Annotated in this window: 58 protein-coding genes, 1 pseudogene and 1 riboswitch (1 of these 60 cut by a window edge); of the genes and pseudogenes, 30 read left to right on the top strand and 29 right to left on the bottom strand. The window is 52.1% G+C overall.

Features of this window, described 5'->3' with window-relative positions:
* Positions 1 to 770: the 5' portion of an N-acetylmuramoyl-L-alanine amidase gene (locus OGV52_RS22725; protein ID WP_016153665.1), read on the bottom strand. The gene continues 61 nt to the left of window position 1, outside the view; only the first 770 of its 831 coding nucleotides appear in the window; it begins with the start codon at positions 768 to 770; its stop codon lies beyond the left edge, outside the window.
* Positions 767 to 1,090: a heavy metal-binding domain-containing protein gene (locus OGV52_RS22720; RefSeq protein ID WP_001160725.1), complete on the bottom strand. Its 324-nt coding sequence runs from the start codon at positions 1,088 to 1,090 to the stop codon at positions 767 to 769. The genes OGV52_RS22725 and OGV52_RS22720 overlap by 4 nt, the downstream gene beginning before the upstream one ends.
* A 251-nt stretch (positions 1,091 to 1,341) precedes the next feature.
* On the opposite strand from OGV52_RS22720, the gene OGV52_RS22715 reads away from it, so the two are divergent.
* The 6 genes from OGV52_RS22715 to artJ all read left to right on the top strand — a co-directional run bounded on the left by OGV52_RS22715 (position 1,342) and on the right by artJ (position 5,928).
* A complete protein-coding gene (locus OGV52_RS22715; protein WP_016153666.1) occupies positions 1,342 to 1,857 on the top strand; it encodes a lipoprotein in 516 nt (171 codons plus the stop codon).
* Between the two features lie 225 nt (positions 1,858 to 2,082).
* The gene (gene artP / locus OGV52_RS22710; protein WP_016156950.1) at positions 2,083 to 2,811 is read left to right on the top strand and encodes an arginine ABC transporter ATP-binding protein ArtP; all 729 of its coding nucleotides are present in this window, start codon (positions 2,083 to 2,085) and stop codon (positions 2,809 to 2,811) included.
* A 16-nt stretch (positions 2,812 to 2,827) separates the two neighbouring features.
* Entirely contained in the window at positions 2,828 to 3,559 is a 732-nt protein-coding gene (gene artI, locus OGV52_RS22705; RefSeq protein ID WP_003027298.1) for an arginine ABC transporter substrate-binding protein ArtI, read from the top strand.
* A 6-nt stretch (positions 3,560 to 3,565) separates the two neighbouring features.
* Complete coding sequence (gene artQ, locus OGV52_RS22700) at positions 3,566 to 4,282, top strand: arginine ABC transporter permease ArtQ (protein WP_016153668.1); 717 nt, start codon at positions 3,566 to 3,568, stop codon at positions 4,280 to 4,282.
* Positions 4,282 to 4,950, top strand: coding sequence for an arginine ABC transporter permease ArtM (artM, locus tag OGV52_RS22695; RefSeq protein WP_016153669.1), 669 nt, complete (start codon positions 4,282 to 4,284; stop codon positions 4,948 to 4,950). Before artQ ends, artM begins: the two co-directional genes overlap by 1 nt.
* Positions 4,951 to 5,196: 246 nt before the next feature.
* Entirely contained in the window at positions 5,197 to 5,928 is a 732-nt protein-coding gene (artJ, locus tag OGV52_RS22690) for an arginine ABC transporter substrate-binding protein ArtJ (RefSeq protein WP_016153670.1), read from the top strand.
* 195 nt (positions 5,929 to 6,123) lie between these two features.
* Here the strand turns inward: artJ and OGV52_RS22685 are convergent, their stop codons facing one another.
* Positions 6,124 to 6,411: a hypothetical protein gene (locus OGV52_RS22685; RefSeq protein ID WP_287109202.1), complete on the bottom strand. Its 288-nt coding sequence runs from the start codon at positions 6,409 to 6,411 to the stop codon at positions 6,124 to 6,126.
* 206 nt (positions 6,412 to 6,617) lie between these two features.
* On the opposite strand from OGV52_RS22685, the gene yegS reads away from it, so the two are divergent.
* Positions 6,618 to 7,517: a lipid kinase YegS gene (gene yegS, locus OGV52_RS22680; protein WP_016156953.1), complete on the top strand. Its 900-nt coding sequence runs from the start codon at positions 6,618 to 6,620 to the stop codon at positions 7,515 to 7,517.
* 22 nt (positions 7,518 to 7,539) lie between these two features.
* Here yegS and fbaB read toward each other — a convergent pair whose 3' ends face one another.
* Positions 7,540 to 8,592: a class I fructose-bisphosphate aldolase gene (fbaB, locus tag OGV52_RS22675; protein ID WP_047359140.1), complete on the bottom strand. Its 1,053-nt coding sequence runs from the start codon at positions 8,590 to 8,592 to the stop codon at positions 7,540 to 7,542.
* 252 nt (positions 8,593 to 8,844) lie between these two features.
* Between fbaB and OGV52_RS22670 the strand changes: the two genes are divergently transcribed.
* From OGV52_RS22670 to OGV52_RS22660, 3 genes are read left to right on the top strand one after another with little or no spacing between them, the layout of a single operon-like run.
* Positions 8,845 to 10,122 carry a nucleoside permease gene (locus tag OGV52_RS22670; RefSeq protein ID WP_049269027.1) on the top strand — a complete coding sequence of 426 codons (1,278 nt, stop codon included), beginning with the start codon at positions 8,845 to 8,847 and terminating at the stop codon, positions 10,120 to 10,122.
* On the top strand, positions 10,119 to 11,123 hold the full coding sequence (locus OGV52_RS22665; RefSeq protein WP_019077202.1) for an ADP-ribosylglycohydrolase family protein: 1,005 nt from the start codon (positions 10,119 to 10,121) through the stop codon (positions 11,121 to 11,123). The genes OGV52_RS22670 and OGV52_RS22665 overlap by 4 nt, the downstream gene beginning before the upstream one ends.
* Entirely contained in the window at positions 11,120 to 12,085 is a 966-nt protein-coding gene (locus OGV52_RS22660) for a PfkB family carbohydrate kinase (protein WP_287109200.1), read from the top strand. Before OGV52_RS22665 ends, OGV52_RS22660 begins: the two co-directional genes overlap by 4 nt.
* Here the strand turns inward: OGV52_RS22660 and OGV52_RS22655 are convergent.
* From OGV52_RS22655 to thiM, 3 genes are read right to left on the bottom strand one after another with little or no spacing between them, the layout of a single operon-like run.
* Positions 12,059 to 12,805, bottom strand: a complete 747-nt coding sequence (locus tag OGV52_RS22655; protein WP_016153677.1) for a GntR family transcriptional regulator — start codon at positions 12,803 to 12,805, stop codon at positions 12,059 to 12,061. The genes OGV52_RS22660 and OGV52_RS22655 overlap by 27 nt on opposite strands.
* A 41-nt stretch (positions 12,806 to 12,846) precedes the next feature.
* Positions 12,847 to 13,647, bottom strand: coding sequence for a bifunctional hydroxymethylpyrimidine kinase/phosphomethylpyrimidine kinase (thiD, locus tag OGV52_RS22650; RefSeq protein WP_016156956.1), 801 nt, complete (start codon positions 13,645 to 13,647; stop codon positions 12,847 to 12,849).
* Positions 13,644 to 14,432 (bottom strand): hydroxyethylthiazole kinase, encoded by a 789-nt coding sequence (gene thiM, locus OGV52_RS22645; protein WP_287109198.1) that lies wholly within the window; start codon positions 14,430 to 14,432, stop codon positions 13,644 to 13,646. The genes thiD and thiM overlap by 4 nt, the downstream gene beginning before the upstream one ends.
* 31 nt (positions 14,433 to 14,463) lie before the next feature.
* Positions 14,464 to 14,560: riboswitch (TPP riboswitch) on the bottom strand.
* A gap of 152 nt (positions 14,561 to 14,712) precedes the next feature.
* On the opposite strand from thiM, the gene OGV52_RS22640 reads away from it, so the two are divergent.
* The 3 genes from OGV52_RS22640 to OGV52_RS22635 all read left to right on the top strand — a co-directional run bounded on the left by OGV52_RS22640 (position 14,713) and on the right by OGV52_RS22635 (position 15,904).
* Positions 14,713 to 14,865, top strand: coding sequence for a hypothetical protein (locus tag OGV52_RS22640; protein WP_287109197.1), 153 nt, complete (start codon positions 14,713 to 14,715; stop codon positions 14,863 to 14,865).
* A gap of 148 nt (positions 14,866 to 15,013) precedes the next feature.
* Entirely contained in the window at positions 15,014 to 15,322 is a 309-nt protein-coding gene (locus OGV52_RS23615) for a DUF8093 domain-containing protein (RefSeq protein WP_479415308.1), read from the top strand.
* An 81-nt stretch (positions 15,323 to 15,403) separates the two neighbouring features.
* The gene (locus OGV52_RS22635) at positions 15,404 to 15,904 is read left to right on the top strand and encodes a YrhA family protein (RefSeq protein WP_047501006.1); all 501 of its coding nucleotides are present in this window, start codon (positions 15,404 to 15,406) and stop codon (positions 15,902 to 15,904) included.
* A 353-nt stretch (positions 15,905 to 16,257) separates the two neighbouring features.
* On the opposite strand, the pseudogene OGV52_RS22630 reads toward OGV52_RS22635, so the two are convergent.
* Positions 16,258 to 16,462 (bottom strand): annotated as a pseudogene (locus OGV52_RS22630) (IS3 family transposase); the annotation flags it as partial.
* Positions 16,463 to 16,602: 140 nt separating this feature from the next.
* On the opposite strand from OGV52_RS22630, the gene OGV52_RS22625 reads away from it, so the two are divergent.
* Positions 16,603 to 16,935, top strand: a complete 333-nt coding sequence (locus tag OGV52_RS22625) for an RcnB family protein (protein ID WP_287109196.1) — start codon at positions 16,603 to 16,605, stop codon at positions 16,933 to 16,935.
* A 314-nt stretch (positions 16,936 to 17,249) separates the two neighbouring features.
* Here the strand turns inward: OGV52_RS22625 and apbC are convergent, their stop codons facing one another.
* Positions 17,250 to 18,359: an iron-sulfur cluster carrier protein ApbC gene (gene apbC, locus OGV52_RS22620; protein WP_016153686.1), complete on the bottom strand. Its 1,110-nt coding sequence runs from the start codon at positions 18,357 to 18,359 to the stop codon at positions 17,250 to 17,252.
* Between the two features lie 164 nt (positions 18,360 to 18,523).
* Between apbC and metG the strand changes: the two genes are divergently transcribed.
* Positions 18,524 to 20,557: a methionine--tRNA ligase gene (gene metG / locus OGV52_RS22615; protein ID WP_181221519.1), complete on the top strand. Its 2,034-nt coding sequence runs from the start codon at positions 18,524 to 18,526 to the stop codon at positions 20,555 to 20,557.
* A gap of 211 nt (positions 20,558 to 20,768) precedes the next feature.
* Entirely contained in the window at positions 20,769 to 21,227 is a 459-nt protein-coding gene (locus tag OGV52_RS22610; protein WP_200051541.1) for a YehR family lipoprotein, read from the top strand.
* 42 nt (positions 21,228 to 21,269) lie between these two features.
* Here OGV52_RS22610 and OGV52_RS22605 read toward each other — a convergent pair whose 3' ends face one another.
* Genes OGV52_RS22605 through OGV52_RS22595 form a run of 3 tightly spaced genes read right to left on the bottom strand, consistent with a single transcriptional unit; the run spans position 21,270 to position 24,188 of the window.
* The gene (locus tag OGV52_RS22605) at positions 21,270 to 21,740 is read right to left on the bottom strand and encodes a YehS family protein (RefSeq protein ID WP_016156965.1); all 471 of its coding nucleotides are present in this window, start codon (positions 21,738 to 21,740) and stop codon (positions 21,270 to 21,272) included.
* A 46-nt stretch (positions 21,741 to 21,786) separates the two neighbouring features.
* The gene (btsR, locus tag OGV52_RS22600) at positions 21,787 to 22,506 is read right to left on the bottom strand and encodes a two-component system response regulator BtsR (RefSeq protein WP_016153690.1); all 720 of its coding nucleotides are present in this window, start codon (positions 22,504 to 22,506) and stop codon (positions 21,787 to 21,789) included.
* Positions 22,503 to 24,188: a sensor histidine kinase gene (locus OGV52_RS22595; protein WP_016153691.1), complete on the bottom strand. Its 1,686-nt coding sequence runs from the start codon at positions 24,186 to 24,188 to the stop codon at positions 22,503 to 22,505. Before OGV52_RS22595 ends, btsR begins: the two co-directional genes overlap by 4 nt.
* A gap of 225 nt (positions 24,189 to 24,413) precedes the next feature.
* On the opposite strand from OGV52_RS22595, the gene mlrA reads away from it, so the two are divergent.
* Together mlrA and OGV52_RS22585 are read left to right on the top strand one after the other, a co-directional pair.
* On the top strand, positions 24,414 to 25,145 hold the full coding sequence (gene mlrA / locus OGV52_RS22590) for an HTH-type transcriptional regulator MlrA (RefSeq protein WP_016153692.1): 732 nt from the start codon (positions 24,414 to 24,416) through the stop codon (positions 25,143 to 25,145).
* A 74-nt stretch (positions 25,146 to 25,219) separates the two neighbouring features.
* A complete protein-coding gene (locus OGV52_RS22585; RefSeq protein WP_003027354.1) occupies positions 25,220 to 25,327 on the top strand; it encodes a protein YohO in 108 nt (35 codons plus the stop codon).
* Here OGV52_RS22585 and OGV52_RS22580 read toward each other — a convergent pair.
* The 5 genes from OGV52_RS22580 to bglX all read right to left on the bottom strand — a co-directional run bounded on the left by OGV52_RS22580 (position 25,308) and on the right by bglX (position 31,578).
* Complete coding sequence (locus OGV52_RS22580; RefSeq protein ID WP_049281973.1) at positions 25,308 to 26,039, bottom strand: ABC transporter permease; 732 nt, start codon at positions 26,037 to 26,039, stop codon at positions 25,308 to 25,310. The two genes, OGV52_RS22585 and OGV52_RS22580, sit on opposite strands and share 20 nt — an antisense overlap.
* The gene (locus tag OGV52_RS22575; protein WP_016153694.1) at positions 26,023 to 26,970 is read right to left on the bottom strand and encodes an ABC transporter ATP-binding protein; all 948 of its coding nucleotides are present in this window, start codon (positions 26,968 to 26,970) and stop codon (positions 26,023 to 26,025) included. Before OGV52_RS22575 ends, OGV52_RS22580 begins: the two co-directional genes overlap by 17 nt.
* On the bottom strand, positions 26,963 to 28,129 hold the full coding sequence (locus tag OGV52_RS22570) for an ABC transporter permease (RefSeq protein WP_287109195.1): 1,167 nt from the start codon (positions 28,127 to 28,129) through the stop codon (positions 26,963 to 26,965). Before OGV52_RS22570 ends, OGV52_RS22575 begins: the two co-directional genes overlap by 8 nt.
* 15 nt (positions 28,130 to 28,144) lie before the next feature.
* Positions 28,145 to 29,062 (bottom strand): glycine betaine ABC transporter substrate-binding protein OsmF, encoded by a 918-nt coding sequence (osmF, locus tag OGV52_RS22565; protein ID WP_287109193.1) that lies wholly within the window; start codon positions 29,060 to 29,062, stop codon positions 28,145 to 28,147.
* A gap of 218 nt (positions 29,063 to 29,280) precedes the next feature.
* Entirely contained in the window at positions 29,281 to 31,578 is a 2,298-nt protein-coding gene (gene bglX, locus OGV52_RS22560; RefSeq protein WP_072034073.1) for a beta-glucosidase BglX, read from the bottom strand.
* Positions 31,579 to 31,810: 232 nt separating this feature from the next.
* On the opposite strand from bglX, the gene dld reads away from it, so the two are divergent.
* Positions 31,811 to 33,520, top strand: a complete 1,710-nt coding sequence (dld, locus tag OGV52_RS22555) for a D-lactate dehydrogenase (protein ID WP_016153698.1) — start codon at positions 31,811 to 31,813, stop codon at positions 33,518 to 33,520.
* Positions 33,521 to 33,620: 100 nt separating this feature from the next.
* Here the strand turns inward: dld and pbpG are convergent, their stop codons facing one another.
* Together pbpG and OGV52_RS22545 are read right to left on the bottom strand one after the other, a co-directional pair.
* Positions 33,621 to 34,568: a D-alanyl-D-alanine endopeptidase gene (gene pbpG / locus OGV52_RS22550; protein WP_016153699.1), complete on the bottom strand. Its 948-nt coding sequence runs from the start codon at positions 34,566 to 34,568 to the stop codon at positions 33,621 to 33,623.
* A 180-nt stretch (positions 34,569 to 34,748) separates the two neighbouring features.
* Positions 34,749 to 35,336 (bottom strand): Yip1 family protein, encoded by a 588-nt coding sequence (locus OGV52_RS22545; RefSeq protein WP_016153700.1) that lies wholly within the window; start codon positions 35,334 to 35,336, stop codon positions 34,749 to 34,751.
* A 164-nt stretch (positions 35,337 to 35,500) separates the two neighbouring features.
* Between OGV52_RS22545 and OGV52_RS22540 the strand changes: the two genes are divergently transcribed.
* Positions 35,501 to 36,073 (top strand): DedA family protein, encoded by a 573-nt coding sequence (locus OGV52_RS22540; RefSeq protein ID WP_016153701.1) that lies wholly within the window; start codon positions 35,501 to 35,503, stop codon positions 36,071 to 36,073.
* 24 nt (positions 36,074 to 36,097) lie between these two features.
* Here OGV52_RS22540 and mdtQ read toward each other — a convergent pair whose 3' ends face one another.
* The gene (gene mdtQ / locus OGV52_RS22535) at positions 36,098 to 37,537 is read right to left on the bottom strand and encodes a multidrug resistance outer membrane protein MdtQ (RefSeq protein WP_287109192.1); all 1,440 of its coding nucleotides are present in this window, start codon (positions 37,535 to 37,537) and stop codon (positions 36,098 to 36,100) included.
* A 169-nt stretch (positions 37,538 to 37,706) separates the two neighbouring features.
* Here mdtQ and OGV52_RS22530 point away from each other — a divergent pair, with 169 nt between their 5' ends.
* Both OGV52_RS22530 and OGV52_RS23610 read left to right on the top strand, forming a co-directional pair.
* The gene (locus OGV52_RS22530) at positions 37,707 to 38,441 is read left to right on the top strand and encodes a class I SAM-dependent methyltransferase (protein WP_016153703.1); all 735 of its coding nucleotides are present in this window, start codon (positions 37,707 to 37,709) and stop codon (positions 38,439 to 38,441) included.
* A 68-nt stretch (positions 38,442 to 38,509) separates the two neighbouring features.
* On the top strand, positions 38,510 to 38,593 hold the full coding sequence (locus tag OGV52_RS23610; protein ID WP_019077217.1) for a small membrane protein YohP: 84 nt from the start codon (positions 38,510 to 38,512) through the stop codon (positions 38,591 to 38,593).
* 32 nt (positions 38,594 to 38,625) lie between these two features.
* Here OGV52_RS23610 and dusC read toward each other — a convergent pair whose 3' ends face one another.
* The 6 genes from dusC to mhbT all read right to left on the bottom strand — a co-directional run bounded on the left by dusC (position 38,626) and on the right by mhbT (position 44,623).
* Positions 38,626 to 39,576, bottom strand: a complete 951-nt coding sequence (gene dusC, locus OGV52_RS22525) for a tRNA dihydrouridine(16) synthase DusC (protein WP_016153704.1) — start codon at positions 39,574 to 39,576, stop codon at positions 38,626 to 38,628.
* A 61-nt stretch (positions 39,577 to 39,637) separates the two neighbouring features.
* On the bottom strand, positions 39,638 to 40,831 hold the full coding sequence (locus OGV52_RS22520; protein WP_103848047.1) for a 3-hydroxybenzoate 6-monooxygenase: 1,194 nt from the start codon (positions 40,829 to 40,831) through the stop codon (positions 39,638 to 39,640).
* A 14-nt stretch (positions 40,832 to 40,845) separates the two neighbouring features.
* Positions 40,846 to 41,490, bottom strand: coding sequence for a maleylacetoacetate isomerase (gene maiA, locus OGV52_RS22515; RefSeq protein WP_019077220.1), 645 nt, complete (start codon positions 41,488 to 41,490; stop codon positions 40,846 to 40,848).
* An 8-nt stretch (positions 41,491 to 41,498) separates the two neighbouring features.
* A complete protein-coding gene (locus OGV52_RS22510; protein ID WP_016153707.1) occupies positions 41,499 to 42,200 on the bottom strand; it encodes a fumarylacetoacetate hydrolase family protein in 702 nt (233 codons plus the stop codon).
* 15 nt (positions 42,201 to 42,215) lie between these two features.
* Positions 42,216 to 43,253, bottom strand: coding sequence for a gentisate 1,2-dioxygenase (gene gtdA, locus OGV52_RS22505; RefSeq protein ID WP_287109191.1), 1,038 nt, complete (start codon positions 43,251 to 43,253; stop codon positions 42,216 to 42,218).
* A gap of 11 nt (positions 43,254 to 43,264) precedes the next feature.
* The gene (gene mhbT / locus OGV52_RS22500; protein ID WP_181221508.1) at positions 43,265 to 44,623 is read right to left on the bottom strand and encodes a 3-hydroxybenzoate transporter MhbT; all 1,359 of its coding nucleotides are present in this window, start codon (positions 44,621 to 44,623) and stop codon (positions 43,265 to 43,267) included.
* A 126-nt stretch (positions 44,624 to 44,749) separates the two neighbouring features.
* On the opposite strand from mhbT, the gene OGV52_RS22495 reads away from it, so the two are divergent.
* The 8 genes from OGV52_RS22495 to preA all read left to right on the top strand — a co-directional run bounded on the left by OGV52_RS22495 (position 44,750) and on the right by preA (position 51,759).
* A complete protein-coding gene (locus OGV52_RS22495) occupies positions 44,750 to 45,658 on the top strand; it encodes a LysR substrate-binding domain-containing protein (protein WP_016153710.1) in 909 nt (302 codons plus the stop codon).
* A gap of 131 nt (positions 45,659 to 45,789) precedes the next feature.
* Positions 45,790 to 46,188, top strand: coding sequence for a CidA/LrgA family protein (locus OGV52_RS22490; protein WP_016153711.1), 399 nt, complete (start codon positions 45,790 to 45,792; stop codon positions 46,186 to 46,188).
* The gene (locus OGV52_RS22485; protein ID WP_016153712.1) at positions 46,185 to 46,880 is read left to right on the top strand and encodes a CidB/LrgB family autolysis modulator; all 696 of its coding nucleotides are present in this window, start codon (positions 46,185 to 46,187) and stop codon (positions 46,878 to 46,880) included. The genes OGV52_RS22490 and OGV52_RS22485 overlap by 4 nt, the downstream gene beginning before the upstream one ends.
* A gap of 148 nt (positions 46,881 to 47,028) precedes the next feature.
* Positions 47,029 to 47,913 carry a cytidine deaminase gene (gene cdd, locus OGV52_RS22480; protein ID WP_287109190.1) on the top strand — a complete coding sequence of 295 codons (885 nt, stop codon included), beginning with the start codon at positions 47,029 to 47,031 and terminating at the stop codon, positions 47,911 to 47,913.
* A gap of 181 nt (positions 47,914 to 48,094) precedes the next feature.
* On the top strand, positions 48,095 to 48,814 hold the full coding sequence (gene sanA / locus OGV52_RS22475; RefSeq protein ID WP_016153714.1) for an outer membrane permeability protein SanA: 720 nt from the start codon (positions 48,095 to 48,097) through the stop codon (positions 48,812 to 48,814).
* Positions 48,815 to 48,816: 2 nt separating this feature from the next.
* Positions 48,817 to 49,056: a DUF2542 family protein gene (locus OGV52_RS22470; protein WP_016153715.1), complete on the top strand. Its 240-nt coding sequence runs from the start codon at positions 48,817 to 48,819 to the stop codon at positions 49,054 to 49,056.
* A 232-nt stretch (positions 49,057 to 49,288) separates the two neighbouring features.
* Positions 49,289 to 50,530: an NAD(P)-dependent oxidoreductase gene (locus OGV52_RS22465; protein ID WP_287109188.1), complete on the top strand. Its 1,242-nt coding sequence runs from the start codon at positions 49,289 to 49,291 to the stop codon at positions 50,528 to 50,530.
* A complete protein-coding gene (gene preA, locus OGV52_RS22460) occupies positions 50,524 to 51,759 on the top strand; it encodes an NAD-dependent dihydropyrimidine dehydrogenase subunit PreA (RefSeq protein WP_141875430.1) in 1,236 nt (411 codons plus the stop codon). Before OGV52_RS22465 ends, preA begins: the two co-directional genes overlap by 7 nt.
* Before the next feature lie 57 nt (positions 51,760 to 51,816).
* Here the strand turns inward: preA and mglC are convergent, their stop codons facing one another.
* The 3 genes from mglC to mglB all read right to left on the bottom strand — a co-directional run bounded on the left by mglC (position 51,817) and on the right by mglB (position 55,433).
* On the bottom strand, positions 51,817 to 52,827 hold the full coding sequence (gene mglC, locus OGV52_RS22455) for a galactose/methyl galactoside ABC transporter permease MglC (RefSeq protein ID WP_003027393.1): 1,011 nt from the start codon (positions 52,825 to 52,827) through the stop codon (positions 51,817 to 51,819).
* Positions 52,828 to 52,842: 15 nt separating this feature from the next.
* Positions 52,843 to 54,363 carry a galactose/methyl galactoside ABC transporter ATP-binding protein MglA gene (gene mglA, locus OGV52_RS22450; RefSeq protein ID WP_016153718.1) on the bottom strand — a complete coding sequence of 507 codons (1,521 nt, stop codon included), beginning with the start codon at positions 54,361 to 54,363 and terminating at the stop codon, positions 52,843 to 52,845.
* Between the two features lie 71 nt (positions 54,364 to 54,434).
* Positions 54,435 to 55,433 (bottom strand): galactose/glucose ABC transporter substrate-binding protein MglB, encoded by a 999-nt coding sequence (gene mglB / locus OGV52_RS22445; protein WP_016153719.1) that lies wholly within the window; start codon positions 55,431 to 55,433, stop codon positions 54,435 to 54,437.
* Positions 55,434 to 55,667: the final 234 nt, after the last annotated feature.

Genomic DNA, 55,667 nt, shown 5'->3' with positions numbered 1-55,667 from the left:
ACGCCGTTCCACAACGTCGGGCGGAAGTGCATCTGGAAGGCCATAATCACCCGCCGCTGTTCACGCGGCGTCATTTCAGGTTTTACCTCATAACCATAGCGCGACAGCAGATCGAGCAATGATGAGGTTTCTACCGGTGTATCGGGCGCTCGCCCGGCAAGATAAAACGCCACCCGCTGAGCATCCGGCCACGCGCCAATTCCTTGCGCAGCCAGTTCTTCCCATGGAAACAGTGGACCTGGATCGTCCTTGCGCTGCGGTGCGACATCCGCATGGGCCACCACGTTCTGCGGTTTTATGTCATAGCGGGCAATAATATCTTTCGCCAAGGGGATTAACGCCTGAATTTGCGCGGGTTCAAACGGCGCAAAATACTTGCTGCCCGCCGATTTTTGCCAGCCACGGTTTTCCAGCTCAATGCCGATCGAGGTATCGTTAATTCGCGTAGCGCCGCGCCAAAAGCTAATCCCCGCATGCCAGGCCAGATCTTTTTCCGCTACCAGTTGCCAGATACGCGGTTTGCCGTGGTAGAGCGGCGGCACTGCCGGGATCAGATAGTGCGAGCTGACGTTTTTATCGGTCAGCGTAGCCAGAGAAGAGTCGAAATCATCGGCCGTGTAATGGATAACCAGCACTTTAATGCGCGGGTAAGCAGCCTGCGCCTGACGACGGGTATCTAACTGATACCCGTCTTTGTCGACAATCCCTTTTTCGCCAGCACATCCTACCAGCAGCAGCGTTAATGCCAGCAGAGACAGCAGACGCTTCATCGGCGAGTTTTCACCGCGGTGCCGCTGACGCTCACCATCAGCATGCTACCGTCTTTGCCTACGGTTTCGTAATCGATATCGATACCGACAACCGCATCAGCACCGAGCGCTTTTGCCTGTTCACCAAGCTCCTGAAAAGCAATTTCACGCGCTTTACGCAGCTCTTTTTCATACGCGCCGGAGCGACCGCCGACGATATCGCGAATGCCGGCGAAGAAATCGCGGAAGATATTCGCGCCTAAAATGGCTTCGCCAGTCACAACACCGCAGTATTCCACGATGCTCTGCCCTTCCAGCGTAGGGGTAGTCGAAAACTGCATGGTAAATCTCCTTTTTGCGCTAAGAGCACGATCTCAAAAGCATTATCGAACCGATCCACTATCATTGAAAGGATATATTCTTTACACAAAATAATTCGAGTTGCAGGAAGGCGGCAAGAGAGTGAATCCCCAAGAGCATAGATAACTATGTGACTGGGGTGAACGCACGTAGCCAACGCACAAGCAACTTGAAGTATGACATGTAAATCAACGTAGAACACTAATAGTAGAAAGCTAATAAGGAAATCATTATGCGCTACTCGAAACTCTCTCTGCTGGTTCCATGTGCACTACTTCTCAGCGCCTGTACTACCGTAACGCCGGCCTACAAAGATAACGGCACGCGTAGCGGCTCATGCGTAGAAGGCGGGCCAGACAGCGTGGCTCAACAATTCTATGATTACCGTATTCAGCACCGAAACAATGACATTACCCCCCTTCGTCCGTACCTCAGCGACAACCTGGCGAAACTGCTGAACGATGCCAGCCGTGATAACGCGCATCGCGATCTGTTTAACAGCGATCCGTTCTCTAGTCGCGCTACGTTACCGGACAGTGCCAGCGTCGCCAGCGCATCGACCATTCCGAATAGTGATGCACGCAACATTCCGCTGCGCGTAGAGCTTAAACAGGGTGACCAAAGCTGGCGTGATGAAGTGCTGATGATCCGCGAAGGCCAGTGCTGGGTAGTTGACGATGTCCGCTATCTGGGCGGCAGCGTACACGCGCCAGCCGGGACGCTGCGCCAGTCTGTCGAAAACCGCTAACCGCCCCATTCACCCGCCTGAACCATAACCCCCATAAATTGTCTGGCATTCTGCATAGAATGCCGACAATTATTCTTGCCCACTGGTGGCCCCGCTATTTTGTGCTATGTTTAGATAAGAATGCGGTTTGCATTTAACTTTTAACGCATAAATATTGCATAACTATTCTGTCAAAGGTAGTATCTGCGGCTTCAATAGCTATCAGACTGCCAGTATCGAGTGTCAATGAGTATTCAATTAAACGGCATTAACTGCTTCTACGGCGCACATCAGGCGCTGTTCGATATCACGCTGGATTGCCCTCAGGGTGAAACACTGGTGTTACTTGGCCCAAGTGGAGCCGGGAAAAGCTCGCTGCTGCGCGTACTCAACCTGCTTGAGATGCCGCGCTCGGGCACGCTCTCTATTGCGGGTAACCGTTTCGACTTCACGAAGACCCCGTCAGACAAAGCCATTCGGGAGCTGCGTCAGAACGTGGGCATGGTCTTCCAGCAATACAACCTTTGGCCGCATCTCACGGTTGTGCAGAATCTGATTGAAGCGCCCTGCCGCGTACTGGGTCTGACAAAAGATCAAGCGCTGGCGCGTGCCGAAAAATTGCTGGAACGTCTGCGCCTGAAGCCGTACAGCGATCGCTACCCACTGCATCTCTCCGGTGGCCAGCAACAGCGTGTGGCCATTGCCCGCGCGTTGATGATGGAGCCGCAGGTGCTGCTGTTTGATGAACCTACCGCAGCGCTTGATCCGGAAATTACTGCCCAAATCGTCAGCATCATTCGTGAACTGGCGGAAACCAACATTACTCAGGTGATCGTCACCCACGAAGTGGAAGTTGCACGTAAAACGGCCAGCCGTGTGGTGTATATGGAAAACGGTCATATCGTCGAGTTTGGGGATGCGAGCTGCTTTGCCAACCCGCAAACCGAAGCGTTTAAAAACTATCTCTCTCACTAAGATTCGGGACAATACAATGAAAAAAGTTCTGATTGCCGCGCTAATCGCAGGTTTTAGCCTTTCCGCTACCGCAGCCCAAACCATCCGTTTCGCCACCGAAGCGTCTTATCCTCCGTTTGAATCTATTGATGCGAATAACAAAATCGTAGGGTTTGACGTTGATCTGGCGAATGCGCTGTGTAAAGAGATTGACGCGACCTGTACCTTCACCAATCAGGCCTTCGACAGCCTGATCCCGAGCCTGAAATTCCGTCGTTTTGACGCGGTGATGGCCGGTATGGACATCACGCCAGAGCGTGAAAAACAGGTTCTGTTCACCACCCCGTATTACGACAACTCTGCCCTGTTTGTTGGCCAACAGGGTAAATACACCAGCATTGACCAGCTGAAAGGCAAAAAAGTCGGTGTACAAAACGGTACTACGCACCAGAAATTCATCATGGATAAACATCCGGAAGTGACCACCGTACCGTATGACAGCTACCAGAATGCCAAACTCGATCTGCAAAATGGTCGTATTGACGGCGTATTTGGTGATACCGCAGTGGTGACCGAATGGCTGAAAGATAATCCAAAGCTGGCCGCAGTTGGCGACAAAGTGACGGATAAAGATTACTTCGGTACGGGTCTGGGCATCGCTGTGCGCCAGGGCAATACCGAGCTGCAGCAGAAATTTAACGCTGCGCTGGAAAAAGTGAAGAAAGATGGGACTTACGAGACCATCTACAACAAATGGTTCCAGAAGTAATACTTGATGAATGAATTTTTTCCTTTAGCAAGCGCCGCCGGGATGACCGTCGGCCTTGCCGTTTGTGCGCTGATTATTGGCCTCGCGCTCGCCATGTTTTTTGCCGTCTGGGAGTCAGTAAAATGGCGTCCGGTGGCATGGACGGGCTCAGCTCTGGTCACCATCCTGCGTGGTCTGCCGGAAATTCTGGTGGTTCTGTTCATCTATTTCGGCTCTTCACAGCTGCTGCTGACGCTGGCCGATGGCTTTACGATCAATCTCGGGTTTGTACAAATCCCGGTTCAGATGCAGATCGAAAACTTCGACGTCAGCCCGTTCCTGTGCGGTGTAATTGCGCTGTCATTGCTGTATGCGGCTTACGCGTCGCAAACGCTGCGTGGCGCGCTGAAGGCCGTACCACTCGGACAATGGGAATCAGGTCAGGCGTTGGGTTTGTCTAAAGCCGCGATCTTCTTTCGCCTGGTGATGCCGCAGATGTGGCGTCACGCTCTGCCGGGACTGGGTAACCAGTGGCTGGTATTGCTGAAAGATACCGCGCTGGTCAGCCTTATCAGCGTGAACGATCTGATGCTGCAAACCAAGAGCATTGCCACCCGTACCCAGGAGCCGTTTACCTGGTACATTGTGGCGGCGGCTATTTACCTGGTGATTACGCTGGTGAGTCAGTACATTCTCAAACGCATTGACCTGCGCGCGACACGATTTGAGCGGAGACCAGGCTAATGCTTGAGTATTTACCTGAATTGTTAAAAGGGCTGCATACCAGCCTGACGCTGACGGTCGCCTCCATCGTGGTTGCTCTGGTGCTGGCGCTGGTTTTCACCGTCATCCTGACGCTAAAAACGCCGATTGTGGTCTGGTTGGTTCGCGCCTATATCACGTTGTTTACCGGTACTCCGCTGCTGGTGCAAATCTTCCTCATCTACTACGGGCCAGGGCAGTTCCCGACGCTACAGGAGTATCCGGTACTGTGGCACCTGCTCTCTGAACCGTGGCTGTGCGCCTTAATTGCGCTATCGTTAAACAGTGCGGCTTATACCACCCAGCTGTTCTACGGTGCTATCCGCGCAATCCCGGAAGGCCAGTGGCAGTCCTGTGGAGCGTTGGGGATGAGTAAGAAGGATACGCTGGCGATTCTGTTGCCGTACGCCTTTAAACGCGCCCTCTCCTCGTATTCCAACGAAGTGGTGCTGGTGTTTAAAAGTACCTCACTGGCATACACCATCACGCTGATGGAAGTCATGGGCTATAGTCAGCTGCTGTATGGTCGCACTTATGACGTCATGGTTTTCGGCGCGGCGGGTGTGATTTACCTGATCGTCAACGGTTTGCTGACGCTGATGATGCGCTTGATCGAACGTAAAGCTCTGGCGTTTGAACACCGGAATTAAATCGGTTTTTATGTCTGATGGCGCTACGCTTATCAGGCTACGATTCATCTTCCGTTGTACACTCTCCGGTGAATATGCATAAAGCCAAAATAAAAAAGACGGACAACAACCTAAATTGTCCGTCTTTTTTTATATCAGAAAAAATAGTTAATCATTTTTATTGCATATAAATTCATTAAATGGCATTGTTAATTCACGCCGCAGACACGGTAAATAATCATAAGATTGACAGACGGGAGTTCCACCATGAAAAAGTTAGTACTGGCCGCATTACTTGCTACTTTCGCCGCAGGCGCCTCAGCTGCTGATAAAATTAGTTTCGGTGTATCAGCGACTTATCCGCCATTTGAGTCACTGGATGCAAGCAATAAAATTGTCGGTTTTGACATCGACCTGGCAACGGCACTGTGCAAACAAATGCAGGCTGACTGTACTTTCACCAATCATGCTTTTGATAGCTTGATTCCCGCGCTGAAATTCAAAAAATATGATGCGGTGATTTCCGGAATGGACATCACGCCTGAGCGTAGCAAGCAGGTGGCATTTACTCAGCCTTACTATGCAAACTCCGCGCTGGTGATTGCGAAAAAAGACACCTATAAAACCTTTGCCGACCTGAAAGGGAAACGCATTGGCATGGAAAACGGTACCACGCACCAGAAATACCTGCAGGACAAACACCCTGAAGTGAAGACCGTGGCCTACGACAGCTATCAGAATGCGATTATCGACCTGAAAAATGGTCGTATTGATGGCGTATTTGGCGATACCGCCGTGGTTAACGAGTGGCTGAAAACCAACCCGCAGTTAGGCGTAGCCACTGACAAAGTGACCGACCCACAATACTTCGGTACTGGTCTTGGCATTGCGGTTCGCCCGGATAACAAAGCCCTGCTGGAAAAACTGAATAGCGCGCTGGCCGCAATCAAAGCTGACGGCACGTACCAAAAAATCAGCGATCAGTGGTTCCCACAGTAACGTCCACCCAATCTGAAAAGCCGCATTCTGCGTAATGCGGTTCAGTTAACGCCTCTGTATCAGAAAGCATCACCTGTGTTGGCAGAAGTTATGAATATGCTATCTCACGGTAAGGGTTCCGTTCACCTCATGTGCATCGTTTCTCTGAAACACCGGTTCCTGTGAACGTGTAAAGGGCGTTCTCCGCCACGCCCTTTACAATCCCGGCTCCCTGCGTTTTTTATCTGAACAGCAAAACAGAGTTAACTGGAAGTCAGTGCGTTGCAGCGATGACCCCGGTCCGGCTGAAAATCGATGAGGCGTTGACGGCTGACCGGGTCTGCCCGCAGGGATGCGGGCAGAGGGGACGGCCTGCAGGGACGCAGGCCCGGTCCCGACCCGATAGGCAGACGGCATAAGACGAATGAATCGCGCAGCGACGATTTTCCCGCCGGGAGCCTGGGTTGCAAGGGAGGCGGCGGTGAGCCTCACTTGCTCGTTCATGGGTGTCTGAGCCTCAGAGAATTGCTACCGCCGAGGTGAACGAAACCCTGAGCAAGAATCACATGTTCTCCATACATGCTTAACAGAACAGTATTGCGCATTCTGCGGCTTTTTTTATCTCTTCGCCTTCGCTTTCAGTCAGTTCTTACGCCATAAACCCATTCCTGGCGTACACTTGTTAAAACGAAAAAAAGTGAGGCAAACGGATGATAGCGTTCCCTGCCAGTTTACTGATCCTCAATGGAAAAAGTGCTGATAATCTCCCCTTGCGTGATGTCATTGCAGAGCTACGCGATGAAGGCGTGGAAATCCATGTTCGCGTTACCTGGGAAAAAGGCGACGCCCAACGCTACGTTGATGAAGCTCGCCAGTTAGGCGTTGCAACGGTGATTGCCGGCGGCGGCGACGGCACAATTAACGAAGTCTCGACGGCGCTGATCCAGTCGCAGGGCGGCAATATCCCGGCGCTCGGTATTTTACCGTTGGGAACGGCGAATGATTTTGCAACCAGCGTAGGCATACCCGACGCCCTTGATAAGGCGTTAAAACTGGCTATCGCCGGAAATGCGACTGATATCGATATGGTTCAGGTCAATGATAAAACCTGTTTTATCAATATGGCGACCGGCGGCTTCGGCACACGCATCACCACCGAGACGCCAGAAAAACTCAAGGCCGCATTAGGTGGCGTATCGTACTTTATTCACGGATTAATGCGCATGGATACGCTCAAACCCGACATCTGCGACATTCGTGGGGAAGATTTTCACTGGCAGGGTAAGGCGCTGGTCATTGGTATCGGTAATGGTCGTCAGGCCGGTGGTGGGCAACAGCTTTGCCCGACGGCGCTGATCAACGATGGTCTGCTGCAACTGCGTATTTTTACCGGCGAAGAGCTGCTGCCAGGGCTACTTTCGGCGTTAACGCAATCCGAAGACAACCCTAACATCATCGAAGGCGCATCATCGTGGTTTGATATCCGCGCCCCACACGAAATTACGTTTAATCTCGATGGCGAACCGCTTAGCGGACAAGAATTTCATATTGAAATCCTGCCCGCAGCGCTACGTTGCAGACTGCCGCCGGGTTGTCCGCTACTGCGTTAACACGACGACACCCCAACTGGAATCAGGCAATGGTGACTTTGCTATCCAGATAAACATCCTGCACGGCGTTAATCAGCTTAACGCCGTCAGCCATGGTTTTCTTGAATGCTTTTCGTCCAAGAATCAGCCCCATGCCGCCAGCACGTTTGTTAATCACCGCCGTACGTACCGCATCGCTCAGATCGGTTTCGCCGCCAGCCGCACCGCCAGAGTTAATTAATCCGGCGCGCCCCATATAGCAGTTCGCCAACTGATAACGCACCAGATCGATTGGGTTGTCGCTGGTCAGCTTGCTGTAAACGCGATCGTCGGTGTAGCCAAAGTTGACTGCTTTATACCCGCCGTTATTTTCCGCCATTTTCTGCTTAACGATATCCGCCCCGATAGTGGCTGCCAGATGGTTAGCCTGCCCGGTGAGATCGGCGGAAACATGGTAATCCACGCCATCTTTTTTAAACGCGGAGTTACGCAGATACGCCCACAGCACGGTGACCATGCCCAGTTCATGAGCACGCTCGAACGCCGCAGAAATCTCTTCAATCTGGCGACGGGACTCCTCTGAACCGAAATAGATGGTTGCCCCTACCGCAACCGCGCCCATATTGAATGCCTGTTCTACGCTGGCATACAGCGTCTGGTCAAACGTATTGGGGTAGCTCAGCGTTTCGTTGTGGTTAATTTTTACAAGAAACGGAATGCGGTGCGCGTAGCGACGGGAGACGGAAGCCAGCACGCCATAGGTCGATGCCACGCAGTTACACCCTGCTTCGATAGCCAGTTCCACAATATTCTTCGGATCAAAGTACAGCGGGTTAGCCGCGAACGATGCCCCCGCGGAGTGTTCCACGCCCTGATCCACCGGTAGAATCGACAGATAACCTGTCCCGGCCAGTCGGCCCGTGTTATACAGCGTTTGCATATTACGCAGCACCGCTGGCGGACGGTTGTTATCCACCATCACGCGATCGACGTAATCATGTCCAGGCAGGTAAAGTTGGTCAGAAGGAATGGTCATACAACGATGCTGTAAAAGGTTGTCGGCATCTTTGCCAAGCAACTGCGTAATATCAGTCATAGCTATGCTCCCGTAAGTTCCGATTTGAAACCGGAATGTGGATTGTCCTGACCCGCTTTGTTGCGGGCAGCAATAAGCCTGGTACCGACTGCGTTTTTTTTCCATCTTTAGCGCACTTTTCAGCAACTTCTGCTGGCTCGATTCAGGAAGAAATAATGTTAAGGCGGTCAAATTTAGACCTCAAAGGTATTTTAAAGGTATTATCGAATGGTACTATCAGTGCGTACCTTACCTGTCATGAAGGATTTAAAGATGAAAACTACAGTTAAGCTGTCGTTCATGATGTTTATAGAGTGGTTTATCTGGGGCGCCTGGTTTGTACCGCTGTGGCTGTGGCTGAGTAAAAGTGGCTTTAGCGCCGGGGAGATCGGCTGGTCCTACGCCTGTACCGCGATTGCTGCGATCCTGTCGCCCATCCTGGTCGGTTCTGTCACTGACCGTTTTTTCTCCGCGCAAAAAGTGCTGGCGGTGCTGATGTTCGTCGGCGCTATTTTGATGTACTTCGCCGCCCAGCAAACCACCTTCAGCGGATTTTTCCCACTGTTACTGGCCTATTCGTTGACCTATATGCCGACGATTGCGCTGACTAACAGTATCGCTTTTGCCAATGTCAGTGACGTTGAACGTGATTTCCCGCGCATCCGTGTGATGGGGACCATTGGCTGGATCGCCTCTGGTTTGGCCTGCGGTTTCTTACCGCAAATGCTTGGCTATAGTGACATCTCCCCTACCAATATTCCTCTGCTAATCACTGCCGGAAGCTCGGCTCTGTTGGGCGTCTTTGCGTTCTTTTTACCGGATACACCGCCGAAAAGTACCGGCAAAATGGATTTCAAGGTCATGCTGGGTCTGGATGCGTTGATCCTGCTGCGGGATAAGAACTTCCTCGTCTTTTTCTTTTGCTCTTTTCTGTTCGCGATGCCGCTGGCGTTCTATTACATCTTCGCCAACGGTTATCTGACAGAAGTCGGGATGAAAAACGCCACCGGCTGGATGACGCTGGGCCAGTTCTCTGAAATCTTCTTTATGCTGGCGCTACCGTTTTTCACCAAACGCTTTGGCATTAAAAAGGTATTGCTGCTTGGTCTTATTACTGCGGCTATCCGCTACGGATTTTTCGTTTACGGCGGCGCGGAAGAATATTTCACTTACGCTCTGCTGTTTCTCGGCATTCTGCTGCACGGCGTCAGTTACGACTTCTACTACGTCACAGCCTACATTTATGTCGATAAAAAAGCGCCCGTACATATGCGCACCGCGGCGCAAGGGCTTATCACCCTCTGCTGTCAGGGATTCGGTAGCCTGCTCGGTTATCGTCTGGGCGGCGTGATGATGGAAAAAATGTTTGCTTATCAGGAACCGGTGAATGGTCTTACCTTTAACTGGGCTGGCATGTGGGGATTTGGCGCGGTCATGATCGCCGTCATTGCCGTAATGTTTATGATTTTCTTTCGCGAGTCAGATAAAGAAATCACCGCCATTAAGGTGGACGATCGCGATGTAGCGTTGAAACAAGGGGAAGTAAAATGAAAGCAGAACGTATTCTCGGTGCTCTTTATGGGCAGGCGTTAGGGGATGCGATGGGTATGCCGTCGGAACTGTGGCCAAGAACCCGGGTTAAAGCCCATTTCGGTTGGATCGACCGTTTTTTACCCGGCCCTGCGGAGAATAATGCCGCCTGCTATTTTAACCAGGCGGAGTTCACTGATGACACCTCCATGGCGCTGTGTCTGGCTGATGCCCTGCTTGAGTGCGACGGAGAGATTGTACCCGACGTTATTGGCCGCAATATTCTGGCCTGGGCCGAACGTTTTGATGCTTTTAATAAAAACGTGCTCGGCCCGACCTCAAAAATTGCGCTAAAAGCCATTCGCGACGGCAAACCTGTCGCCGAACTGGAAAATAACGGCGTTACCAACGGAGCGGCAATGCGCGTTTCACCGCTGGGATGCCTGCTCCCCGCGCGCGATCTCGATGCCTTTATCGATGATGTGGCATTAGCCTCCAGCCCGACGCATAAATCGGATTTGGCTATCGCTGGCGCAGTGGTGGTCGCATGGGCGGTATCACGCGCTATCGATGGCGGAAAATGGTCAGAGATTGTCGACGCGCTGCCAGCCATTGCCCGACATGCGCAGCAAAAAAGGATCACTACCTTTAGCGCATCGCTCTCTGCACGCCTTGAACTGGCGCTGAAAATTGTCCGTAACGCTGACGGCATTGAGTCTGCCTGCGAGCAGTTGTATCAGGTTGTAGGGGCCGGAACCAGTACCATTGAATCCGTGCCATGCGCCATCGCTATGGTTGAGCTGGCGCAGACCGATCCTAACCGCTGCGCCATTCTGTGCGCGAACCTCGGGGGCGATACCGACACCATCGGGGCGATGGCAACTGCCATTTGTGGCGCGCTCCACGGCGTAAGTGCGATTAATCCGGCATTGAAACATGAGCTCGATGCGGTAAATCAGCTGGACTTTATCCGCTACGCCAGTGGATTGATGCGACTGCGCGAGCAGCGGGAGGCACTATGAGCACCACGCGTCTGCAACAACTTCTCCCGCAGTTACGCACACAGCGACCCGTTACGGTGGTGGGTGCGGCGGTGATTGATGTCATTGCCGATGCGTATGCCCTTCCCTGGCGCGGATGTGACATTGAACTCAAACAGCAAGGGGTGAACGTTGGCGGCTGCGCGCTCAATATCGCCGTAGCACTCAAGCGGTTAGGTATCGACGCCAGTAATGCTTTACCGCTGGGTCAGGGGGTGTGGGCCGATATTATCCGCAACCGGATGGCAAAAGAGGGACTGCACAGCCTGATCGATAACGCCGCAGGCGATAACGGCTGGTGTCTGGCTCTGGTCGAGCCGGATGGCGAACGTACCTTTATGTCCTTTAGTGGCGTCGAAAATCAGTGGAACGCTGACTGGCTGGCACAGCTGGAGATCCCACGTCACAGCCTGGTTTATCTCTCGGGCTATCAGTTAGCCTCTCCGTGTGGTGAGTTGCTGGTGCATTGGCTGGAAGGGCTGGAGGAAGTGACGCCGTTTATCGATTTTGGCCCACGCATCGGCGACATTCCCGAGCCCTTACTGGCAAGAATTATGGCCTGCCGTCCACTGGTATCGCTCAATCGGCAGGAGGCGGAAATTGCCGCCGAGCGGTTTGCATTAAGCCAGGATATAGAAGGTTTTGGCGCACAATGGGTGCAACGTTTTGCCACACCGGTGGTGGTACGCCACGATAAAGACGGTGCGTGGTATTTCAGCACACAAACTTCCGGTTGCGTACCGGCATTTGCGACAGCGGTCATTGATACCATTGGCGCTGGTGACAGCCACGCTGGCGGCATGCTGGCGGGACTGGCGTCTGGCTGGTCGCTGGCTGACGCGGTACTGCTTGGAAACGCCGTGGCGTCCTGGGTGGTAGGGCATCGCGGGGGCGATTGCGCCCCTACGCGCGAGGCGTTACTCCTCGCACACAAACACGTATAGATCGCTTCGACAATAGCTGATGCTGTATTCAATGGGCCGTTGCTGCTGGTCAAGCGCTACCTGCTTGATCACCAGCACCGGCACTTTGCTGTCCATTTGAATGTGCGCCTGGAACTCTGCGTCAGGCATTCGGGCACTGACACGTGAGCGAGTGCGCTGCGGGAAAATATGCTGGCTGCGAAAATAGTCATACAGTGAAACGCCGATGGCATCCACGTCATGGATTAGATGGGCAGGAACCCATGACTCTTCAATAGAAACCGCATCTTCATCTACGTAGCGAATGCGCTTGAGCAGGAAGACGTCACTCCCCGTGGCAACAGCCAGCTGCTGCGCTACCTCTTCCGGGCAAGGCACAATCCGCTTGTTAACCCACAGCGTATCTGGTTTTTTACCGCGCAACACCACCTGCTGTGAAAAACCACGCGCTTCTTTTAGCGAATACTCGAAGATGTTGTTGATCTGCGTCCCGTAACCGCGGGCGCGCGTCACGACGCCTTCTTCTTCCAAAGCCTGCATCGCCTTACGAACCGTAATTCGCGAAACGCCGGTCAACTGGCTGAGATCGCGCTCGCCGGGCAGGATGTTTCCATGCTCCAGAATCCCGCTGCGCACAGCGTTTTTCACCGTTTGCGCAAATTTCATATACAGCGGCGTGTTATCTGCCGCGGAAATACGTTCATTCAGTTGCGCGATAAGCTGGGTATGCGCTTGTTCCATTTATCTTTTTCCTGCAGCCGTTTCTGCAGCCAGTATACTCATTACCACCACGCGTGGAAATGATGCACCGGACCAATTCCCTCACCGACTTCCAGGGTGTCGGCCTGCGCCAATGCCGCTGAAAGCCACAACTTAGCTTCCTGCACTGTCTGTGCCCAGTTGTCATGGCGCGGACGCAGCGCCGCCAGTGCCGCCGATAGCGTACAGCCAGTACCGTGGGTATTTTTGGTCATCACCCTTGGCGCGGTAAAACGCTGCTCGCCATCACGGGTAAAGAGCCAGTCGGGGCTTTGCGCATCCTCCAGATGACCGCCTTTCATCAACACCGCCTCGCAACCCAGCGCCCGCAGCGCCCTTCCCTGCTCTAACATCTCCTGCTCAGTCTGCGCATGGGGAGCCCCGAGCAGCGCCGCAGCTTCGGGTAAATTTGGGGTGATAATCGAAACCTGCGGCAGCAAATGGGTACGCAGCGTTTCAACCGCCGAAGGAGACAGCAACGGATCGCCGCTTTTCGCCAGCATCACGGTATCCAGCACGACATTTTGCACCCGATGGCGACGCAAGCGTTCGGCGACCGCTTCAACAATATCCGTTTCCGCCAGCATACCGATTTTAGTGGTGTCGATACGCACATCACTGAACACCGAATCCAGCTGTGCGGCGACAAAGTCAGGTTCAATGCGATACACCGACTGCACCCCGCGCGTATTTTGCGCCACCAACGCCGTGATAACCGAGCAGCCGTAAGCGCCAAGCGCCGAGAACGTTTTTAAATCGGCCTGAATACCTGCGCCACCGCTTGGATCGGTTCCGGCAATGGTTAATGCGTTAATCCGTTTCATAGTTGCTCCTGCGCATTCAGGTTATAGAGGGCGTCGATAAATGCCGGGACAAAACTGCCCGGTCCGGTTGATTGTTGAGTGGCTATTTGTCCAGCCTGTTTCATCCAGCTACAGGCAGAGGCGACGTTATCAAGCTGGTCACCGTGCAGGGCGCAGCTGGCTGCAACGACCGCCGACAGCGCGCATCCGGTGCCCACCACGCGCGTCATCAACGGATCACCGCCGTTCACGCAGACGGTACGCTGACCATCGGTGACATAGTCAATTTCGCCGGTAACCACGACAATGGTCCCAACCTGACGAGCCAGTGCCTGCGCTGCAGGAAGCGCAGCGGCTGCCGTATCGGTCGTATCCACGCCGCGTCCCCCACCGTTCATACCCGCCAGAGCCAGTATTTCCGAAGCGTTGCCGCGGATAGCCGCAGGCTGTAGCGCCAACAAATCCAGACAGAAGCGACGACGAAACTCCAGCGCCCCCACGGCAACGGGATCGAGCGTCCACGGGGTTTTAGCAAGTTGTGCCCGCTCAACTGCGGCGCGCATCGCCGTAGCCCGTTCCCGGGTTAAGGTGCCGACGTTAATCAGTAATGCACTGGCAATAGCCGCGAACTGACTGGCTTCCTCGGGCTCGATTACCATTGCAGGTGATGCGCCCAGCGCCAGCAGCGTATTGGCCGTAAAGCTTTGCACGACCTCGTTGGTCATGCAGTGTGTGAGAGGGGAAAGCGTTCTAAATTGGTGTAAGGTGTGAGCCGCGAGTGTGCGGCTGTGCAGGTCAGGCTGCATGGTTCAGCTCCTGCCCGCGCGAAGAAGGGACACGAGCAGTGTCAGACTTCCCTACGCTGGCATTATCCAGATCAGGTGGTACGGGTATTTCTCAGCCTTCACCAGGAAGGGCACCCCGAGTCATTTAGTTACATAAATTCCAATAATATTAACAGCGTAGAGGAAGTAGCTTGCTAAAGCAAGCCCCTGACCGGCGTCCTGTAAACATCCCGCATAATCGTGCCATTCACATCTAGAGATATCTTCCAGCATACTCAATCTGCCAACGAAGGAGATCGCTATGCGTAAAGCCCGTTTTACTGTGCATCAGATCATCACCGTGGTTATGTCGGTTGAAGGAGCCGTAGGTTCTTTCACATTAGATATCATTCAAGTAAATTTTACTCACAACTATAGTTTCTGTTCAAAGGACAGAAGAAAAGAAGGGTTTTAATCAGTGAATAAAATAATTAACCTGAATCATTTCCAAGTTTGCATTTCACCCATGAAACCAATGAATATCATTTGAAGCATTCACAATCTAAATAATTGACCACGCATCGGCCGATGATAATATACTTTTTACTTCATGAAGGTTTTACATGAGAGAATTTAGGCTTATCCGGGCATGGGATGCCGGAAGGGAGCTAGCCCCTGAGGATTTTCAGCATATATTGATCCCTTTCAGAGCTTTCGATGAATCACGAATCTATTACGAATTAGACGCAGAAGAGTATCACTATACAAAAGTACCCTCTATTTATGATATACCAGAAAGGAAACGGAACATTGTTTATTATACTCATCCATATAAGAGGAAGCATCGAGCTATGGCTGATGAGGTATATGACAATACACAACGCAACATAGATGAAGGCTGGTTCATTGGGATTAATAAATCTCGTAATTAGAATTATTACTGGAATCATTTTTATTTTTGGGCTGTGCCAACTGGTTCAATTTATCTGCTAAATTAATTATTAGGAATTTAAATGAGTAATAATATTAGTGAAATCCTGAATGATTTGAAAAGCAAAATGACCAACTGGAATTATCCAATAGAAGAGCCTATCACAGACCAATACATTTTGAGTATAAATAAGCGAAAATCAACTTCTATCTTAAGTCCAACACTTGATAAGCTAGGTGATGAAGTTTACTTATTATTAGTAAATCAACCTGATTATGTTACATTTTTAGAAACAATGGATGGATTTGAATTTGATGGCTTAATCTTATTTAGCCTATCCATACCAGAGCCATTAGTAAGAAACTTGTTTATTATGAATGATTTTTATAGGGATAATGATGATTACATCAATCCTGATTTAAGTGAGCGATTAGTGATTGGCAATGATAGTATCTCTATATTTACTTACGATAGTAAAACAAACCTTTTTGAAATTAGAGATAATGTAGGCACCGAAAATGTCTTTGGATCATTCCCTAACTTTACAGATTTCTTATCAGAAATATTAGATACAGTAGCTTAAATTATGGAGGGGCTATAACGCCCCTTTTTTCTTATTAATTTTTAGCTAAGGAGTCATTTTGTTAATTACAAAAAATGATCTAGATGAATTCGGTGAGTTAGCAAACCAATTCATTAGCAGTAGCGATCGTGCTTCATTAACTGCACTTCACTAAAAACGATTTATAATTCCCCCATCCTTTATATGAAATACATTATCTAATTAGTGTGAAATATCTGTTTTATCACTAGAAAATATTCTGCTCCGAATTATTTTAAATATCTTTAACTTTTCTGAATCTAAACTTTATGGCTTTAATTATCCAACCGTTTACCGCTACGATAAAATTAAAATCGTATAGTTAAATTTATATATATGTCCGTTACCCAACGTTCATCCGGTGCTTCCGGATTGAACTGCCGCTGGAGCCTGTTGGCGTCACGATACTGGCCTCCCCTTTACGCGCTCGTAGGCTTCGGTCCCCGACCTGAGCCTTTTCCCGGGACACTTCATCAGCCGCCAGACCCGATTAATCGCACACTGTTGTTCGCTATCTTGCAGTTCGTGATGGATCTTGCGCTCGAGATTGTCGTAATTCTGTACATTCATTTACACTTTTTACGAAATGACTGGCGTGAACACAAAAAAGTTCTTGTCAGATGCCCTATAAGCCAGGAATGATACACGACTGATGTTGATGACCCGAACAGGTAAAGAGGATGGGTATGAAGAATAAAATGTTGCTGGGTGCACTCCTGCTTGCAAGCAGCGTCGTCTGGGCCGCGCCGGCCGCAACAGCTGCTCCCACCGGAATTGATAAGTATGAGTTGAGCGGTTTCATCGCCGACTTTACCCATTTTAAACCTGGTGACACGGTCCCACCGCTGTACCGTACTGACGAATATGCGATTAATCAATGGAACCAACGCAACCTGCCAGCCCCTACCGCCGGTACCCACTGGACCTACATGGGTGGTGCGTACGTCCTAATCAACGATGCTGACGGTAAGATCATTAAAGCCTACGACGGCGAGATTTTTTATCATCGTTAATAGAAAAAACACGTACTTTCAGCAAGAAAGTACGTGAAATACCCGCAAGTCAATTAGTCATAAGATACTGCAAATATCACTTAATGTTGTCAGAAGTACTCGATAAATTCACGAGATTAACTGCCTCGCTAAAACTAATTAGCATTATAGATTAATATGAGCAATTTAATCAGTTTAAATGATATATTGAAGATATTTATTCAGGAAAAGACATAAATTATACAGTCTGAATAAATAATAACGTTAAATTTTGACCCAACATATTCACCACATCAATTAATTATTGATGCAGTGAATATTTTTAACGCTATTAATTACACCGCGCGGAAAGCAATTTCACCCGGGATCACTTCCCCTTGCCAGTAGAGCTGGGCAGCGACACGTCCTGCCAGGTCGCGGTAAATGGCGGTAAATTCGCTGTCAGGACGGCTGATGACCGTCGGCGTACCACGATCCAGGTCTTCACGCAGAGAAATATGCAGCGGCATCTGTCCCAGCAGTTGGGTGTGATACTGCTCAGCCAGTTTCTGCGCGCCACCGGTGCCGAAGATTGGCTCGTGATGACCGCAGTTGCTGCAAATATGCATACTCATATTCTCAACAATACCCAGCACTGGCACTTCGACTTTTTCGAACATCACGATGCCTTTTTTCGCATCGATCAGCGCGATGTCCTGCGGAGTGGTCACCACAACCGCACCCGTGACCGGAATGTTTTGCGCCAGCGTCAACTGGATATCACCCGTACCCGGCGGCATATCCAGTACCAGGTAATCAAGATCCGGCCATAAGGTTTCTTGCAGCATCTGCAGCAGCGCTTTGCTGGCCATCGGGCCACGCCACACCATCGCATTATCGTCAGTAACCAGATAACCAATAGAGTTTGTCGCCAGGCCGTGAGACATGATCGGCGCCATATGGGTACCGTCTGGAGAGGTTGGACGCTGGTTTTCCGCACCGAGCATCGTCGGGATTGACGGGCCATAAATATCGGCGTCCAGTATCCCTACCTTCGCCCCTTCCGCAGCCAGCGCCAGCGCCAGGTTCACGGCAGTAGAGGATTTACCCACGCCACCTTTACCCGAACTGACGGCGATGATGTTTTTTACACCATTAATGCCCGGCTGGTTTTTCACGCGTTTCAGCGTCGCAATGTTATGCGACAGTTTCCAGTCGATCGCTTTCGCACCAGTAATACGCAGCAGATCGGCGCTACATTGCTCTTTTAAGTCCTCAAACGCGCTCTGCCAGACAAACGGCATGACCAGCTCAACGTGCAACGTGTCATCCATCCAGGCGACGTGATGCAACGCTTTAAGCGTCGTCAGATTATGCTTCAGGGTTGAATGCTGAAAATTCGCCAGCGTCCCGGCAACCATCGCGCGCAGGGTCTCTGGTGATTTGGCCTGGGATTGTGCGTTCATCCCGACTCCTTTTTGTTGTTCTGAAAATACAATAGTCACCAGGTAGTTTACTCCAACCGCAACAATTATTCATTTACGGATAAATGCCCTTATCGCTTGGCGCAGTAATTACCATTTTGGTACTATCAAAGCCCTTTTCACTACAAAAGAAGTAATTGCCCACTATGACTCAAGTCGCGAAGAAAATTCTGGTAACGTGCGCGCTGCCGTACGCCAACGGCTCTATCCACCTCGGCCATATGCTGGAGCACATCCAGGCTGATGTCTGGGTCCGTTACCAGCGAATGCGCGGCCACCAGGTTAACTTCATCTGCGCGGACGACGCACACGGTACGCCAATCATGCTGAAAGCACAGCAGCTTGGGATCACGCCAGAGCAGATGATCGGTGAAATGAGTCAGGAGCATCAGACTGATTTTGCGGGTTTTGACATCAGCTATGACAACTACCACTCTACGCACAGCGAAGAGAACCGTGAGCTGTCTGAGCTGATTTATACGCGCCTGAAGGAGAACGGTTTTATTAAGAACCGTACTATCTCCCAGCTTTACGATCCGGAAAAAGGCATGTTCCTGCCGGACCGTTTCGTTAAAGGCACCTGCCCGAAATGTAAATCTCCGGATCAGTACGGCGATAACTGTGAAGTCTGCGGCGCAACCTACAGCCCGACCGAACTTATCGAGCCGAAATCCGTCGTTTCTGGCGCGACGCCGGTAATGCGCGACTCCGAACACTTCTTCTTTGACCTGCCGTCATTCAGCGAGATGCTGCAGGCCTGGACACGCAGCGGCGCGTTGCAGGAGCAGGTCGCCAACAAAATGCAGGAATGGTTCGAATCCGGCCTGCAGCAGTGGGATATTTCCCGCGATGCCCCATACTTCGGTTTTGAAATCCCGGATGCGCCAGGCAAGTACTTCTACGTCTGGCTGGACGCACCAATTGGCTATATGGGTTCGTTCAAAAACCTGTGCGATAAGCGCGGCGACACGACCAGTTTTGATGAGTATTGGAAGAAAGATTCCAACGCTGAGTTGTATCACTTCATCGGTAAAGACATCGTCTACTTCCATAGCCTGTTCTGGCCGGCAATGCTGGAAGGCAGCAACTTCCGTAAGCCGACCAACCTGTTTGTACACGGTTATGTGACGGTAAACGGTGCGAAGATGTCCAAATCTCGCGGTACCTTCATTAAGGCCAGCACCTGGCTGAAGCACTTTGACGCCGACAGCCTGCGTTACTACTACACGGCGAAGCTTTCTTCGCGCATTGATGACATCGACCTGAACCTGGAAGACTTTGTCCAGCGTGTAAACGCCGATATCGTCAACAAAGTAGTCAACCTGGCATCACGTAACGCAGGCTTTATCAGCAAGCGTTTTGACGGCGTACTGGCGGCTGAACTGGCCGACCCGGCGTTGTATAAAACCTTCACTGACGCTGCTGCGGTGATTGGCGAAGCATGGGAAAGTCGTGAATTTGGTAAAGCTATCCGTGAAATCATGGCGCTGGCCGATGTGGCAAACCGCTACGTTGACGAACAGGCTCCGTGGGTCGTTGCTAAACAGGAAGGCCGCGATGCCGACCTGCAGGCGATCTGCTCCATGGGTATCAACCTGTTCCGCGTCCTGATGACTTACCTGAAACCGGTTCTGCCAACGCTTGCTGAACGTGTAGAAGCTTTCCTGAACAGCGAGCTGAGCTGGGATGCCATTAAGCAACCGCTGCTCGGTCACAAGGTCAACACCTTTAAGGCGCTCTACAATCGCATCGACATGAAACAGGTTGAAGCGCTGGTGGAAGCGTCGAAAGAAGAAGTGAAGGCCGCTGCCGCACCAGTAACCGGCCCGCTGGCGGATGACCCGATTCAGGAAACCATTACCTTTGACGATTTCGCCAAAGTTGACCTGCGCGTGGCATTGATTGAAAACGCCGAGTTTGTGGAAGGTTCTGACAAACTGCTGCGTCTGACGCTGGATCTCGGTGGCGAGAAGCGTAACGTCTTCTCTGGTATTCGTTCTGCCTATCCGGATCCGCAGACCCTGATTGGACGTCAGACCATTATGGTTGCTAACCTGGCACCTCGTAAGATGCGCTTCGGCATTTCTGAAGGGATGGTCATGGCGGCAGGTCCTGGCGGGAAAGATATCTTCCTGTTAAGCCCGGACGAAGGCGCAAAACCTGGCCAACAGGTGAAATAAATCAGACATCTCGAGCGCTGCAACTGCAGCGCTTTTTTTTTGCTGAGGGATTTACCTTTAATCTTAAACACACTCCCCCACTCCATTTTCGGACTGCTTAGCCATCGCTATTAGATTTATTCTATACTGCTCTGCTATTAAGGCCGCCCGGCCCCATCATATTCATTAGAATTATTATTTAGCATTCGATATTCATAAAATGGAGTTTTACATGACAGCGTTACAAAAATTAGTTTCTCTCGCCGTGGCATCGGTTGTGGTTTTTTCCCTGGCGGGTTGTGGTGAAAAAGAAGAGACGAAAACATTCAATGCCAATCTTAACGGTTCGGATATCACCGTCTCTTACACCTATAAAGGTGACAAAGTTCTGAAACAAAGCTCCGAAAGTAAAATCAGCTATGCGTCTGTCGGCGCCAGCAATAAAGAGGAAGCCGCAAAAGTATTCGACGCGTTAAGCGCCAAATATCAAAATATTGCAGGCGTAGAAGAAAAGCTCACCTATACAGACACCTACGCGCAGGAAAATGTCACTATCGATATGGAAAAAGTCGATATAAAAGCGTTACAGGCAATTTCCGGGATGAAGCTTTCTGAGAAAGCCGATAAAAATATCAGCATGAAGCAAATGCAAACGGTAATGGAATCGGCAGGTTTTAAAGAGGTGAAATAACATCCTGGCGACCCGAAATTCATCGCGGTCGCCAGCGTCGTTTTACGCTTTCGTTTTGTGCACTCGCGACGTCAAACCCCGCAGGAAATAACGCAGAAACTGATCGCCGCATTCGCGATAGTTCTTATGGTCCGGCGCGCGCATCATGGCGGTAATTTCCGGCATCGACACACGAAACTTCTGCTCGGTCATAATGGCCAGAATATCATCGGTTTTCAGCGAAAAGGCGATACGCAGCTTTTTCAGCACCGTATTGTTGTTAACACGACGCTCAAGCGCCAGTTCCGGCGCAGACTCGTCTTTACCACGCAGATGATAAATCAGACCGTTTAAAAATCCGGAGAGAATGATATCCGGGCAGCGAATAAACCCGGCTTCATCTTCTTTTGTCATCCAGGTATCAAAACCTGCGGAGGTGGATTCCATGTCAGCAAGCGCAAGAATACGCACCATGTCGTTATTGTTCGCTTTCAGGGTGTAGCGCAGGCTACGAAGAATATCGTTACTTAGCATAGAGCCTTCAACTGTCGGTGATGCAATGGCGCGCAGTGTATCAGTTTTACAGTCCAATCGCCTCTTTTAGACTTTTAAGATAACGGCGACTTACCGGAACTGTCAGCCCGTTGCGTAAAATCAGTTCGGCCTGACCGTTTTCTTCCAGACGGATCTCCCGCAATTGCGCCATATTCACCAGATACTGCCGATGGCAGCGCAGTAAAGGTGTACGGCTTTCCAGCGTTCTGAGCGTCAGTTCGGTGAAACCTTCTTTACCATCGCTGCTGGTCACATACACGCCGCTCATGCGGCTGCTGATAAACGCCACGTCATCCATTTGCAGCAGATAGATTCGGCTGTGGCCGCTGCACGGAATAAACTTCAGCGCCTGCTGATTCTCCGGCAGTAGCGATACATCCTGTTTTGTGCGCTCCTGACGCAAACGGCTCAGCGTTTTTTCCAGTCGCGCCTCTTCAATCGGTTTGAGAAGATAATCAAACGCGTGTTCTTCAAAAGCTTTCACCGCATATTCATCAAACGCAGTAAGGAAAACAATATACGGACGATGCTCAGGATCAAGCATGCCAACCATTTCCAGACCGCTGATACGCGGCATCTGAATATCAAGGAACAGGACATCCGGACGCAGTTTATGTACCGCGCCGATGGCTTCCACCGCATTCGAACATTCGCCGACGATCTCGATGTCGCTTTGCGCCTGCAACAGGATCCGCAGATTCTCCCGCGCTAACGGTTCGTCATCGACAATCAGCACTTTGATCATGCCAGTTCCTCCAGAGGAAGTCGTAAAGTGATTCGGGTAAAGCGGTCAGGTTCACACGCTACGCTGATGCCAAAATCGTCGCCAAACCGCTCGCGCAGTCGTTTATCAACCAGATTCATACCCAATCCGCTGGCCTCAGACGTTGGCTGATACAACCCGGCGTTATCTTCAATATCCAGCATCAGATACTGCCCTTCGCGGCGGGCGGTAATCGACACTTCGCCGGTATCCAGTAGCTGAGAGGTACCGTGCTTAATGGCATTCTCCACAATAGGTTGTAGGGTAAAGGCAGGTAATTGCTGATACGAAAGCGCATCTGGCACCGTCAAAGTCACCTGCAGGCGCGACTGAAATCGTGCCTTTTCAATTTGCAGATAGGCGTTAACGTGCTCAATTTCATCAGCCAGCGTCACAATCTCCGACGGACGTTTTAAGTTTTTGCGAAAGAACGTCGACAGATACTGCACCAGTTGGCTGGCCTGCTCGCTATCACGTCGGATCACGGCTTTGATGGTGTTGAGCGCATTAAACAAAAAATGGGGGTTCACCTGTGCATGCAGGAGTTTGATTTCCGACTGCGTGAGCATCGCTTTTTGCCGCTCATACTGCCCGGCCAGAATCTGCGCCGAAAGCAACTGGGCGATCCCTTCCCCCAGCGTGCGGTTGATCGAGCTAAAGAGGCGGTTTTTGGCTTCATACAGTTTGATGGTTCCCATCACCCGCTGGTTTTCCCCCCGCAAAGGGATCACCAGCGTCGAGCCTAATTTGCATTGCGGGTGCAAAGAGCAGCGGTAAGGGACTTCATTCCCATCGGCATACACCACCTCTCCGGTTTCTATCGCCCGTTGGGTGTACGACGACGAAATAGGTTTTCCGGGTAGATGGTGATCGTCACCAATGCCGGTAAATGCCAGCAGCTTCTCGCGGTCGGTAATTGCCACAGCACCGATATCCAGCTCTTCATACAGCACCTGAGCGACCTTCATGCTGTTAACCTCGTTAAACCCCTGGCGCAAAATACCCTCCGTTGAGGCGGCAACTTTGAGCGCAGTGGCGGAAAAAGCAGAGGTATATTTTTCAAACATCGCCCGTTTATCGAGCAAAATACGCATAAATAAGGCTGCGCCCACGGTATTCGTCACCATCATCGGCGCGGCGATATTACTGACCAGCCGAAACGCATCGTCAAACGGCCGGGCGATTAACAAGATGATCAGCATCTGCACCAGTTCGGCGACAAAAGTAATGGCACCCGCGGTCAGTGGACTAAAGACTTTATCGGTACGACCACGACGGGTGAGCACGCTGTGCACCAGTCCGCCGAGCAAACCTTCCACAATGGTCGAAATCATGCAACTGAGCGCCGTCATTCCGCCCATTGAATAACGATGTAAGCCACCGGTTAGGCCGACCAAACCGCCGACCACTGGGCCGCCAAGCAGCCCGCCCATCACCGCGCCGATAGCGCGGGTATTAGCAATAGAATCATCAATGTGCAGCCCGAAATAGGTGCCCAAAATGCAGAAAATGGAAAAGGTAACGTAGCAAAGCAGCTTGTGCGGGAGCCGGATCGTGACCTGCATCAGCGGGATAAACAAACGCGTTTTGCTCATGAGCCACGCGATAACGAGAAACACACACATCTGCTGAAGCAGCAGCAACACCAGATTAAACTCGTACATACCTGCCAACCACACATCACTTAAAAGCGCGTAACATACATGGGCTGCGCGTAACTTTCTTTGAAGTGTTGCAAAAAAAAAGGAATTTGTGAGAACGATCACTCGAAAGCGCGAGCATGACTACAAATTCACCCATTTATTGATCAAAAAACAGACAAAACTACCTGGTTCGCAAAAGAGCGTCTAAAGTAAAACTGGGACCTCGCGAGCATAAGTGAGACGACGATGGCGCTTTACACAATAGGTGAAGTGGCTTTGCTTTGTGATATCAACCCTGTCACTTTACGCGCGTGGCAGAGGCGTTACGGATTACTGAAACCGCAGCGAACAGACGGCGGGCATCGCCTGTTTAACGACGCGGATATCGACCGGATCCGTGAGATAAAACGCTGGATAAATAACGGCGTTCAGGTCAGTAAGGTAAAAATGTTGCTCAGCAATGAGAACATTGATGTGCATAACGGCTGGCGCGAACAGCAAGAGACGCTGTTGAGCTATTTGCAAAGTAATAATCTGCATAGCCTCAGGATGTGGATCAAAGAGCGCGGTCAGGATTATCCCGCACAAACGCTCAACACCCATTTGTTCATTCCGTTACGCCGCCGCCTGCAATGTCAGCAGCCGATCCTGCAGGCGTTACTGGGGATCCTCGACGGTGTCCTCATCAACTACATCGCGATTTGTCTGGCCTCGGCGCGCAAGAAACAGGGGAAAGATGCCCTGGTTGTCGGCTGGAACATTCATGATACCACCCGCTTATGGCTGGAGGGTTGGGTAGCCAGCCAGCAGGGATGGCGCGTTGACGTCCTCGCCCACTCGCTAAACCAATTGCGACCAGAGCTGTTTGAAGGGCGAACCTTACTGGTCTGGTGCGGTGAAAGCCAAACGCCCGCTCAGCAGCAACAACTGAACGAATGGCGCGCGTTAGGTCACGATATTTATCCGCTCGGTATTTAAAGCCAACCAGGATCGGATCTTAATATTCTGTTAACAAACGTGTACAATCCTTAGATTCACATAAGGAGTGCATAATGAGCGCAGCTAAAATCGGTGTCATTACCCTCTTCCTGCTGATGGCCATCGGCGGTATCGGCGGCGTCATGCTGGCAGGCTACACATTCATTTTACGTGCCGGGTAAGGTGGCTCGCTAATCGCTCAAACCCGCGGTCAACTATCACCGCAGCCAGCGCGACCAGCAGCGCCCCCTGAATCACATAGGCGGTATTGAACCCGCTCAGGCCGATGATAATCGGCGTGCCCAGCGTGTTCGCACCGACGGTTGAGGCTATCGTAGCGGTGCCAATATTAATAATCACCGACGTGCGAATTCCCGCCAGAATAACCGGTGCCGCCAGCGGCAACTCCACTTTCCGCAGCCGCTGGCCCTGACTCATGCCCATTCCGCTGGCGATATCCATCACGCTGGGAGAAATTCCGCCGAGTCCCGCCAGAGTTGCCTGCAAGATTGGTAACACGCCATACAAAATCAGCGCGATAATCGCGGGTTCAAGCCCAAACCCCATCACCGGTACGGCGATCGCCAGCACGGCGACCGGAGGAAATGTCTGCCCCACGGCGGCAATCGTTTCCACCATCGGCCTGAATTCCGCGCCCCAGGGCCGGGTTACCGCTATTCCCGCTCCGGTGCCAATGATGACGGCAATAAGGCTTGAAATCCCCACCAACGCAAAATGGCTCAACGCCAACGCCGTAAAACTTTCCTGCTGATATACGGGACGCGGCAGCGTCGGAAATAGCGAACTAAACAGGGCCTGACTGTGAGGCAACCCCATCAACAGGATCAGAAACAGCGCAACAAGCCATAGCAATGGATCAGCAAGACGTTTCACGGGTCGGCGTCTCCGAAAGCAAATCGCGAAAATGAAGCGTCCCGCAGGGCAACCCCTGCGGCGTCACGACCGGCAAGACATCGCAGCCACGCGCCACGAACACCGACAATGCATCACGTAGCGTCATCTCATCCACCAGCGGCTCGCCGTCTGAGTGTTCGCCGCGACGGATAAAATCCCCTACCGTACGCAGCGACAACAGCCTTACGCCCAGTTCACTGCGGCCAAAAAAAGTTTGCACGAAATCATTCGCTGGCGCAGTAAGCATCGACAGCGGCGTACCTTGCTTCACAACTTTTCCCGCATCCATCAAAATCAGATGCTCCGCCAGTCTCAGCGCCTCGTCGATATCATGCGTCACCAGCACAATGGTACGACCCAATAAACGATGGATACGCGTCATCTCCTGCTGCAGCGCGCCGCGGGTGACCGGGTCCAGCGCGCCAAAAGGCTCATCCATCAGTAGCACCTGTGGATCTGCGGCCAACGCACGCGCAACTCCAACCCGCTGCTGTTGTCCGCCGGAAAGCTGATGCGGATAACGGTGACGTAAACTCGCCTCGAGGCCCAGCAGCGCCATTAGTTCATCTGTTCGGTCATCAATACGTGAACGTGACCACTTTTGCAGCTGCGGTACGGTGGCAATATTCTGCGCGACGGTCCAGTGGGGAAACAAACCAATAGACTGAATCGCGTACCCCATGCGCCGTCGTAACTCCAGCACCGGCAGGCTGCGGATCTCCTCCCCGGCGAAACGGATCTGCCCGCTGTCATGTTCAACCAGCCGGTTGATCATCTTTAGCGTGGTAGACTTGCCCGAACCTGACGTGCCAATTAATACCGAAAAGCTGCCCTCTCCTAACTGCAGGTTAAGGTCGTCGACAGCTTTTTGTTGGCCATAGGTTTTACTGACATGGCGAAATTCAATCATTATTCGATACCTTTAGCAGCGCGATCCCTAAATCAAACAGCGCATCAATCAACACAGCCAGCACAACGACCGGGATCACGCCCAACAGCACTAAATCAACGGCGCTACTGAGCAATCCCTGAAAGACCAGCGCGCCAAATCCCCCTGCACCAATCAGCGCGGCTATCACCGCCATCCCCACCGTCTGGACCATCACCACTCGCAAACTGCGCAAGAAGACCGGCAGCGCCAGTGGAAACTGCACCGAGATAAACCGCTGACGCGCGCTCATCCCCATCGCCCGGGCGCTTTCAAGTACATCGCGTGGAACCTGATTCAATCCAGCCACTACGCCGCGAACCAGCGGTAAAAGCGCATACAGCACCAACGCAATAAGCGCAGGCGTCAGACCGGTTCCCGCTACGCCAAGCGAACCCAGCAAGGGAAAGTGCTTCACCAGTCCGGCAAGCGGCGCAATTAACAGGCCAAACAGCGCGACGGAGGGAATAGTCTGGATGATGTTCAGTACCGCGAATACTGGCCCCTGACGGGAGACAGAAAAAGTACACCAGACGCCCAGCGGCACGCCAATGAGCAGCGCGGGCACCACGGTAGCGAACAGAATCGTCAGATGCTGCGCCAGCGCGTCGTTAAAGACATCCTGGCGATTGGCATATTCTTTAAGCAGAGAAAGATCGTTAAACGTACCGGAGAGCAGTAACACCAGCGGCAAAATGAATATTTGTGCGTGCAATAACCAACGCCACGACGCCCGTTCGGTGATGCGACGAATGGCGTCACTGGCTGCCAGCAGCATCAGTCCCAGCCCTAACCAGAACCCGCTGCCCAGGCTGGTTCTGGCCAGCGGGCTACCCGTCTGAGCCAGATACGTTGCCGTTGTGCCGGCGATGACCAGCGCCGCAATCACCAACAGTTGGCTAACGATAAGCGTCAATATATTGCCGGATTTTCCCGGTACAAAGCACAGAAGAAACAGCAACACACAGGCCGCCGCTAATCCCCACGCCATGTCGGGTCGGATATCCCAGAGTTGACGACCTTCACCGGAAACCAGGCGATTGGGAGCATAGCTAATGAAAGGAAGCGCTGCCGCCGCGATGGTAAGAAACACCAGCAGCAACAGCACCCGATTTACTGAAATATTCGACAAAACACCCACCTGCTGCAAACTCCGTTACTTCACCCATCCTTTTTGCTTCAGGTAGTCTGCTGCGACTTTTTTCGCATCCAGCCCCTCCACGGCGATACTGGCATTCAGCCGTTGCAGCGTTTTTTCATCCAGGCTGGCAAATACCGGTTGTAGCCATTCTGCCATTTGCGGGTAGTCCTTCAGCACCGATTCACGCACAACGGGCGCTGGCGCATAAATGGGCTGGACCCCTTGCGGATCGCTTAATGTTTGCAGACCGAGCGCCGCAACCGGACCGTCGGTACCGTAGGCCATCGCCGCATTGACCCCAGAGGTCTGCTGCGCCGCTGCTTTAATCGTCACAGCGGTATTCCCCCCCGCCAGCGACAACAGCTGATTCTGATTCAGTTTGAAATCATAGGCTTTTTCAAAGGCAGGCAGCGCGTCAGCCCGTTCGATAAATTCCGCAGAGGCGGCAAGTTTGAACGTCCCCCCGTCTTTCAGGTAACGGCCTAAATCGGCAAGGGACTCAAGCTTATTCTTTTGTGCGATATCCTGGCGAACCGCAATGGTCCAGGTGTTGTTGGCGGGCGCAGGCGTTAGCCAGATCAGCTTATTTTGCTCTGCGTCCAGCTTTTTCACTTTGTCATAACCAGCCTGCGCATTTTTCCATGCAGGATCATTCTCATCTTTAAAAAAGAATGCGCCATTGCCGGTATATTCCGGATAAATATCCAGTTCACCAGAGGTGATTGCCCCACGCACCACCGGAGTGGTACCCAGCTGTACTTTATTAACGGTTTTCACGCCGTGACTTTCGAGCACCTGCAAAATAATGTTGCCGAGCAGCGCCCCTTCGGTATCTATTTTTGAACCGACCGTGACGGGTGACGCGGCCTGTAAGGGCAAGCTGATCGCGGCTAACAACGCCAGCGAACCCACCCAAACGTTTGAAATTATCATGCTGCACTCCTCATTCTTTTACGGCCCTTTTCAGAGACTTGAGGAAAAAGCATAGTCGAAAAATCAAGCCTTAACCTGGCAATTGGGTAGTAACACTGAGAGTTACTCGCGGTAAGGCGATAATACAATAAAAAAAATCCGGCAAACCTAAAGTGAGTTTACCGGATGGTACGATTTCGCAGGCCTGATAAGCGTCACGCTATCAGGCATGATATCAATTACAGCAGTTCAAATTCGCCCTGCTTCACTCTGGCAGAATCCACGCCGATAAAGACGTTGAACTTGCCCGGTTCGGCATCGTATTGCATACGCTGGTTCCAGAATTTCAGCGCTTCAACATCAATTGGGAAGCTAACGGTTTGGGTTTCACCCGGCTTAAGATTCACCTTCTCAAAACCTTTCAGCTGTTTTACCGGACGACTCATTGAAGCGGTAACATCCTGCAAATACATCTGAATCACCGTCGCACCTTCGCGTTTGCCGGTGTTGGTCACCTGCACGCTGGCCGTCACGGTCCCGTCACGCTTCATCGTCGGAGAAGAGAGTTTCACATCAGAAACCGTGAATGTGGTGTAGCTCAGGCCATAGCCAAAGGGATACAACGGACCGTTCGCTTCGTCAAAGTAGCGCGACGTGTACTTATTCGGCTTATCGGCATTATACGGGCGACCGGTATTGAGATGGCTGTAATAGACCGGGATCTGTCCGACAGAGCGCGGGAAAGACATCGGCAACTTGCCTGACGGGTTGTAATCGCCAAACAGCACATCGGCGATGGCGTTACCGCCTTCCGTCCCGGCAAACCAGGTTTCGAGGATCGCATCGGCCTGTTGATCTTCCTTAACCAGCGCCAGCGGACGACCGTTCATCAGTACCAGAACCAGCGGTTTACCCGTGGCTTTCAGCGCGGTAATCAGGTCACGCTGACTCTGCGGAATGGTGATATCGGTGCGGCTGGAGGCTTCATGCGCCATTCCCTGCGCTTCACCAACTACCGCGACCACCACGTCAGACTGCTTCGCGGCGTTAACGGCTTCATCAATCATCGCCTGCGGTGAACGCGGGTCAACCTTCACCGCCTCTTCATACTGGTTGAGGAAGTCGACAATGCCTTTGTCGTTGGTGATGTTCGCCCCTTTGGCGTATACCACTTTGCCCTGCTCGCCGATGGCATTTTTAATCCCCGTCAGCACCGTTACCGACTGCTCGGCAACCCCGGCAGCAGACCAACTGCCCATCACATCACGCTTGCTGTCGGCCAGCGGACCGACAACCGCTACGGTGGCGGATTTTTTCAGCGGCAATGTTTCCAGACGGTTTTTCAGCAGCACCAGGCTTTCACGCGCCACTTCACGCGCCTCTTTGCGGTGCAAACGGCTTTCCGCGTTGGTGTCCTGCGGGTCAGATTCTTTGGCCCCCAGATGGCTGTACGGATCGTTAAACAGCCCCATATCATATTTCACGTTCAGCACATGACGCGCAGCGTCATCCAGCTCCGCCATCGTCACCTTACCTGACTTAATCAACCCCGGCAGGTATTTGCTGTAATACTCATCGCTCATGCTCATGTTGATGCCGGACTTGATCGCCACACGCACCGCATCTTCAGGATCGGCGGCAGTGCCGTGCTTAATCAGTTCCTTAATCGCGCCGTGATCGGAAACGGTAATGCCCTTAAAGCCCCACTCATCGCGCAGCACGTCTTTTAACAGCCATGCATCCGAAGTCGCCGGCGTACCGTTCAGCGAATTAAGCCCCACCATCACCGCACCGCTACCGGCGTCCAGTCCGGCTTTGTACGGTGGCATATAGTCGTTGAACAAACGCTGCGGGCTCATATCGACGGTGTTGTATTCCTTGCCGCCTTCAACCGCGCCATAGGCGGCATAGTGCTTGACGCTGGTCATCACCGAATAGCGATCGGCCGGGCTTTTACCCTGCATCGCTTCCACCATGGTTTTGCCCATCGTGGCGGTCAAATACGTATCTTCGCCAAACCCTTCCGAGGCGCGGCCCCAGCGCGGATCGCGCGAGACATCGACCATCGGCGCCCAGGTCATATTCAGACCATCATCGGCGGCTTCATACGCAGACACTCGACCAACGGTTCTGACCGCATCAAGATTAAAGGAGGACGCCAGACCGAGGCTTATCGGGAATACGGTACGCTGACCGTGCAATACATCGTAGGCAAAAAAGAGAGGGATTTTCAGGCGGCTGAGATCCATCACCTGATCCTGCATTTTGCGGATATCCTGGCGCGTGACGGTGTTAAAAATTGCCCCAACCTGCCCGTCTTTGATCATCTCGCGGATGGCTTCTTTCGGGTTATCAGGCCCGACGCTTATCAAACGCAGTTGCCCAATCTTCTCATCTACGGTCATCTGCTTGAGTAAATCGGTAACGAAGGCATCCCGCGCCTCTGGCGTCAGTGGATGGTTACCAAACAGAGTGTCCGCCAACGCTGGTTGCAATGCCAGACTCACCGCGACACCTACAGAACATAGCCATTTCATGTTGATTCTCTCTTTATTTTTTCCCGACGAGGCAGCGAAAATATAACAAAAACCGCAGTTTGCCGTAAGACTAAACGGGAGCGATAAAGAAAGCTAAGGTTATTCTCCTAATTTTCGAAACCAGCGCGAATCAGTAAAAGACGAACCAGAGACAATATGAATGAGAAAGCGTATTGTCATACAAAGCGCTATGCTTGTTCCTGATATTGAGTCCCACCACAAGGAGTGGAGAATGTCTTCCATTACAACAGATAATAAAGCTTTCCTGAATGAACTGACCCGTCTGGTGGGTCATTCACACCTGCTGACAGAACCTGCTAAAACCGCCCGCTATCGCAAGGGATTCCGCTCCGGCCAGGGCGATGCGCTTGCCGTCGTGTTCCCCGGGTCGCTTTTAGAACTGTGGCGCGTTTTGAGCGCCTGCGTCGCCGCGGATAAAATTATCCTGATGCAGGCCGCTAACACCGGCTTGACCGAAGGGTCTACGCCGAGCGGTAATGATTACGACCGCGAGATTGTCATTATCAGCACCCTGCGTCTTGATAAGCTGCACGTCATCGGCAAAGGTGAACAGGTGCTGGCCTATCCAGGAACCACGCTCTATTCGCTGGAAAAAGCGCTCAAACCGTTTGGCCGTGAGCCGCATTCGGTAATCGGATCTTCCTGTATCGGCGCTTCGGTTATCGGTGGCATTTGCAACAACTCCGGCGGCTCGCTGGTACAGCGCGGCCCGGCATACACGGAGATGTCGCTGTTTGCGCGTATTGACGAACAGGGAAAATTACAGCTGGTTAACCATCTGGGTATTGAGCTGGGCCAGACCCCGGAGCAGATCCTGAGCAAACTGGATGACGAGCGTATTAGAGATGACGATGTTCGCCACGACGGGCGTCACGCGCACGATCACGACTACGTTACCCGTGTCAGAGATATCGACGCAGACACGCCCGCACGCTATAACGCCGACCCGGATCGCTTGTTTGAATCGTCCGGTTGTGCAGGCAAGCTCGCGGTCTTTGCCGTGCGTCTGGACACCTTCGAAGCCGAAAAAAACCAGCAGGTCTTTTACATCGGCACCAACCAGCCAGAAGTGCTGACGGAGATCCGCCGTCATATTCTGGCAAAATTCGAGCATCTGCCGGTCGCCGGTGAATATATGCACCGCGATATTTACGACATCGCTGAGCAATACGGCAAAGATACGTTTCTGATGATCGACAAGCTCGGCACCGACAAAATGCCGTTCTTCTTCACCCTGAAAGGCCGCACCGATGCGATGCTGGAAAAAGTGAAAATTTTCCGTCCTCACTTCACCGACCGGGCAATGCAGAAATTTGGTCATTTGTTCCCCAGCCACTTACCGGCGCGCATGAAAAGCTGGCGCGATAAGTACGAGCATCACCTGCTGTTAAAAATGGCCGGTGGCGGCGTGGCTGAAGCCCAAAACTGGCTAAGCGAGTATTTCAAAACCGCTGAAGGCGACTTCTTTGCCTGTACGGCGGAAGAAGGCAGCAAGGCGTTCTTGCACCGCTTTGCGGCGGCTGGCGCGGCTATTCGTTATCAGGCCGTACATGCGGATGAGGTGGAAGATATTCTGGCGCTGGATATCGCGCTGCGTCGTAACGACACCGAATGGTACGAGCATCTGCCCCCAGAGATCGACAGTCAACTGGTGCACAAACTCTATTACGGTCACTTTATGTGTTACGTCTTCCATCAGGATTACATCGTGAAAAAAGGCGTGGATGCGCATGCGCTCAAAGAGCAGATGCTGGAACTCCTGCGCGAGCGTGGGGCACAGTATCCGGCAGAGCATAACGTCGGGCATCTGTATCAGGCGCCGGAAACCTTGACCCGTTTTTACCGTGAGAATGACCCCACCAACAGTATGAATCCGGGGATTGGGAAAACGAGTAAGCAGAAGTTCTGGAAAGAATCGTAAACCTGAAAAAGATAAGCGCTACCGGGCATGTTGCCGGGGCGCTTCGCTTGCCCGGCCTACTGCTACATTCGCTATGCGTAGGCCGGATATGACATCTTATTTAATCGTTCTGTGCGGTTTGCTCGCCCTTCGCCGAACCAGCCGCCGCCATCTGCGCAGCTTTTTGCTTTTTATAGCTCAGCGCCGCCGCCGGAACCGGCATCACCTTGCCCGTTTCAATCCAGGTACGTAAACGGCTGGCATCGGCAAAGTGAGTATATTTGCCAAAGGCATCCATCACCACCAGCGCCACCGGTTTGTTGTTAATCACCGTGCGCATCACCAGACAGTGGCCTGCCGCATTGGTAAACCCGGTTTTCGTTAACTGAATATTCCAGTTATCGCGGTATACCAGATGGTTGGTGTTACGAAACGGCAGCGTATACGCAGGGTTGGCAAACGTCGCCATATCTTCACGCGTGGTACTTAGCTGGCCGATCAGCGGATACTGTTTGCTTGCGATCAGCAGCTTGGTTAAGTCACGGGCGGTCGAGACATTATGAATCGACAAACCAGTGGGTTCCACAAAGCGTGTCTGAGTCATGCCGAGCGCTTTCGCTTTGGCATTCATGGCTTTGATAAACGCGTTGTATCCGCCCGGGTAATGATGCGCCAGGCTCGCCGCCGCACGGTTTTCTGATGACATCAGCGCCAGTAGTAACATGTCTTTACGGCTGATTTCACTGTTCAGTCGTACGCGAGAGTAAATGCCTTTCATCTCCGGCGTCTGGCTAATATCGACTTTCAGCTTTTCATTCAGCGGCAGTCGTGCATCAAGCACCACCATCGCCGTCATTAATTTGGTAATCGACGCAATCGGACGCACAAGGTCCGGGTGGTTCGAATAGATAACTTTGTTGGTATTCAGATCAACGATCATCGCGCTACCGGACGCTATCTCAGGTTGAGAAGCCGCTGCGGTAGTTGCCGTTTTCGCCACGGCTTGGGGTGCAAAAGGAACGGCCAGCACCAGGGCAAGGCTTAATAATGAAACTCGGAATTTCAGCATGATGAGATTTCTGATAATGGTTCACGCACGTCACAACGCACACCGCCAGAGATTAAGTATTATCTCAAGCTAGCTCAGGCATCATAGCGATCCGGCAGGTTTGCTGCCACAGGAGAATCGTCTCGAAATGCTGCGTTGCTGACTTTTACGTCAACAACGCAGCGTAGACAGGTTTATCCGTCAGAATAACCGATAGCCGTAACCCCACAGGATTACCGTAATAGCCAGCAGAACCTCCAGTACCAGCACACCGATTGCCAGTGTCGAACTGGAAAAACTCAACCCTTCCTCACGAGTGATATTCAGGAACGTCGGAATACCGAGATAAAGTAAATAACCAGTGTAAAACAGCGCGAGAGTCCCGACTAATGCGCACAGCCAGACCAGTGGATAAAGTGCGACCAGCCCGCTTAAAAACAGCGGCGTCGCGACATATCCGGCAAACACCATACAATGCGCCAGCGACGGACGCTGCGGGTAGTTACGCGCCATCCACCAGATAACCCGGCCCATGACGGCAACGCCCGCCAGCATCACCCCGTAAAACAGAATCGCCATTGCAAATCCAGTCAACAGGGATAATTTCAGGATATTGCCATCGCCAAAATCCCAGCCGATTTGTGTGGTACCGATGAACGCACAAACAACCGGGATTGCCGCCATCAGCAGTACATGGTGGGTGTAGTGATGCGAAACGCTTTCGTTTTCGCTGTTGATCACATGCATTTCACGATCGGGATGGGAAAACAGCCCCCAGACATGGTTCATACCGCCCCCTTCTTGTCAGCTCCGGACCTCAACAGTTCAAGTATAATTCAGCTTTGGATTAATTTTTGTACAACAACAAAAATGACGAACCGCTAATTCAGCGCTTTTAAACCCCACGATAATTCACAGGGTGTATGCTTAACGTCGGGAGGTCATCCAGACATATGGATATAAACAGTCTTATTGCACATTACGGTTACGCCGCATTGGTCATTGGCAGTTTGGCCGAAGGTGAAACCATTACCCTGCTGGGCGGCGTGGCGGCACATCAGGGATTACTTAAATTTCCTTTGGTGGTTATCTCTGTGGCCCTGGGCGGGATGATTGGCGATCAATTGCTGTATCTGCTTGGGCGTCGTTACGGTGGAAAAATTTTGCGTCGTTTCTCAAAACATCGCGACAAAATCCGCCGGGCGCAGAAAATGATCCAGCGCCGTCCTTATCTGTTCGTGATTGGCACCCGTTTTATGTATGGTTTTCGCGTGATCGGCCCGTTGCTGATTGGCGCAAGCCATTTGCCGCCTAAAATTTTCCTGCCGTTGAATATCCTGGGGGCGCTGGCGTGGGCGCTGATATTTACCACTCTGGGTTACGTGGGGGGAGAAGTCATTGCGCCGTGGCTACACAATCTCGACCAGCATATTAAGCACTGGATATGGCTTGCTCTGGTGATTGTGCTGGTGCCTGGCGTTCGGTGGTGGTTAAAAAAACGCAGCAGCAAAAGTACAGCCCGGTAGCGCGATGTCTACCGGGCGGGTGCGTTACGAAGCGTGGTAGCCGCCCCCCAGCGCACGGTTCAACTGGATTGAGGCATCCAGCCATTGCCCTTGTAAAAGCAGAGCGTTGCACTGTTCACGTAATGCCGGGATCTTTGCCTCACTGACCCGGGAGCCCGCAATAATTCCGGCATTGAAGCGCGCCTGCGCCAGACCCACTACGCGCAGTGCATCATGCTCAATCTGCTGCTGATGCTGATTCTTCTGCGCCAGGATTTCTACCTGCGAAGCTGCACGCGCCACGTCATTCACCGCATCCACCACGGCTTTGTTGTAATTCGCCACCGTCAGGTTGCTTTGCGCTTGAGTAATGTCGAGATTCGCGTTCAGCCTGCCGCTATCAAAGATAGGTAGCGTCAGCCCGGCCGTTACGCCCATTTGCTGCGCGGAATGGCGAAACAAGTCGCTCAGATGTAACGCATCCTGTTGTAAAAATGCCATCAGATTTACATCGGGATAAAACGCCGCTTTCGCCGCATCAATGCTGCTCAGCGATGACTCAATGTACCAGTGCGCCGCCTGCAAATCCGGTCGGCGGGCCAGCAGCGAATAACCTAGCTGGGACGGGAGCTGGCTTTCCACCGCGGGCAGCGGGGTCGAATGGAGTTTCAGGGCTGTGGACTGCGAGTTGGTCAGCGCGCTCAACCGCGCTTCAATTACCTTCATTTTACCGCTGACATCGTTCAACTGCTGCTCTGTTTTGCTGGAATCGATATCGGTTTCAACGCCTTCCACCGAAGAAGTAAGACCATTTTGATACAGTTGACGATCAACGTTAATGACGTTCTGCTGCTCGGTTTCTATTTGCGTTAACACGGTTTTCAGCCCGGCCTGCGTTTGCCATTCCCAGTAAAGACGAGCCACACCGCTCGCCAGCACCTGTCGCGTTTGCTCGCGCTCGGCTTCACGCGCCTTAACGGCCCCAATACGTGCCGTCACTTCGGCCCGATTTTTACCCCACAGATCCAGATTCCAGCCAGCAGTTAAACCAAAGGTGCCGTTGGTGTACCACGGCCCGGTCGTCCCGGCGGCCGGATCGGTGATAGCAAACGGTCCCATCAGCCCTTCGGCTGACATTCTCTGACGCTCCACATCTGCAGAAAAATCGATCTCCGGGCCATCCTGCGCCTCCACAGCCTTAGCCTGCGCCTCCGCCAGTTGAATGCGCTGTTCCGCGACCTGCATATCAGGGGAGTTGCGTAACGTGCTGTCAATCAGCGCATTAAGCTGGGGGTCATGGTATGCCTTCCACCATTGGCTGTCCGGCCAGCCATTTTTTAACGCCGCAGGCAATGTGGTATCGACATTCGCAGCGGGGGTCTGCTGTGACAGAGACTGGCGGTCATCATGCATCGGCGCGCAACCTGACATCAAAATAAAAAGCGGCAACAATGCCGTCGTGACAAAAGCAGAATTACGATTCATGGAGAGACACAGGTAAGAAAAGATGTGCTGAGATTACGACTTGTCGCGTTTCCTTTTTTAGTTACGCGTGGCAATACACCTTTGGCAATAAAAATATATAATCGGAAAAATATACACCCAACAAATAATTTAGATTAATTAATTTTAATAATTTATGGATGGAGACATTATGTCACAGAATATCTATGACGATCCCGAGTTCTTTGCCGGATATGCCACGCTGGACCGTTCAGTAAAAGGGCTCGACGGTGCGCCAGAATGGCCGACAATACAAGCGATGCTCCCCGCTCTGCAGGGAAAAAATATCCTCGATTTGGGTTGCGGATATGGCTGGTTTTGCCGCTACGCGCGCGATAACCAGGCGGCCAGCGTAGTGGGACTGGATATTTCACAAAAGATGTTAACCCAGGCGCACAGCATGACGCAGGGTAATGGCATCGTTTATCGCCGTGAAGATCTCGAGACGCTTTCCCTGTCGCCAAATTCCTTTGACCTGGTTTATAGCTCACTTGCCCTGCACTATTTGCGCGATATCGCGCGATTATTCGTAACGATTTACCAGTCGTTAACACCGGGAGGCATGTTGGTATTCTCTGCCGAGCATCCCATTTATACTGCACCGCTTAACCAGGGTTGGATAAAAGATAAAACCGGGCAACAGTCCTGGCCGGTCAATCATTATCAGCAGGAAGGCACACGCATCAGTAACTGGTTCGCGGAGGGTGTCAAAAAACAGCACCGTAAGCTGGCGACCTGGATTAATGCGCTGATAGCCGCCGGATTCGAAATCGTTTGTGTCGATGAATGGGGGCCGTCCGCTGAACAGATTGCTGAAAACCCGGCGCTGGATGAAGAAAAAGAGCGGCCAATGGTGTTTCTGCTCAGCGCGCGTAAACCGGAGTAGGGTCATTACAGGAAGATTTTCACAGGCTTTCCTATACTTAACCTGAACTCACCAAAAAAGGAACGCTGATGAAAATCTTACTGTGGATTATTTTAGTTATTTTTCTGATTGGGTTATTGGTGGTAACTGGCGTGTTTAAGATGATTTTTTGAAACAAAGGCCACTCCGGTGGCCGATTAATGTGTTAATGCAATTTAGCGATATCAATGGCCTGAATCGCGCGCGCGATATCCGGTGAATTGTTTAATGCGCGAATTTCCTGAAACAGCGCGGTTGCCTCTGAGTATTCTTTACGCAAATACCCTAACCATTGTTTAATCCGCGCCACATGGTACAGCCCGGTATCACCCTGCTTTTCAAGACGGGTATATTTTTGCAATAGCATCACGACATCAGGCCACGGCATACGTGGCTCGTTGTACTTCACCACACGGCTCAGGTTCGGAATATTTAATGCCCCACGGCCAATCATCACCGCATCGCATCCGCTGATAGCCATACAGTCCTGGGCGCTTTGCCAGTCCCAGATTTCGCCATTCGCGATAACCGGAATGGTAAGCCGCTGGCGGATCTCACCGATCGCCTGCCAGTTGATATGTTCGGCCTTATAGCCCTGTTCCTTGGTTCGGCCATGCACCGCCAGCTCGCTGGCGCCCGCCTGCTGAACGGCATCAGCAATTTCAAACTGCCTGTCGCTGTTGTCCCAGCCCAGACGCACTTTCACCGTCACGGGGAGATGATCCGGAACCGCCTCGCGCATGGCTTTTGCGCCCCGGTAGATGAGTTCAGGATCTTTTAATAACGTTGCGCCACCGCCGCTGCCGTTGACCAGCTTCGACGGGCAGCCACAGTTCAGATCGACACCAAACGAGCCCAGTTCTACCGCGCGCGCCGCGTTCTCCGCCAGCCACTGCGGATACTGCCCCAGCAACTGTATGCGCACCCGCGTGCCGGATGGCGTCCGGCTATTGTTATGCAGTTCCGGGCAGAGCCGATGGAATACTTTTGCCGGCAGGAGCTGATCCACCACGCGCACAAACTCGGTGATGCACAGATCGTAATCATTCACTTCAGTCAGCAGCTCGCGCACCAGTGAGTCGAGCACGCCTTCCATCGGCGCCAGTAAAACACGCATATCGTCACCCGCAAAAAAAGAGGCGCTATGGTAGCGCCTCCGTTCGGGAGATTAAAGAGGCTCAGCGCGGCAACAGGCAGTTATCTTCTTTCCAGCCGTACAGCCATTCCATACCACGATAAAATTCCGCCTGAGATTTGCCTTTCCACAGCAGATTACGCACCTGGCGCTCGACGCCTGCGGCGTGGTACACACGTCCCATTTCGCGCGTCGACCAGACGATGCGCGCAGTACGCGGAATACGCACCGACTCATACAAGGCAAAGGCATCAGCCGCATCGCCGTCACACTGCTGTAACGCCTTACCGAGAGTAACGGCATCTTCAAGCGCCATACAGGCGCCCTGCGCCATATATTGTGCCACCGGATGCGCAGCATCACCCACCAGCGTAATGCGGTCGGTCCCCCATTTCTCTACCGGTTCGCGGTCAGCGGTGGACCAGCGACGCCATGACGTCGGCTTATCCAGCATCTGGCGCGGACGCGCATGAATACCGGCAAAATAGGAGAGCACTTCCTCTTTACTGCCATCCTTTACCCCCCACTCCTCCTGCTGACGACTGTGGAAGGTCACCACCAGGTTATACTGCTTGCCGCCGCGCAGTGGATAGTGCACCAGGTGGCAGTGCGGTCCGGCCCACAGCACCGGCGCGTTAATACGCAAATCTTCCGGCATATCATCGCAATCAATCACCGCGCGATAGACCACGTGCCCGGTCACGCGTGGCGCATCGCCAATCAGAGACTGACGCACAACCGACTTCACACCGTCACAGCCCACCAAAATATCCGCTGTCCAGCTGTTACCGTGCTCATCAAAGACCGTCACCTCATCTTCTGTCTGGCGAATATCAACCACGTTAGTTGAAGTGCGATACTCAACGTTGGGATGAACCAGTGCCGCTTCCCAGACAGAAGCATGAATATCAACCCGATGGATAACCGCATAAGGACCGCCAAAGTGATCGCGGAACGCTTGCCCGGTTTCAATATGTACAACCTCTTTCGCGTTTACCGCATCCATCATGGTGATGTGATCGGTAAAAACGGCGCGCTTGCGGGCGACGTCACCCACACCAAGGCTGTCCAGAGCAGAAAACGCGTTCGGCCCGAGCTGAATGCCCGCACCAATCTCACCAATCTCGTGCGCTTTCTCCAGCAACATCACTTTAATGCCTTGACGGGCCAGCGATAGCGCGGTCGCCGCGCCGCCAATCCCGCCACCCACGATAATTGCGCGTGTCACTTTAGCCATTGTCGTTCTCCTTATCAGGCTGGAATTTTGTCTTGTTGATTCTCGGGCGCGGCGGCGATAAACGCCGGAAGCTGGGTACAGGCATCGTATACCGCCTTACAGCGCGGATACCCGCTCAGATCACAGCCCATACGTAACGCGTTCGCCCACTGCGGGATCAGACAGCAATCCGCCAGCGTCGGCGCATCCCCCACGCAGAATGTCCCCGAGTGACTCTGGCGCAGCATCTGTTCAACCGCGCTTAACCCTTGCTGGATCCAGTGCGCATACCAGCGTTTTTTATCCTCTTCACTGACCTTTAGCTCTTCGCTCAGGTAGCGCAGTACCCGCATGTTATTCACGGGATGGATATCACAAGCGATGGCATAAACAATTTCCAGCACCCGGCTGCGCGTCGGGAAGTCGGCTGGCAGCAGCGGCGACTGCGGAAAGTGACCATCCAGCCAGTCGGTTATCGCCAGCGACTGCCCGAGTGATTCTCCCTCATCAGTGACCAGCGTCGGTACAAGCCCTACCGGGTTCATCCGCCGGTAGGCCAGCTCGTTCTGCTGACCGATGCGAATGTTGACACCCACCGTCTGGTAATCAAGCCCCTTCAGCGCCAGCGCAATGCGTACGCGATATGACGCGGAGCTGTTAAAGAAACTGTACAGCTTCATCATCCACCTCAGACAATCTTCACAGCGATGGGGGTTAAACCGTCTACATTGCCGGTGATCACATCTCCTTTCACCACTGCGCCCACGCCCTCTGGCGTGCCTGTGTAGATCAAATCACCCGGCTGTAGTTCGAAAAAGCCGGACAGATAGCTAATGGTTTCATTAACGGACCAGATGAGGTGGCGAATATCGCTACGCTGATGATCGTCGCCGTTGACCTGCAACCAGATAGGCGCGTTGTTAACATCCGCACTTTCGCTGGCTTTATGCAGTGGCGCGATGGGGGCAGAAAGATCAAATGCTTTGCCGATTTCCCACGGACGCCCCATCTGGCGCATCTCCATCTGCCTGTCGCGGCGGGTCATATCCAGACCAGTGGCATAGCCCCAGATATATTCGTGCGCTTTTTCCAGCGGTATATCGCTGCCCTTTTTACCGATCGCCACCACCAGCTCTATCTCATAGTGATAGTTATCGGTCTGCGACGGGTATGGCAGCTCGAGGGTTTGACCGGCCGCCACCGGGACCACCGCATCGGCAGGTTTACAGAAGAAGAACGGCGGTTCGCGATCCGGATCAAAACCCATTTCACGCGCATGAGCGGCATAGTTGCGGCCCACGCAGTAAACGCGACGCACGGGAAACTGTTCATTACTGCCAACGACCGGAACGGTAACAGGCGCTTGTGGTTCGAATACGTATTGCGTCATTTTCTCTCTCCCAAATTAATAACGTGCTTCACGGAACAACCCCAGCGCTTCCTGAACCGGTCTGTCCGAAAAACTAAATAAGACGGCATCTTCGTGGGCATGGAATGACACGCCGTGCCAGGTTGGCACCACGAAGATATCTTTTGGCGAAAAATTGAAGATCTCGGTGCCGATGGTGACCTGCCCGCTTCCTTCCACCACGTGATAGATAGTGCTGTCGGTGGTACGCGCCATCCGCGAGGAAAAGCCCTTCGGCAACAGTTGTAAAAAGGTCCCCATTGAAGGCATGGGATAACCACCGGTTACCGGGTTGACGTAACGCATCTTGTAACCGTCCCACTCATCGGCGTCACCCATGCGGGTCAGGTCATGCAGCGCTTCACGGCTGCGATCGTAGCGATAGTTGAAAATTGGCGATGAGTTACCCTTCTGATGACGCAGCGGCAGCATATTGGCCGCGTAGCGTGGTAAGTAATCCCCTTCCTTGCGCGTGACCGGTTGCTGATCCTCCGGGTAATCTTCCGCAAAGCCGCAACCCAGCAGATTCACCAGTGGCAGATCCAGACCGTCCAGCCACACCACCGGTTCACTGCCTGGGTTGCCGTGGTCGTGCCAGCGCCACTGTGGCGTCAGAATAAAATCCCCTTCATGCATTTGGGTGCGCTCGCCATCCACCGCGGTAAATGCCCCTTTCCCTTCGACAATAAAGCGCAGCGCAGACTGATTATGCCGGTGACTCGGGGCAACCTCGCCCGGCATGATTAACTGCAATCCGGCGTACAGCGTTGGGGTGATTGAAGACTGTCCGCGCAGCATGGGGTTTTCCAGCACCAGTACGCGACGAATCGCCTCTTTCGCGCCAATCAGATCGCCGCTTTCCAGCAGCAGCGGGCGGATCTCCTGGTAGTTCCAGTACGCAGGAGCACAATGTGCGTTCGGCGTTGGCGGTACCAGGCGGTGCAGCGACTCCCACAGAGGGGTCAGATTCTGCCCGGAAATATGCTGGTAAAACTGCTGACGGCTGTTCTTAACATCCTGATTAAGTTCTGACATAGAGATTCTCCTTATTTGTTCACGATGCCTACGCGTGACAACGCGTCAGGGACAGAGGCCGACTGGCGGATAACAACCGTCAGCAGCATAAGCATCACCGCGCTGATGGCCGCCGGAACGGCAATAATGAAAAACAGGTTATCGAATGAGAAATTCATCGCCATCATCACGCCGCCGGAGAGCGAGCCGACAATCGCGCCGCAGCGGCCAATCGCATTAGACCAGCTGACGCCCGTGGCCCGGCTCTGCGTCGGATAAAGCGTGGCGGTTAAAGCATTCAGGCCCACCTGCGAACCGCTGATGCCGATGCCGGTGCCAAAAATGGCCAGCGCCATCAGCCACAGGCCGTTCTCGCTCAGGCCAATCATGACAATACACACCGCACCCAACGCATAGCTCACTGCCAGCACGCGAAAAGGATTGTATTTATCCATCAGCACTCCCAGCACCAGCGCACCGAGCGTACCGCCAATCTGAAAGGCGGCGGTCACCCATGAGGCATGCTGCAGGTCAATTCCGCGATGGTTAAGCAGCGTTGGCATCCAGCTGGAGAGCAGATAAATAATCAGCAGGCTCATAAAGAACACCACCCATAACATCAGGGTAATGGGCAACTGTTGCCCGACGAACAGCTGGCGAATGCTGCCTTTGGCAATCGCGGCGCCCTCGTTGAGATAAAATTGGGTATTGTCATAACGTTCCCGGGTGATAGCGCTGACGGTTCTGGCAATCACGTTTTGCGGCAACTGACGACGAACCTGCCAGCGCGGGGATTCCGGCAGCGCAAACAGCAGAGCCACAAACAGCATCAGCGGTAGCACGCCTCCCAGCACCAGGATGCCGTTCCAGCCAATAACCGGCACCAGCTGTGCGCTGACAATCCCGCCCATCGCCGAGCCCAGGGTAAAACCGCAGAACATCATGGTGACCAGTGCGCCACGCCGACGCGCTGGCAGGTATTCTGAGGTCATAGTGATAGTATTTGGCATCGCGCCGCCCAGGCCTAACCCGGTAAGGAAGCGCAAAAAAACCAGCGTTTGCAGATCGGGGGAAAAAGCCGAGATCAGGCTCAGTGCGCCGAACAGCGCCACGCAGAGTTCAATCACCCGTTTGCGGCCAAAACGATCCGATAGCGGACCGCAGAGCAGTGCGCCAGCGGTCAGACCCAGCAGGCCTGCGCCAAACAGCGGCGCCAGATCTCCGGCCGTCAGTTGCCAGTGGGTGCGAATGTCGGGCGCGATAAAACCAATAGCCGCGGTATCAAAACCGTCGAGCATGACGACCAAAAAACAGCAAATGATAACGCGCCACTGGGTCTTACCGACGGGGGCGGAATCGATCAGTGCTTGTAGATCACGTTGTTGAGTCATAGTGAATGCCTCAGTGCAGGTAGAGTAGATGTCTGTTTTGTTTTAGGTATGTTGCGACTTTGTATGTTTGGAGATGAAATGTACAATGGCTTTTCATGCAGAGGCATAACCTGGAGGTTATAGCAAATGGCTAACTGGGCGCAGAAACTTAAGTTACACCACCTGCAAACGCTTATTGCGCTGGGCGAACAGGGGAATTTGACTCACGTCGCCCGAATGATGAATATCACCCAGCCAGCGTTGTCAAAATGGTTATCGCAGCTCGAAGATGAGATGGGTATCACACTCTTTGAACGTCATAGCAAAGGCTTACGCCCTTCAGAAGGCGGCAAGCTGCTACTGCAGCATGCCCAACGCCTGATCAATGATATGGAACGTTCACAGTATGAAATCGCCCGTTTTAAGCAGGGAGGCCTGGTAGGGAGTCTGAAGATTGGCTGCTCGCCGGTGGCGACGGACTGCGTTTCACAGGCGATACTGGGTTTGCTCACAGAGCTGCCGACCTTGCATCTTAATATTGAAGAGAAGGTGATGACCCCGCTGTTGCACGATCTGCTCGCGGGTTCGGTGGATGTGGTGGTCGGACGCGTCGGTGGCCGGGCGCTTCAGTTGCCGCTCAATTACCAGGTGCTGTATACCGAGCCGGTCTGTTTCGTCGCGCGCCCCGACCATCCGCTGGCAAAATATCCCCTGCTCACCTGGCATGATCTGGCTAACTGGCGCTGGATTGTCTGGCCGACGGGAACGCCCATCCGGATAAGCATTGACAACGCGCTGGTAGATAACGGCGTCATGCTACCGGAAAACATCATTGAGTCGGCGTCGATAAACGTCAGCACCAACCTGCTGCAAAGTAGCGACATGATCTCTATTCTTTCTCTACGCCTGGCGCAGCGTTATGCCGCCCAGGGACAGCTGGCTATCCTGAATCTGCCGAAGATTGAACAAAAAGGTAGCGTAGGCGTGTTCTGGCGCAACAATGAAACGCCCACGACCGCCCTGAATCGTTTTCTGTATTACCTGGCACAGGTTTAACGTGAACAGTTAGGGCCATCGCCCGATGTTCCAGATATCTATTTCTTCTATGCTTAGAATTCATGATGTGATCGGTAGCACGTTTTGAAGTTTAATTGTATGATGAATCAGTCTCGTCAAGGGTTTCAATTATGAGCAAAGCACTGAACATTATCTGGCAATATTTGCGCGCATTCGTCCTGATTTATGCCTGCCTCTATGCAGGTATTTTTCTTGCATCGCTACTCCCCATCACCATTCCGGGCAGCATTATCGGCATGCTGATTCTGTTTGTCTTACTGGCTTTGCAGGTGCTACCGGCAAAATGGGTTAACCCCGGCTGCTATGTGCTGATTCGCTATATGGCCCTGCTGTTTGTCCCGATTGGCGTGGGGATCATGCAGTACTTTGATCTGCTCCGTGCGCAATTTGGTCCGGTGGTGGTGTCCTGTACCATCAGTACGCTGGTCGTTTTCCTGGTGGTGAGCTGGAGTTCTCACATTGTGCACGGTGAGCGCAAAATCGTTGGGCAAAAAGGGTCTAAAGAATGATGTCGTATATCTGGTGGTCGTTACCCCTTACGCTGGCGGTATTTTTTGGCGCACGTAAGCTGGCTGCACGATTTAAAATGCCTCTATTGAACCCGCTACTGGTCGCCATGGTGGTGATCATTCCCATTCTGATGCTGACCGGAATTCCCTACGATCACTATTTCAAAGGCAGTGAGGTGCTGAACGATTTGCTGCAACCTGCCGTGGTTGCGCTGGCCTATCCGTTATACGAACAGCTGCACCAGATTCGCGCTCGCTGGAAATCAATTATTGCCATCTGCTTTGCGGGGAGCGTTGTGGCGATGGTTACAGGTACAACAATCGCCTTGTTGATGGGCGCATCGCCGCAAATTGCGGCGTCAATCATGCCGAAATCGGTAACCACGCCTATCGCTATGGCAGTGGGAGGCAGTATTGGTGGTATTCCGGCCATCAGCGCCGTGTGCGTCATTTTTGTTGGTATCCTCGGGGCTGTGTTTGGTCATACTTTGCTCAATGCGATGCGTATTCGCACCAAAGCCGCACGTGGACTGGCTATGGGTACCGCTTCGCACGCCCTGGGTACCGCACGCTGTGCAGAGCTGGACTATCAGGAAGGCGCGTTTAGCTCTCTGGCGCTGGTTATTTGCGGCATTATCACCTCGTTGGTCGCCCCATTCCTGTTCCCGATTATTCTGGCCCTGGTCGGTTAACCTTCAATTTTTGGCTAATTATTTGCGATGCGTTGCACATTTTTAATTTAAGTTTCATAAGTTGCATACACAATGAGATTTGGATCACATATAAAGCCGTGACAGGCCCGTAAACTACGATTCCATTACATTGTTATGAGGCATCGCCATGCATCCACGTTTTCAAACTGCTTTTGCCCAACTCGCGGATAACTTGCAATCAGCCCTGGCGCCTGTTCTGGCGGATGCGCATTTCCCCGCCATGCTGACTGCTGAGCAGGTCTCTTTGCTGAAACGCGAATCGGGACTGGACGAAGACGCGCTGGCATTCGCTCTACTGCCGCTGGCTGCGGCCTGCGCGCGTACTCCGCTGTCCAACTTCAACGTTGGGGCAATTTCTCGCGGCATCAGCGGCACCTGGTACTTCGGTGGCAACATGGAGTTCCTGGGGGCGACTATGCAGCAAACCGTTCATGCCGAGCAAAGCGCCATTAGCCATGCCTGGCTGCGCGGTGAAAAAGGGCTCGCCGCCATCACCGTCAACTACACGCCGTGCGGCCACTGTCGCCAGTTTATGAACGAACTGAACAGTGGACTGGATTTACGTATTCATCTGCCGGGACGTGCGCCACACGTGCTGCGCGATTACCTACCAGACGCCTTCGGACCGAAAGATCTGGGGATTAAAACACTGCTGATGGACGATCAGGATCACGGCTTCGCGCTGCAGGGCGATGCGTTGACCCAAGCGGCTATCACCGCCGCCAACAGATGTCATATGCCGTACAGCAACTCCCCAAGCGGCGTGGCGCTGGAATGTAAAGATGGTCGAATTTTTAGCGGTAGCTATGCGGAAAATGCCGCCTTCAACCCGACCCTGCCGCCGCTGCAAGGCGCGTTAAACCTGTTGAACCTTAACGGTTATGACTACCCGGATATCCAGCGTGCTGTGCTGGCTGAAAAAGCCGATGCGCCGTTGATTCAGTGGGATGCGACCTCCGCTACCCTGAAAGCGCTGGGCTGCAATAATATTGAGCGCGTGCTGCTCGGTTAATTGCCTGGCGCTACGCTTATCTGGCCTACAATCGCTCCAGGTTGTCGGCCAGATTTGCTGTTGCTACCATCCAACAGGGCCGTTTTGCTGAAAATCCCCTCAATCAGATTGCTGTTTCTTGCGCTACGTCTTCCGGTACAGTAGCCTGATTGAAATTCCATCCAAATAACGAGTTTTCTGCATGTTAAAGCGCGTGTTTTACAGCCTGTTAGTCCTGGTAGGCTTGCTGCTTTTGACTGTGCTTGGGCTCGACAGGTGGATGAGCTGGAAGACCGCTCCTTACATCTACGACGAATTGCAGGATTTACCCTACCGCCAGGTCGGTGTGGTCCTGGGCACGGCGAAATACTATCGCACCGGCGTCATCAACCAGTATTACCGCTACCGCATTCAGGGCGCATTGAACGCCTATAACAGTGGAAAGGTAAACTATCTGCTGCTGAGCGGCGACAACGCACAACAAAGCTACAACGAACCCATGACGATGCGTAAGGATCTGATTGCCGCCGGCGTCGATCCCGCTGACATCGTGCTTGATTACGCCGGGTTCCGGACGCTCGATTCAATTGTACGAACCCGCAAGGTGTTCGATACCAACGATTTCATCATTATTACTCAGCGATTCCACTGTGAGCGCGCCTTGTTTATTGCGCTGCATATGGGCATCCAGGCCCAGTGCTATGCGGTGCCCTCACCAAAAGATATGCTCACCGTGCGGGTACGTGAATTTGGCGCCCGCTTTGGCGCACTGGCCGATCTCTATATTTTCAAACGTGAACCCCGCTTTTTAGGCCCGCTGGTGCCCATCCCTACCATGCATCAGGTACCGGACGATGCACAGGGATATCCGGCGGTCACGCCTGAACAACTACTCGAATTACAAAAGAAACAAGGAAAATAAGCATGGATGTACAAACCCTTTTCGTCGTGTTGGCCTTTCTGCTCATTCCCGTATTTTGTTTTCGCGAAGCATGGAAAGGCTGGCGCTCTGGGGCCGTAGATAAAATTAAAAAGAATGCGCGCGAACCGGTTTACGCTTATCGCAATCAAGAGCCCCTGCAATTTTGGTCTTATGTGCTGGTTTATGCCGGGTGCGGATGTTTATCCTTCGGGATGGTTATTTACTTAGTCTTTTATCGCTAAAGAATTTTCCTTTATATTAGCATTTGAGAATAGCTAATATTTTGATAATAGTTACCATTTCAATGTAAGGGATTAATGCTGCCCGCCAGCATTTCCCTCAGACTATCTTCTATTTGTGAATCCTTTCACAGAATACTCTTCCTGCAGTGCTTAGCCTTAAGAATAGCCTTCACTTTTTATATTTTGTTATTAACGGTTTGCCTTAATTTACTCAAGCATTAAGGAAGAAAATATGCCACAACAAAATTATCTGGATGAGCTCACGCCTGCTTTTACCCCATTATTAGCAATAAAAGAGGCTTCTCGCTGTTTATTATGTCACGACGCCCCCTGTAGTCATGATTGCCCGGCGCAAACAGACCCAGGGAAATTTATTCGCTCTATTTATTTTCGTAATTTTAAAGGCGCTGCCGAAACTATCCGCGAAAATAATGCGCTCGGTGCGGTGTGCGCCCGGGTTTGCCCAACCGAAAAATTATGCCAGCGCGGATGTACGCGCTCAGGAATTGATAAACCTATCGATATTGCACGTCTGCAACGCTTTATTACCGATTTTGAACAGCAGACCGCAATGAAAATCTATCAGCCGGCAACAAAAACGCTCGGCAAGGTAGCTATCATCGGGGCGGGTCCGACAGGGTTACAGGCCAGCGTAACGCTAAGTAATCTTGGTTATGATGTCACAATCTTCGAAAAACAGGCCCAGCCAGGTGGCTGGTTGCGTTATGGCATTCCAGAGTTTCGTCTGCCGCAGGCAGTTTTGGATCTTGAAATTGCCCGTATCGTTGAAATGGGTGTGACCATCAAGTGCAATTGTGAAGTCGGCAATGCCCTTTCCGTTGAGCAACTCAAAGCAGAATACCGCGCCGTACTGGTTACCGTAGGGATGTCTTACGGTTCAACGTTGCCTCTGTTTGAGAGGGCGAATCACGTCGAAATCGCCGTCGATTTTCTGCAACGAGCCCGGCAATCCAACGGCGATATTACCGTCGCACAAAGTGCATTAATCATCGGCGGTGGCGACGTGGCGATGGATGTCGCCAGTACGTTGAAGCTGCGGGGCTGCCCGTCAGTCACCTGTGTCGCGCGTGAAGAACTCGCCGACTTCCCGGCCAGCGACAAAGAATTCAGCAGCACACAGGCTTTAGGGGTGTCGATAATTGACGGCTTCACGCCCGTGGCGGTTAGCGGAAATCGAGTCACCTTTAAGCACGTACGCCTGCCAGGAGAACTCACGCTTGAAGCCGAACAGATTATTCTCGCCGTCGGCCAACATGCTCAGCTTGATAATTTCGCCGCGTTAAAGCCACAGCGAAATCTTATCGATACGCACAATTATCAAACCGCCGATCCGGCTCTGTTTGCTGCGGGCGATATTGTTAAAGGCGATAAAACCGTTGTTTACGCCGTGAAAACGGGAAAAGAAGCCGCTCAGGCCATTCATCACTATTTAGAGGGAGCTTGCTCATGTTAACGAAAGATCTTTCTATTACTTTTTGCGGCGTCAAATTCCCCAACCCGTTCTGCCTCTCTTCCTCTCCGGTGGGCAACTGCTATGAAATGTGCGCCAAAGCCTATGATAGCGGCTGGGGTGGCATTGTTTTTAAAACGATCGGGTTCTTTATTGCTAATGAAGTCTCCCCACGCTTTGACCATCTCACCAAAGAAGATACCGGCTTTATTGGCTTCAAAAACATGGAACAAATTGCCGAGCATCCGTTGGAGGAGAATCTGGCCGCAATTCGCCGACTGAAACAGGACTACCCGGACAAAGTCCTGATTGCGTCGATTATGGGGGAAAATGAGCAGCAATGGCAGGAACTGGCCCGCCTGGTTGAAGACGCGGGTGCAGACATGATCGAGTGTAACTTCTCGTGCCCGCAAATGACCTCACATGCCATGGGTAGCGATGTCGGGCAAAGCCCTGAGCTGGTTGAAAAGTATTGTCGGGCCGTTAAACGCGGCTCGTCCCTGCCGATGCTGGCGAAAATGACACCGAACATTGGTGATATGTGTGAGGTGGCTCTGGCGGCAAAACACGGAGGTGCCGACGGTATCGCGACCATCAATACGGTTAAATCCATCACGAATATCGATCTGAACCGAAAAATCGGGATGCCGGTCGTCAACGGTAAATCCAGTATTTCCGGCTACTCCGGCAAGGCCGTTAAACCTATTGCTTTGCGATTTATCCAACAACTGCGCATGCACCCTGAACTGCGCGATTTCCCGATTAGCGGCATCGGGGGAATTGAGACCTGGGAAGATGCCGCCGAGTTTTTACTGTTAGGCGCGGCCACGCTGCAGGTGACCACCGGGATCATGCAGTATGGCTACCGGATTGTGGAGGACATGACCAGCGGGCTGTCACATTACCTCGCCGATCAAGGGATTGACTCACTGGAGGAGATGGTTGGTCTTGCCAATGCCAATATCATCCCCGCGGAGGATCTTGACCGAAGCTACATCGTCTACCCGAACATCCATCTTGATAAATGCGTTGGCTGTGGCCGCTGCTACATCTCCTGTTATGACGGTGGACATCAGGCGATGGAATGGAATGAGGAAACCCGCACACCGTACTGCAACACAGAAAAATGTGTGGGATGCCTGCTGTGTGGTCACGTTTGCCCGGTAGCCTGTATTGAGCTGGGTGAGGTGAAATTTAAATCTGGTGAGAAAGAGCATGCGTTAACGTTGTAACGCTGACAAAAAAGCCCGGTACAGATTACGCTGCACCGGGCTTTTTGCAGTATACGATTACTTCTTACGCGCGTACTTCAGTGAGTCCAGCGCGACCGCGAAGATGATAATGCCGCCCTTGATAATGTACTGCCAGTAAGGGTTCACGCCAATGTAGGTCAGACCGTAGTTGATGACGGTGAAGATAATCACACCGGTCACCACGCCAAACACGGTCCCTACCCCGCCGCTGAACGACACGCCGCCAACCACGCACGCCGCAATCGCATCCAGCTCATACATAAAGCCGAGGTTGTTAGTCGCCGAGCCGATACGCCCGGCTTCGAGCAAACCACCGAAGGCATAAAACACGCCAGACAACGCATAGATGATCAGCAGGTTCAGCGCAACGTTGACCCCGGACACTTTCGCGGCTTCAGGGTTTCCGCCGATGGCGAAAATGTTTTTACCGAAGCGGGTCTTGTTCCACAGCACCCAGACAAACGCCACCGCAATCAGCGCATAGAAGGTGATGTAGGAGAGGCGGAAACTACCCAGCGCAATAAAGCCCTGCGCGAAGGTGGAGAATCCGCTGTCAAAGCCAGAAATTGGTGATGCGCCGACAAAGTCGTAGTACAGGGAGTTGATCCCGTAAACGATGATCATCGTACCCAGGGTGGTAATAAACGGCGTCACATTCAGATAAGCAATGATAATACCGTTCACCAGACCGATAATGGCGCCAATCACGCAAACAATCAGCACGACTACGATGATTGGCATTGTAGCCATTTCCGGGAACACCTTGTTGGCGTTCTCCATCGACTGTAGCAAGGTTGCCGCCACGACTGCCGCCAGGCCAACCTGACGTCCCGCCGACAGATCTGTCCCTTGGGTAACAATCAGCCCGGCCACACCCAATGCGATAATAATACGCACCGAGGATTGCGTCAGAATATTACTCAGGTTCAGTAAGCTTAAGAAAGTGGGATCCTGGAAAATAATAATCGCCAGCAAAACCAAAAGAACAACGTAAATTCCGCCTTCTTTCAGATAAGTAAGAAAACTTTTCTTATTTAACGCACTCATGAGGAGCCCCTAATCTTAAAGGTGCAAAGACGCAAGACGGAGGATTTCGTTTTGCGTTGTTGTTTTAGTGTCAACAATTCCGGCAACGAGACCATTGCTCATCACCAGAATACGATCGGTAATTCCTAGCAGCTCCGGCATTTCAGAGGAAATAATAATAATCCCCTTATCCTTTTTCGCGAGTTCGGCAATCAGCTGATAAATTTCAAATTTCGCGCCAACATCGATACCACGCGTGGGTTCATCTAACATCAGGATTTCTGGCTGCGTTAATAACCAGCGACCAATAACCACCTTTTGCTGATTACCACCGGACAGTGAACCGATTTGTGTACGATGGCCCGGCGTTTTCACCCTCATTGAGTCAATTACCCACTGGGTATCACTCTTCATGCGGGAATTATCCAGCAGACCGACTTTGTTTTTATAGTTTTGGATATTGGAGATTAACGAGTTAAAACCAATATCCAGATACGCGTAAATACCGGTTGAGCGGCGCTCTTCCGTGACCAGCGCAAAACCATGGTTAATGGCCTCATTTGCGCTGTGGTTATTAATCTTTTTGCCGTGTAGCGTAATCGTACCCGATGATTTCTCACGAATACCAAAAAGCGTTTCAACGATATCAGTACGTTTTGCGCCGACCAGCCCGGCAATCCCGAGAATTTCCCCTTTGTGCAAATCAAACGAGATATCACGAATCGATGGCTGACGCAGCGAGGTCAGGTTACGCACTTGCAGAATGACTTCACCGGGTTTGTTTTCTTTATCCGGAAAACGTTGGTTCAGTGAACGGCCGACCATCATGGAGATGATCTTATCCATATCCAGCCCTTCCAGCGGCTGGGTCGCAATCCACTGGCCATCGCGCAGCACGGTAATTTCATCGCATAGCTGGAAGATTTCTTCCATCTTGTGAGAAATATAAACAATACCGCATCCACGCTCTTTCAGCTTACGGATAATGGTAAACAGATGATTAACTTCTTTCTCGGTTAACGATGACGTTGGCTCATCCATGATGACGATTTTTGCGTCATAGGAGAACGCTTTCGCAATTTCAATCATCTGCATTTGAGAAACGGATAATGTACCAACACGCGCACGCGGATCGATATCAATATCCAGCTCATCAAATATCGCTTTGGTATCGCGGTACATTTTGTCCTGATCGACAAACATGCCTTTGGTGGGATAGCGTCCCAGCCACATGTTATCCATCACAGAACGTTGTAATACCAGGTTTAATTCCTGGTGTACCATCGAAATACCATTTTCAAGCGCTTCTTTAGCAGAATGAAAATCGATTTCTTTACCCTGAAATAAAATACTACCGGAATCTTTTTGATAGATACCGAAAAGACATTTCAATAATGTTGATTTCCCCGCGCCATTCTCCCCCATTAAGGCATGAATGGAATGTGGGCGGACTTTTAAATTGACATTATCAAGAGCCTTAACGCCGGGGAAGGACTTGTTGATGCCGGTCATTTCCAACAAGTATTCGCCTGACGACTGAGTATGTGTGCTGACCATAATTATACCTTGTTGGCCTTGCAGAGTGCGTTATTAAGGGCGCAATGACATTGCGCCCAAAGACGGAGTATTTACTTATTGGTAAACTCTGCCAGATTATCTTTATCGACACCTACGTACGGAACGCGAACAATTTTGTTCTCAATTTTCCAGTTAGTGCCATCTGCCGCACCTTTGCCGTCAGCCAGGTTTTTCGCCAGATCGAAGGTGGCTTTCGCCTGGTTGTTGGCGTCGTTCAGCACGGTACCAGCCATTGCGCCAGATTTCACCAGAGCCAGCGCTTCAGGCAGCGCATCCACACCAAATACCGGTACGCTGGTTTTGTTGTGCGCTTTCAGTGCTTCAACTGCGCCCATTGCCATCGCATCGTTGTTTGCGATAACCACTTCGATTTTGTTGGCGTTCGGACCGGACATCCACGCATCCATTTTATCTTTTGCCTGAGCGGTATCCCACATTGCAGTATCTAACTGCAGTTGCTCAGTTTTAATGCCTTTATCGTTCAGCTCTTTAATCACGTAAGTGGTACGTGCTTCAGCGTCCGGGTGTCCCGGTTCGCCTTTCAGCAGAACAAACTGAATTTTGCCGTCTTTGTTCAGGTCCCAGTTCGGGTTCGCTGCCCAGTGTTTGGCGATCAAATCACCCTGAATAATACCGGACTCTTTAGAGTCGGTACCGACGTAAAACGCTTTGTCATAGCTGTCCAGCGCCTTACGAGAAGGTTCTTTGTTAAAGAACACGATCGGTACGTTTTGCCCGCGTGCTTTTTCAATGACCGTGCCTGCCGCTGCCGGGTCAACCAGGTTAATCGCCAGTGCTTTAACGCCTTTTGCCAGCAGCACGTCGATCTGGTCGTTTTGTTTGGACTGGTCGTTCTGCGAGTCATTCATCAGCAACTGTACATCTGGCGCCGCTTTGGCATCTTTTTCAATAGCCTTACGTACTACAGACATAAAGTTATCGTCATACTTATAGATAGTCACACCAATGCGGGTATCAGCAGCGTGCGCAGCCGCGCCGAATAACATGCTTGCCATTACAGCAGACAGGGTCAACACCTTCTTATTCATGGTATCTCCGGTTTTATTATGCAGGGTAGTACTTGAGATAAATGCTCGGCAGGCAGAACGTTACTGAAGTGTTACTGAACGCCGAAGCTCACTTTTAAAAAATATTTCTTCCGTGTCTGGCAACGCTCCAAAAACAGGCTTTAATTTTTGTTTAAGGCACCTTTACCTCGGTGAAAGTGATTATTCACCGTTACATAGTAGTTACAGCGCAACAAACAGTGTCATCATAGCTAT

The organism is Citrobacter sp. Cb041 (assembly GCF_030336655.1).
Classification (GTDB): domain Bacteria; phylum Pseudomonadota; class Gammaproteobacteria; order Enterobacterales; family Enterobacteriaceae; genus Citrobacter; species Citrobacter braakii.
This window is presented reverse-complemented; position numbering and strand designations above follow the sequence as displayed.

Excerpts from the sequence above, each read along its gene's own strand:
- OGV52_RS22720 (WP_001160725.1), bottom strand. The coding sequence starts at position 1,090 with ATGCAGTTTTCGACTACCCCTACGCTGGAAGGGCAGAGCATCGTGGAA.
- OGV52_RS22715 (WP_016153666.1), top strand. The coding sequence starts at position 1,342 with ATGCGCTACTCGAAACTCTCTCTGCTGGTTCCATGTGCACTACTTCTC.
- artP (WP_016156950.1), top strand. The coding sequence starts at position 2,083 with ATGAGTATTCAATTAAACGGCATTAACTGCTTCTACGGCGCACATCAG.
- artI (WP_003027298.1), top strand. The coding sequence starts at position 2,828 with ATGAAAAAAGTTCTGATTGCCGCGCTAATCGCAGGTTTTAGCCTTTCC.
- artQ (WP_016153668.1), top strand. The coding sequence starts at position 3,566 with ATGAATGAATTTTTTCCTTTAGCAAGCGCCGCCGGGATGACCGTCGGC.
- artM (WP_016153669.1), top strand. The coding sequence starts at position 4,282 with ATGCTTGAGTATTTACCTGAATTGTTAAAAGGGCTGCATACCAGCCTG.
- artJ (WP_016153670.1), top strand. The coding sequence starts at position 5,197 with ATGAAAAAGTTAGTACTGGCCGCATTACTTGCTACTTTCGCCGCAGGC.
- OGV52_RS22685 (WP_287109202.1), bottom strand. The coding sequence starts at position 6,411 with ATGAACGAGCAAGTGAGGCTCACCGCCGCCTCCCTTGCAACCCAGGCT.
- yegS (WP_016156953.1), top strand. The coding sequence starts at position 6,618 with ATGATAGCGTTCCCTGCCAGTTTACTGATCCTCAATGGAAAAAGTGCT.
- fbaB (WP_047359140.1), bottom strand. The coding sequence starts at position 8,592 with ATGACTGATATTACGCAGTTGCTTGGCAAAGATGCCGACAACCTTTTA.
- OGV52_RS22670 (WP_049269027.1), top strand. The coding sequence starts at position 8,845 with ATGAAAACTACAGTTAAGCTGTCGTTCATGATGTTTATAGAGTGGTTT.
- OGV52_RS22665 (WP_019077202.1), top strand. The coding sequence starts at position 10,119 with ATGAAAGCAGAACGTATTCTCGGTGCTCTTTATGGGCAGGCGTTAGGG.
- OGV52_RS22660 (WP_287109200.1), top strand. The coding sequence starts at position 11,120 with ATGAGCACCACGCGTCTGCAACAACTTCTCCCGCAGTTACGCACACAG.
- OGV52_RS22655 (WP_016153677.1), bottom strand. The coding sequence starts at position 12,805 with ATGGAACAAGCGCATACCCAGCTTATCGCGCAACTGAATGAACGTATT.
- thiD (WP_016156956.1), bottom strand. The coding sequence starts at position 13,647 with ATGAAACGGATTAACGCATTAACCATTGCCGGAACCGATCCAAGCGGT.
- thiM (WP_287109198.1), bottom strand. The coding sequence starts at position 14,432 with ATGCAGCCTGACCTGCACAGCCGCACACTCGCGGCTCACACCTTACAC.
- OGV52_RS22640 (WP_287109197.1), top strand. The coding sequence starts at position 14,713 with ATGCGTAAAGCCCGTTTTACTGTGCATCAGATCATCACCGTGGTTATG.
- OGV52_RS23615 (WP_479415308.1), top strand. The coding sequence starts at position 15,014 with ATGAGAGAATTTAGGCTTATCCGGGCATGGGATGCCGGAAGGGAGCTA.
- OGV52_RS22635 (WP_047501006.1), top strand. The coding sequence starts at position 15,404 with ATGAGTAATAATATTAGTGAAATCCTGAATGATTTGAAAAGCAAAATG.
- OGV52_RS22625 (WP_287109196.1), top strand. The coding sequence starts at position 16,603 with ATGGGTATGAAGAATAAAATGTTGCTGGGTGCACTCCTGCTTGCAAGC.
- apbC (WP_016153686.1), bottom strand. The coding sequence starts at position 18,359 with ATGAACGCACAATCCCAGGCCAAATCACCAGAGACCCTGCGCGCGATG.
- metG (WP_181221519.1), top strand. The coding sequence starts at position 18,524 with ATGACTCAAGTCGCGAAGAAAATTCTGGTAACGTGCGCGCTGCCGTAC.
- OGV52_RS22610 (WP_200051541.1), top strand. The coding sequence starts at position 20,769 with ATGACAGCGTTACAAAAATTAGTTTCTCTCGCCGTGGCATCGGTTGTG.
- OGV52_RS22605 (WP_016156965.1), bottom strand. The coding sequence starts at position 21,740 with ATGCTAAGTAACGATATTCTTCGTAGCCTGCGCTACACCCTGAAAGCG.
- btsR (WP_016153690.1), bottom strand. The coding sequence starts at position 22,506 with ATGATCAAAGTGCTGATTGTCGATGACGAACCGTTAGCGCGGGAGAAT.
- OGV52_RS22595 (WP_016153691.1), bottom strand. The coding sequence starts at position 24,188 with ATGTACGAGTTTAATCTGGTGTTGCTGCTGCTTCAGCAGATGTGTGTG.
- mlrA (WP_016153692.1), top strand. The coding sequence starts at position 24,414 with ATGGCGCTTTACACAATAGGTGAAGTGGCTTTGCTTTGTGATATCAAC.
- OGV52_RS22585 (WP_003027354.1), top strand. The coding sequence starts at position 25,220 with ATGAGCGCAGCTAAAATCGGTGTCATTACCCTCTTCCTGCTGATGGCC.
- OGV52_RS22575 (WP_016153694.1), bottom strand. The coding sequence starts at position 26,970 with ATGATTGAATTTCGCCATGTCAGTAAAACCTATGGCCAACAAAAAGCT.
- osmF (WP_287109193.1), bottom strand. The coding sequence starts at position 29,062 with ATGATAATTTCAAACGTTTGGGTGGGTTCGCTGGCGTTGTTAGCCGCG.
- bglX (WP_072034073.1), bottom strand. The coding sequence starts at position 31,578 with ATGAAATGGCTATGTTCTGTAGGTGTCGCGGTGAGTCTGGCATTGCAA.
- dld (WP_016153698.1), top strand. The coding sequence starts at position 31,811 with ATGTCTTCCATTACAACAGATAATAAAGCTTTCCTGAATGAACTGACC.
- pbpG (WP_016153699.1), bottom strand. The coding sequence starts at position 34,568 with ATGCTGAAATTCCGAGTTTCATTATTAAGCCTTGCCCTGGTGCTGGCC.
- OGV52_RS22545 (WP_016153700.1), bottom strand. The coding sequence starts at position 35,336 with ATGAACCATGTCTGGGGGCTGTTTTCCCATCCCGATCGTGAAATGCAT.
- OGV52_RS22540 (WP_016153701.1), top strand. The coding sequence starts at position 35,501 with ATGGATATAAACAGTCTTATTGCACATTACGGTTACGCCGCATTGGTC.
- mdtQ (WP_287109192.1), bottom strand. The coding sequence starts at position 37,537 with ATGAATCGTAATTCTGCTTTTGTCACGACGGCATTGTTGCCGCTTTTT.
- OGV52_RS22530 (WP_016153703.1), top strand. The coding sequence starts at position 37,707 with ATGTCACAGAATATCTATGACGATCCCGAGTTCTTTGCCGGATATGCC.
- OGV52_RS23610 (WP_019077217.1), top strand. The coding sequence starts at position 38,510 with ATGAAAATCTTACTGTGGATTATTTTAGTTATTTTTCTGATTGGGTTA.
- dusC (WP_016153704.1), bottom strand. The coding sequence starts at position 39,576 with ATGCGTGTTTTACTGGCGCCGATGGAAGGCGTGCTCGACTCACTGGTG.
- OGV52_RS22520 (WP_103848047.1), bottom strand. The coding sequence starts at position 40,831 with ATGGCTAAAGTGACACGCGCAATTATCGTGGGTGGCGGGATTGGCGGC.
- maiA (WP_019077220.1), bottom strand. The coding sequence starts at position 41,490 with ATGAAGCTGTACAGTTTCTTTAACAGCTCCGCGTCATATCGCGTACGC.
- OGV52_RS22510 (WP_016153707.1), bottom strand. The coding sequence starts at position 42,200 with ATGACGCAATACGTATTCGAACCACAAGCGCCTGTTACCGTTCCGGTC.
- gtdA (WP_287109191.1), bottom strand. The coding sequence starts at position 43,253 with ATGTCAGAACTTAATCAGGATGTTAAGAACAGCCGTCAGCAGTTTTAC.
- mhbT (WP_181221508.1), bottom strand. The coding sequence starts at position 44,623 with ATGACTCAACAACGTGATCTACAAGCACTGATCGATTCCGCCCCCGTC.
- OGV52_RS22495 (WP_016153710.1), top strand. The coding sequence starts at position 44,750 with ATGGCTAACTGGGCGCAGAAACTTAAGTTACACCACCTGCAAACGCTT.
- OGV52_RS22490 (WP_016153711.1), top strand. The coding sequence starts at position 45,790 with ATGAGCAAAGCACTGAACATTATCTGGCAATATTTGCGCGCATTCGTC.
- OGV52_RS22485 (WP_016153712.1), top strand. The coding sequence starts at position 46,185 with ATGATGTCGTATATCTGGTGGTCGTTACCCCTTACGCTGGCGGTATTT.
- cdd (WP_287109190.1), top strand. The coding sequence starts at position 47,029 with ATGCATCCACGTTTTCAAACTGCTTTTGCCCAACTCGCGGATAACTTG.
- sanA (WP_016153714.1), top strand. The coding sequence starts at position 48,095 with ATGTTAAAGCGCGTGTTTTACAGCCTGTTAGTCCTGGTAGGCTTGCTG.
- OGV52_RS22470 (WP_016153715.1), top strand. The coding sequence starts at position 48,817 with ATGGATGTACAAACCCTTTTCGTCGTGTTGGCCTTTCTGCTCATTCCC.
- OGV52_RS22465 (WP_287109188.1), top strand. The coding sequence starts at position 49,289 with ATGCCACAACAAAATTATCTGGATGAGCTCACGCCTGCTTTTACCCCA.
- preA (WP_141875430.1), top strand. The coding sequence starts at position 50,524 with ATGTTAACGAAAGATCTTTCTATTACTTTTTGCGGCGTCAAATTCCCC.
- mglC (WP_003027393.1), bottom strand. The coding sequence starts at position 52,827 with ATGAGTGCGTTAAATAAGAAAAGTTTTCTTACTTATCTGAAAGAAGGC.
- mglA (WP_016153718.1), bottom strand. The coding sequence starts at position 54,363 with ATGGTCAGCACACATACTCAGTCGTCAGGCGAATACTTGTTGGAAATG.
- mglB (WP_016153719.1), bottom strand. The coding sequence starts at position 55,433 with ATGAATAAGAAGGTGTTGACCCTGTCTGCTGTAATGGCAAGCATGTTA.